The sequence below is a fragment of the Nocardioides epinepheli genome (assembly GCF_037936805.1).
Lineage (GTDB): Bacteria > Actinomycetota > Actinomycetes > Propionibacteriales > Nocardioidaceae > Nocardioides.
Map to the genome: position 1 here is coordinate 169137 of NZ_JBBMMC010000009.1, position 57671 is coordinate 226807.

A 57671-nucleotide genomic window follows, 5' to 3' on the forward strand; every position below is an offset into this window, starting at 1 on the left:
CTCGCGACCCGCAGCCGCCCCGGATCGCGATCGCAGGCGGCCACGAAGCTCTCGGAAGGAGGTGGGGCCCACGACGGATCTCCCACCCGATGACCGGCCATGACGTCGAGCAGCGCCGCGGCATCCCGCACGGTGCGCGCGATGGAGCCGGCAGTTGCCAGTCCTACTGGATCCCCGTAGGTGGGGAACGCACTGATCCTGCCCCGCGAGGGCTTGAGGCCCACCAGTCCGCAACAGGACGCCGGGATCCGGATGGAGCCACCACCGTCCGATCCCTGGGCCACCGGGACCAGCCCCGCGGCCACCGCGGCGGCCGCGCCACCCGAGCTGCCGCCGGCCATGCGGCTGCGGTCCCAGGGCGTCACCGCGGGCGGGGCGTCGTCCGGCTCGGTGTAGCAGGGCGAGCCGAACTCGGGCGTGCTGGTCTTGCCCAGACTGGGCAGTCCGGCGGCCTCGAGGGCGAGCGTCACGGCGTCCGAGACGTCGGGCACGAAGTCGGCGAAGGCCCTCGACCCGAACCGGGTCGGCACGCCGGCGGTGAGATTGAGGTCCTTGATCGCCGTCGGCACGCCCCACAGGGGTCCGGCATCGTCGGGCCGGTCGGCCGCGGAGCCGAGCGCCGCGGCCGCGGCCCGCGCCGCCTCGGGCGTCAGCGTGACGAACGCGCCGACGTCGTCGAGGCGGGCGGCCCGGTCGAGGTAGTGCTCGGCGAGGTCGAGCGGGGACACGGTGCCGTCGCGCACCAGCGCCCCCTGTTCGAGAGCGGTCAGGTCATGGAGCTCAGCCACCCCATGAACCTATCCGCCGAACCTCTCGGTCAGACGGCAGCAGGCGCGAACCCGACCAGCGCGTTGAGCACGTCGTGGAAGCGCTCGTTGACGGCGCGGTCGGTGAGCGGGTCGACGTCGATGACCGACTGGGACGCCACGGCGCCGTCGACGACGTTGGCCCCGGCGATCCGCGCGGAGCGCTGGGCGTCCTCGTGCGCCCACTTGCCGCCGTAGGGGGTCGGGGTCGTGCCGATCACACCGAAGGGCTTGCCGGCGATCGCGCCCTGGCCGTAGGGACGCGAGAGCCAGTCGATGGCGTTGTTGAGCACCGCCGGCATGGTGCCGTTGTACTCGGGCGTCACCGCGAGGACGGCGTCGGCCGGGGCGACGGCCTCGCGCAGGGCGATCGCCGCGGCGGGCGTGTCGGCGGCATCGAGCGACTCCTCGTAGAACGGGATCTCGCCGAGACCGTCGATGACGTCGAGGACGACGCCGTCAGGCGCGTCGTCGCGCAGTCGCTCGGCGACCTTGCGGTTCAGCGAGTCCGGACGCAGGCTTCCGACCAGGACGGCGATGCGGGTGGGCTTGGATGCGGCGTTGATTGTCATGCGCGACTAAACGGACCGCGGTCCGCTTCTATTCCGGCCTGCTCAGAGAAGTTTTCGGAGGTTGAGCAAGCCGGGAGGGCGAGCAACGAGCCCGCCTGACAGTCGGCCGCCGACGAAACCTCATAACCGACCTCGCCAACGCTGGCAGCGCCGGTCGCCGGGGTTTCGTCGGCGCTCGCTGGCGCTCGCTTGCTCAACCTCCGACGGCGGGGACGTTGCAAGGTCGGCGCTCGCCGGGGCTCGCTGGATCAACCTCCGGCGGCGGGCCTGGTCCCGAGTTCCTCTAGGGTCTGCGGATGGATCCGAGCCGGTCGCTTCCGATGGCCGACGAGCCGGCCCGCGAGCGTGCCGACGCGGCGCGCAACCGGGAGATCCTGCTGGCCGCCGCCGCCGAGCTCGTCGAGTCCGACGGCGTGGACGCGGTGACCACCGAGGCCCTGGCCCGTCGCGCCGGGGTCGGGAAGGGCACGGTGTTCCGGCGCTTCGAGAGCCGCGAGGGCCTGATGGCGGCCCTGCTGGACCGCTCCGAGTCCGAGTGGCAGGCCGCCATCCTCTCCGGCCCGCCGCCGCTCGGCCCCGGTGCGTCGGCCCGCGATCGGCTGCGCGCCTTCGGTCGCTCGCGGATCGAGCTCACCCTCCGCCACGCTGCGCTCATCCGGGCCGCCGGCCATGCCGGGACCCGCGCCTATGCCCCGGTGGCGTTCGCGGCGATGCACGTGCGCTATCTGCTCGGCGAGCTCGGAGTGTCCGGCGACCTCGGCTACCTGGCCACGGCACTCCTCGCGCCGCTGGAGATCCCGATCCTCGAGCAGCAGGTCGAAGTCGAGGGACGCTCGGTCGAGGCGATCGCCGCGAGCTGGGACGACCTGGTCGACCGCGTGATCGGATCTAGGAGCCTGCGCGGGAGTGATGGCGGCGCAGCCCGTAGGTGAGGCCGTCGAGCAGCGCCTCCCACGATGCCTCGATGACGTTGTGCCCCACGCCGACGGTGACCCAGGTCGACTCTCCGTCGGTGGTCTCGATCAGCACCCGGGTGATCGCGTCGGTGCCGTGGCCCTGGTCGAGGATCCGCACCTTGTAGTCGATCAGCTCGAACTTCGCGACCTCGGGGAAGGCCTGGCCGATCGCCTCGCGCAGCGCGGAGTCCAGGGCGTTGACCGGACCGTTTCCCTCGCCGGTGACGACGTAGCGCACGCCCTCGGCGTTGAGCTTCACCGTGGCCTCGGAGAGGGCCTCGTCGGCCGGGCTCCGGTGCTCGCCACGGCCGCGGGGCGTCTCGGTGATCACCCGCCACGACTCGACCTCGACATAGGCCGGACGGCGTCCCTCGGCCTCCTCGAGCAGGAGCAGCTCGAAGGAGGCATCGGCGGCCTCGAAGGTGTAGCCGGCCTGCTCGAGCTCCTTGACACGGTCGGTCACCCGGGTCACGAGCTCGCGGTCGCCGGACAGGTCGAAGCCGAGCTCACGACCCTTCAGCTCGATCGAGGCGCGTCCGGCCATGTCGGAGACCAGCAGCCGCATGTCGTTCCCGACGCCGGCGGGGTCCATGTGCTGGTAGAGGTCGGGGTCGATCTTGATCGCACTGGCGTGCAGCCCGGCCTTGTGGGCGAAGGCCGACGTGCCGACGTAGGGCTGGCGTGAGGCGGGCGGGAAGTTGGTGACGTCGGCGACGGCGTGGGCGATGCGGGTCGCCTCGCGCAGGGCGTCGTCGGGCAGTACCTGCCGCCCCAGCTTCAGCTCGAGATTCGCGACGGTGGTGACGAGGTCGGCGTTGCCGGTGCGCTCGCCGTAGCCGTTGAGACAGCCCTGCACGTGGGTGGCTCCGGCCTCGACGGCGGCGATGCTGTTGGCCACGGCACATCCGGTGTCGTTGTGGGCGTGGATCCCGACGCGGGCGCCGGTGGCCGCCACGACCTCGGCGACGATCTCGCCGACCCAGCCCGGCAGCATCCCGCCGTTGGTGTCGCACAGCGCGACGACCTCGGCACCGGCGGCGGCCGCGGTGCGGACCACCTCCAGCGGGTAGACCGGGTCGCTGCGGTAGCTGTCGAAGAAGTGCTCGGCGTCGAGGAAGACCTGCTGGCCCTCGGCGCGCAGGTGGGCCACGGTGTCGCGCACCATCTCGAGGTTCTCCTCGAGCGTGGTGCGCAACGCGACCTCGACGTGGCGCGGGTGCGACTTGGCGACCAGGGTCACCACTCCGGCGCCACTGTCGCGCAGCGCCGCGACCTGCGGATCGTCGGCTGCCCGTACCCCGGCCTTGCGCGTCGACCCGAACGCCGCGAGGACGGCGTGCCGGAGGTCCAGCTCCTCGGGAGCACGCCGGAAGAACTCGGTGTCGCGCGGATTGGCACCCGGCCAGCCGCCCTCGATGTACCCGACTCCGAGCTCGTCGATCAGTCGCGCGATGGTGAGCTTGTCGGCGAGGGACAGGTTGAGCCCCTCCTGCTGTGCCCCGTCGCGCAGGGTGGTGTCGTAGACATGGAAGGCGCCGTGCAGGTCCATCGGTCTGCTCTCAGTTCGGTCGGGCAACAAAAAAACCTCCCGTGAGGACGAGAGGTTGGCGCACCGGGCGGGGCTCGGTGCGCTAGCGAATGATCACGTGGTGAAGCACCCGTCCATGGTGCCACGAGGTCACGGTGCGGTCACCTGTCGAGACGATCCCGTCCACCATCCGGGACCGCTTGCCCTGGCACCCCGAGCCCACGCCGAGGTCAGCGGAGGTCAGCCGAAGCTCACCGTCCACCGAACGGCTGACCCGAGGCGGGCGCCCACGACGGCCCCTTGGCATCGGCGTACAGCACCGCGACGCCGGCGAGCGACAAGACGATCGCGATGGCGGCTGCCCAGGTGCCGATCCCCTTGCTCACCGGATCGATGACGCGCCCCAGCGGGCCCTGCAGCCGGCTCCCGCCGGGGCCCCACCACAACGAGGGCGCAAGGACGAGCCCGCAGACGAACAGCGTGGTCGGCACGGTCGCGCCGACGGCGTAGCAGATCAGCGCGGCCGCGACCGCCAGCCCGCCGGCCCACATCACGAGCATGGCCGCGCCCGGGATCGACTGGATCAGGTGCCACGGCGTGCTCAGCACGAGTTGCGGTCCGTCGTACCACTTCCGCCCGCGCGCGCCGCGGCGCAGGTCGACCGCGCTGGCCGCCAGGGAGCCGCTGCGCAGGAGCCAGACGAGGATCACCACGACCGCGAGGGTCATCCACGGCGCGACCGCCATGAGACCGCCGACCAGCAGCGATCCTGCGCCGACCAGTCCGATCCGGCGGGTCCGCTCGGCCAGCGACGCCGGCTGGGGTGGGGTGGGTGCGAGGTAGAGCGGCGCCATCGCGGCGGGGTCGTGGGTTGGACCGGGGACAGGCTCGACGACAGGTTCGACGTAGCGCTGTTGCCCGGGCCGAGCCGCGGGAGCCGGTGGATCCCAGTACTGCGGCGTCGTGGCGGCCGGGAAGAGGGGTTCGAGCAGGGTCGGGTCCCAGTCGGGATCCGAGTCCGGATCGGGCCTCTCCGGCTCGATGACCTCGGTCGCCTCGGTGGGAGCCTTGGCCTCGGCCACCTCGGCGGCCGGACCATGGGCCAGGGCCGCCAGCGCCAGTGGCGCGTCGAACGGATCGTCGTCGTCAGGCGCGGGAGGCGGCGGGACGGCCGCCAGCACCGGACGCGGCGCCGTGCCCGGCCCCCGGCCACCGGGTCGCGGGGTGGGGTCGGGAGCAGGCGGGGCCGCGAGGGTCGGGGCGGGCCGGGTGGTCTGCGGGCGCAGCCAGTCGAGGACGGCGTCGAGGGTCGGGCGGCGGCCGGGCTCTGGGTCGAGGGCATGCTCGACGACGTCGCGCAGCGGGCCGGTGAGGCCGCTGAGGTCGTGCTCGCCGCGGCGGACGCGGTCCATGATCGCCATCGCGGGCCCCCGGCCGAAGGGCGCCGCCCCGGTGCCGGCGAAGGCGACGGTGGCGGCCCAGGAGTGCAGGTCGGAGGCGACGGTGGCGTTCTCGCCGTACAGGATCTCGGGGGCGAGATAGCCGGGGGTGCCGAGCAGCCAGCCGGTGTGGGTGAGCCGCGGGTCGTCGGCGACCCGGGCGAGGCCGAAGTCGATGAGGATCGGGGTGCGGCCCTCCATGAGGACGTTGGACGGCTTGACGTCGCGGTGGAGCACGCCGACCTCGTGGACCGAGGCGAGTCCCTCGGCGAGCGCCCCCGCGAACCAGAGCAGGTCGGCGCCCTCGATCGGTCCCTCCGCGGCGATCTCGTCGTGCAGGGAGAGGCCGGGGACGTAGCGCGTGGCGACGTAGGGCACCTCGCCCCAGGGGTCGGCGTCGACGATCTCGGCGACCCAGCGGCTGCGGATCCGGCGCAGCGAGGACACCTCCCGCGCCAGCCGGTGCCGAGCCTCCTGGTCGCCCACGATGTGCGGCCGCAGCACCTTCACAGCGACCCGCGACCCCGGGGCCCCTGAGCCTTCGTGACCGTCGCGGCTGGCCAGGTAGACCACGCCCATGCCGCCCTCGCCGATCTTGGTCAGCAGCGTGTACGGCCCGACCGCGCGCAGCGTGGGGGCCGACTCGCTCCTGGGCCGGGTCGTCACGCGTCGAGGTTACCCGCGTCTCCCCCGCCCCACGCGCATCGTGCGACCCGACCTGAACGCCGAGTCGGCACTTCTGCTCAACACAAACGCCGACTCGGTGATCCCGCTAGGGTCCCTGCATGTCTGGGAGGCACGAGAGCGATGCGGTGGAGAATCTCGCGGCGCTGATCCGGATCCCGACGGTCTCCGACCGCGATCCGAGTCGGGTCGACGCCGCGGCGTTCGTGGAGTTCGGGCGCGAGCTGGCCCGCCGCTATCCCCTGCTGCACGAGCTGGAGCGGACGTCGATCGCCGAGCACGGCCTGTTGGTGCACTGGCCCGGCGCATCCGACGAGCGGCCGGTGGTGCTGATGGCCCACCTCGACGTCGTCCCGGTCGAGGGCGAGTGGACGCACCCGGCCTTCGGCGGTGACGTCGTCGACGGCGCGATCTGGGGGCGCGGCACGTTGGACGACAAGGGCCAGCTGGTCGCGATCTGCGAGGCGGTGGAGGCCCTGTTGGCCGAGGGCTTCGTCCCGGCGCAGGACGTGTGGCTCTCCTTCGGCTGCACCGAGGAGGTCTCCGGGCCAGGCGCCGCGGACGCCGTCGCGGAGCTCTCGGCCCGCGGCGTCGCGCCCTGGTTCGTGCTCGACGAGGGTGGCGCGATCGCCCACGACGCGTTCCCGGGAGTGAGCACCCCGCTCGGCGTGATCGGCGTGACCGAGAAAGGGGTCACCTCTCTGGAGCTGCGGGTCGAGGGGCGCGGCGGTCACGCCTCGACGCCGGCCCGGCGCGGGCCCACGGCACGGATCGCCCGGGCCGTGACCCGGCTCGACGCGTCCTCGATGCCGGCGCGGATCCCAGAGCCGACCCTCGAGCTGTTCCGTCGGATGGCGCGGCGCGCTCCGCTCGCGCTGCGGCCGCTGATGGCGAACGCCGGCCGGCTGGGCCCCGTGCTCGCGCGAGCCCTGGCCGCGGCCGGCCCGGAGGCGGCTTCCATGGCGCGCACGACGTTCGCGGTCACGACCCTGTCGGGCTCCCCCGCCCTCAACGTCGTCGCCCAGACCGCTCGCGCCGGGGTGAACATCCGCGTCATGGTGGGCGACACCGTCGCCGAGGCGATCGAGCACGTGCGGCGCACGATCGGCGACGACCGTGTGCAGATCGACGTCGTGGAGGCCAGCGAGCCGAGCCCGGTGAGCCCCCGCGACGAGGCGTTCGAGCTCCTGGAGGCCACGATCGGCGAGGTGTTCCCCGACGCCGTCGCGACGCCGTACGTGATGATGGCGGCCACCGACTCGCGCTTCTTCACCACGATCTGCGAGCGCGTCTACCGGTTCGCGCCGTTCCGCATGTCGAAGGCGCAACGGGAGGCCATCCACTCCTACGACGAGCACCTGGGCGTCGAGGACTTCCTCGATGGCATCCGCTGGTACCGCCGCCTCATCGAAGGCCTCCCCCGATGAGCACCTTCCCCTCCACGCCGGTGCGCGGACTGGCCGCGATCGTCGGCTTCCTGGTCTGCGTCGAGATCGCCAGCGGCATCCTGCAGGGCTACTACACACCGATCTACACCGACATCGCCGACTCGCTGTCCATCGCGGACGCCGACATCAACTGGTTCGAGGCCGCCCAGCTCATCGTGTCGGCGCTGGTGGTCGCCCCGCTGGCCAGGATGGGTGATCTGGTCGGCCACAAGCGGGTGCTGCTGCTCTCGACGGTGGTCACCGCGATCGGCTCGTGGATCCTGGTGTTCGCGCCGTCGTTCACGACCTTCCTCATCGGCTGGGCCCTCCAGGGCGCCTTCGTGGTGTGGCTGCCGATCGAGGTGGCGATCATCCATCGCCGCACGGCCGGCACCGGCCGCCAGGGGCAGCTCACCCGGCGCGCCGCTGCGATCCTGGTCGGCGCCCTCGAGCTGTCGGTGATCGTGGGCGCCCTCACCTCGGGCGCCATCGTGGAGTCCACCTCGATGTCGGTGGTCCTGATGCTCCCGGCGATCGCGGTGACGCTGTGCCTGCTGGCGATCTGGTTCGGCGTCGAGGACGTGCCCGGCACGGCCACCGGCGGGTTCGACTGGACGGGTCTGGTCCTGGTCACCGCCGCACTGGCCCTGATCATGGGCGGCCTGGTGGCCCTGCGGGTGCAGGGGCCCGGATCGCTGCTGCCGTGGGTGCTGATCGCGGCCGGCATCCTGGCCCTGGTGCCGTTCGCCCGCTACGAGGCCGGACAGGAGGCACCGATGGTCGACGTGCGGCTGCTGGCGACTCCCGGGCAATGGCCGATCCAGCTGACGGCGTTCCTGTTCGGCATGTCGGTGCTGGGCGCCCAGATCCCGCTGTCGACGTTCGCCCGCACCGACCCCGACGTCGCGGGCTACGGCCTGGGCGCCGACGCAGGCTTCGTCTCGACGCTGATCGGGGTCTACGTCATCTTCCTCGCACTCGGCGCCTTCAGCCTGCCGCTCACGACGCGGCTCCTCGGCGTCCGTGGCGCCCTGGTGGCAGCGGCCGTGCTGACCTCGGCGGGCTACGCCCTCTGGCTGCCGTTCCACGACAGCACCGCCCAGGCCCTGCTGAACATGGCGATCGCGGGTCTCGGCTCGGGCGCGCTGGTCGCCGCTCTGCCGGCGTCCGCCGCGGCCGCTGCTCCGCCCGATCGCACCGGATTCGCCACCGGCATGACCAATGCGACCAAGACCGTCGGGGGCGCGATCGCCTCCTCGATCTTCGCGATCGCCCTCGCCTCGGCGGGCTCCATCGACGACCCGGTCGAGGGCCACGCCCCGCTCTCGGGCTACCTCACGGTCTGGACGATCTGCGCCGCCGCGGCGCTGGCCGCGGCGCTGGTGCTCGCGTTCACGCCGCGGCCGGCCGACGCAGGCGACACCGAAGGCGTCGTGCCGGCGGAGGCGTGAGAGGGCAGGTCGGCCCTCAGACCACCTGGTGCATCCAGCCGAAGGTGTCCTCGGCGCGGCCGAACTGGACGTCGACGAGAGCCTCACGGATCCGCATCGTCAGGTCGGTGCTCGCCGGGGCGGGCACCGAGCCGCCGTCCCACTTGAGCTCGCCGACGGGCGTGACGACCGCGGCGGTGCCGCAGGCGAAGATCTCGGTGATCTTGCCGCTGGCCACGCCGTCGCGCCACTCGTCGATGGAGAAGCGGCGCTCGATCACCTGATGGCCGAGCTTGCCGGCCAGCTCGATGATGCTGGCGCGGGTGATGCCTTCCAGGATCGTGCCGGTCTCGGGGGTGACGATCGTGCCGTCGTCGTGGACGAAGTAGAGGTTCATCCCGCCGAGCTCCTCGATGTACTTGCCCTCCTGGGCGTCGAGGAAGACGACCTGGTCGCAGCCGTGGGCGGTGGCCTCCTGCTGGGCGACCAGGGAGCTGGCGTAGTTGCCGCCGGTCTTGGCCGCGCCCATGCCGCCACGGCCGGCGCGGGTGTACTCCTCGGTGAGCCACAGCGTCACCGGCTTGACGCCGCCCTTGAAGTAGGCGCCCGCCGGGCTGGCGATGACCATGAAGGTGACGTGCTGCGCGGGGCGGACGCCGAGGAACGACTCGCTGGCGAACATGAACGGCCGCAGGTAGAGGCTCTTCTCCCCCGCCGCCTCGGGCACCCACCGCTGGTCGACCGCCACGAGGGTGTCGACGGCCTGCACGAAGTCGTCGACCTCGAGCACCGGCAGGGCGAGCCGGTGGCTGGATCGGATCATCCGCTTGGCGTTCTCCTCAGGACGGAAGGTCCACACCGAGCCGTCGTCGTGCCGGTAGGCCTTCATGCCCTCGAAGGTCTCCTGCGCGTAGTGCAGGACCGCGGTGGCGGGATCGAGCGTGAGCGGCCCGTAGGGAGTCACGCGAGCGCCGTGCCAGCCATGCTCCGGCGTCCACTCGATGGTGACCATGTGGTCGGTGAAGTGGGTGCCGAAGCCGGGGTTCGCCAGGATCTCGGCGAGCCGCTCGTCGGTGGTGGGCTCGCTGTCGAGCGTGGTGCTGAACTCCATAGCCACAAGTTAGTCCTTCGGATGCGCTGCTGGGAAAGCCGCGGGAAATGTGTCGACGCCGGAGGGCGCGTTCGCTGCGCGCCCCTCCGGCGTCGATGGAGTGCGGGGCGCGTCAGCCGGCTACTCGCTCCGCGATGGCGGAGCCGATCTCGGCGGTGGTGCGAGAGGTCGCGGGCACGCGCTCGGCCAGGTCGGCGATGATCGCGGCGTCGACGACGGCGGCGGCCTCGGGGTGACCGAGGTGGTCGAGCAGCAGCGACACCGAGCCGATCGCGGCGGTGGGGTCGGCCTTCTGCTGGCCGGCGATGTCGGGCGCCGAACCGTGCACGGGCTCGAACATCGAGGGGGCGGTTCGGTCCGGGTTCACGTTGCCGGACGCCGCCAGGCCGATGCCGCCGGTGATGGCGGCGGCGAGGTCGGTGATGATGTCGCCGAAGAGGTTGTCGGTGACGATCACGTCGAAGCGGGCGGGGTCGGTGGTCATGAAGATCATGGCGGCGTCGACGTGCATGTAGTCGACGGTGACCTCGGGGTACTCGCGGGCGACCTCCTGGGTCAGGCGCCACCACACCGAGCCGGCGTGGACGAGGACGTTGGTCTTGTGGACCAGGGTGAGCTTCTTGCGCGGTCGGCGCTGGGCGCGGGCGAAGGCGTCGCGGATCACGCGCTCGACGCCGAAGGCGGTGTTGACCGACACCTCGGTGGCGACCTCGGCCGGCGTGCCGACGCGCAGGGCGCCGCCGTTGCCGACGTAGGGGCCTTCGGTGCCTTCACGGACGACGACGAAGTCGACCTCACGGCCGTCGATGACGTGTCCGGCCAACGGAGAGGTCGCGCCGGGGAAGATGCGCGAGGGGCGCAGGTTGACGTAGTGGTCGAGCGCGAAGCGCAGCTTGAGCAGCAGGCCACGCTCGAGGATCCCGGGCGGCAGGTTCGGGTCGTTCGGCTTGCCGCCGACGGCTCCCAGCAGGATCGCGTCGTGCTCGCCGATCTCGGCGAGGACGGAGTCGGGCAGCACCTCGCCGGTCGCGAGGTAACGCTCCGCGCCGAGGTCGTAGTGGGTCTGCTCGAACTTGACGCCGTCGGGGGCGACCGCCTCGAGGACCTTGAGGGCCTCGGTGGTCACCTCGGGACCGATTCCGTCGCCGGGGATGACGGCGAGTCGGACGGTGCCGGTGCTGGGAGGGGTGCTGGTCATGGGGCGGAGACTAGTTGTCGTCGGGCCGCTCGCCGCCGTTGTCTCGCAGGTCGAGGGATGCCTGGACGGCGCTGCGCTGGTCGTCGTCGGCGTAGCCGCGGTTCTTGGCCGGGCCCCACTCGGGGTACATGTCGTACATCGGTCTTCTCCTCTGGGCTTTTGCGTGTTCGGTGCTGGATCACTTGCCGGGCGTGAGGGTCACGTCCGGAGATGTCCCAGCGGAGGAGAACCCGTGGATCGCACGGGAGGAGCCTGCGGAGGAAGCGGATCGCGCCTGTGGTGAAGACCGAAGGAGCCGGGCCGCCGCGGAGACATCACCGGGAATCACCCGAATGATGGTGCGAGGGCCGGAACGCACGAGAACCACCGCGACGGGGTGGCCTCTCGCCGCAGGTTCTCAGACCTGCCAGGCCCCGTCGCGGCGCTCGATAAGTACGAACACGCTCCGCATAGTGGGTCCACCGTAGGACGCGCCCCGCGGCTCCGCCACCGACTTCGCAGAACCGTTCACATGTCGAGACGACCGTCCCACGGCACAAGACCCGCCAGTAACACTCGTTCCATGAGTGCCCCCCTCGAGCTGCCCGACATCGTCAACCGGGCGTTCGAGGTCTCGCGGCGTGCCGGCTACGTGTCGTTCTGCCGCAACGAGACCGGACGGCTGCTCGCCATGCTCGCCGCCACTCGGGACGGCACGATGGCGGAGTTCGGCACCGGCTGCGGTGTCGGCACCGCGTGGCTGCGCTCCGGCGTCCGCGGCGAGAAGGCCCGCATCGTCACCGCCGAGCTGAACCCGAAGCTCGCCAAGGCCGCCGCCGAGATCTTCGTCGACGACCCTCAGGTCGACGTCCTCGCCGCCGACTGGTCGACCCTGCACGACCTCGGCCCCTTCTCGCTGCTCTTCCTCGACTCCGGCCAGGCCGACGGCGACTGGGGCGACGGCGGCTCGGCCGGCGAGGTCGGCGTCGACGCGGTCGCCGACCTGGTGGAGGACGGCGGCATCGTCGTCCTCGACGACTTCACCCCCTGCGAGCTGTGGCCCCCGATCACCTACGGCCGCGTCGACACCCTGCGCGAGCAATGGCTCACCGACGAGCGCTTCACCGCCGTCGAGGTGATGGTCGCCTCCGACGCCAGCGCGATCATCGCCACCAAGCGCTGAGCCCGACGTCGGCAGCACGCGGCACCGGAGGTTGAGCAAGCCGGGCGGGCGAGGAACGAGCCCGACCGGCGCCGACGAAACCTCGCAACCGACCTCGGGAACGCTGGCAAGGGAGGGTTGCCGGGGTTTCGTCAGCGCTCGCTGGCGCTCGCTTGCTCAACCTCCGGCCGCGGCCAGTCCTCGGAGGTTGAGCAAGCCGGGCGGGTGAGGAACGAGTGCTGCCAACGCTGGCAGGGCTCGGTTGCCGGGGTTTCGTCAGCACTCGCTGGCGCTCGCTTGCTCAACCTCCGGCCGCGGCCAGTCCTCGGAGGTTGAGCAAGCCGGGCGGGCGAGGAACGAGCCCGGCCGGCGCCGACGAAACCTCGCAACCGACCTCGGGAACGCTGGCATGGGAGGGTTGCCGGGGTTTCGTCGGCGCTCGCTGGCGCTCGCTTGCTCAACCTCCGGCCGCGGAGCGTGCCGGTGGCCCCGCCGGTGGTGGCGGGGTGTCGGGGCGGGGTGGTCAGGGCTCGGCGAGTGCCGGGGTGGGGCCGAGGGGGGTGGTGCCGTGGTGGTCTCGGGGGTAGGCCGTGCCTGAGGGCACGGTCCACCGGTAGGACCCGGGATGCTCGACGAGGTAGCGCCACGCACCGTGGGTCTTCGCCCGGTGATGACGACGACACAGCGGGGCGAGGTTGCACGAACAGGTCGCGCCACCGCGACTGTGGGGGCAGACGTGGTCGAGGTCGCAGCGCACCGCTGGCTTCTGGCAATGCGGGAACACGCAGGTCAGATCACGGAGCTCGATATGCCGGCGGAGCCGGTCGGGTGCTTCGTAGGCCTCGACGTGCACGTGTTGGTTGAGGTCGATGACGGGTCGGATGAACACCTTCGCAGCGTCGTTGACCCAGGTCTTGATGGTCTCGACGGTGACCGGTGTCCGGGTGGTCTCGCAGCGGCCGACTTCAGGGCTGTCTTGGTGGAGGTGGACCACGACGGAGGGTCCGGACAGGTCGAGGGGCTGGTCGCCGCGGGCGAGGTCGCCGAGGGCCATGGAGCGGCGTACGTCCAGCGACTCCTCGCAGCCGGCCTCGCGTAGGCGGGTGGCGCCGGCCCGGAGGGCATGTTCGAGGTCTGATGCGTCGGGGACCGAGAGGGTGGCGGTCAGGTCGACGGTGCCCTCGATCGTGGGCTGGTCGAGATCGATGAGCACCCGTCGCCGGTCCGGTCCTTCGGGCTGGACCTGGTCGGGGGCGTAGCGGAGCAGGGCTTCGGTGACGAGCCGTTCGATCTGGGTGAACGAGATCTTCGTGACCGCCTGGGCCAGCCGAGTGTCGAGGTAGGCGGCGCCCTCGGGCGGGAGCTTGATGGTGGCCTCGGCGATCCGGCCGGCCTTCCATACCGCCAGCCGTCCACTCGTGACCGCGGCCCACAGTCTGGGGAGTCGGTACCGCAGCTCGAGGGCGCGGCCGAGGTAGGCACACCCCGACTCGCTAATCATCCCCAGGACCGCGGCGAGGTCGTAGGCCGCGAACTCCTCGACCACCGGGTACCCCGGCCCACCCAGATGCAGGGGTGCTTCCCCGAAGCGGTTCAGGTCGACCTGGTCGTCGGTGGTGGTGTGCTCGGCCGCCCATGCCAGGACCGCGTGGAGTTTGGCGACCTCGGCCTCGCGTACCACCGTCTCGGCGGCGCGGACCGCGGCGAGGGCCGGGTCGGCGTAGCGGGTGGCTGTGGGCATGTCTGATTCTACCGCGATCTGCGTTGATTCGCTAGTGTGTTCTAGTGAGGGTGTGGGTTGGTTCTCGGTGGTCGGGTCGGCTTGTGGGTGCCGGGGTTCGATCAGTCAATGGGCGCTCGCTGGCGCTCGCTTGCTCAACCTCCGGCGGCCGGCGGTCCCCCGAGCGGCGCGAGTCGGCGTCCTCGGAGTGAACAGGGGTGGCCGCGCATGCGGCGGCGCGGGCGGAGCCCGTGCCGGCAGCGCGTCGGACAAGCCGATCGAGAGAGGCTCGCGGTAGGACGGACGAAGTCCGCCGCGAAGCGGGCGCCGAAGGCGATCCTTGACGGCGAGGCTCGATCGGCTACGCGCGCGGCCACCCCACCACCCAGGCCGGTCGATGCACCGAGGCAACACGAGCCCGCCACAGTCGCGCAGTCGGGTGCCGGGGTTTCGTCGGCGCTCGCTGGCGCTCGCTTGCTCAACCTCCGGCCACGTCTCAGGCGCTCACACCTCGCCCGGGGCCGCCTTGCGCAGGACGATCCGCGTCCAGGCGCCGAGGTAGACGCGCTCGTCGGGGCGGATCTCGACCTTCTGGCCTGGCGGGATGGGGGTGGTGGGGACGGCGCCGAGGGCGCCGCCGACGTAGGTGCCGTTGGAGGAGCCGAGGTCCTCGACGAACCAGCGGGTGCCGTCGGTGGTGAGCTGGGCGTGGCGGCGGCTGATGCCGGTGTCGGTGCCGAGGTCGAGGTCGGGGGCGATGCCGCGGCTGCGCGAGGCCCGGCCGATCAGGACCGAGGTGTGGCCCAGTGCGATGACGGCAGGGACGCCGGGTGAGGGCAGCGGGTCGTCGCTCTGCTGGGCGGCGTACCAGTCGGGGTCGATCCAGACCTCGGCCACCCACTGCTCGGCCGGCGCCGGGGACGGGTTGGCCGGCGCCGGCTCGACCGGAGGCACCGCGGACGGCGCGTCCGCCGGGAGGTCCAGCGAGCTCGGCGTGGGCGGGTCGAGCGGCCGCGGCATCGCACCGGTGGTGAAGTCGTAGCCGCAGTTCTCGCAGAACAGGGCGTTCGCCGGGTTCGAGGTGCCGCAGCTCGGACACGCCGCCGCATCGGCCGGCGGCGCCGGAGCATCCGCCTCGGGCGGGGGCGATGCGGGAGTCGGTGGGGAGGCGTCGGCCGGGGTCGAGGCGGGGGCACCCATCGCGATGCCGCAGGTGTCGCAGTAGTCGGTGGCCTCCGACTCGTGGCCGGCCGGGCAGGTCTGGCTCACTTCTTGATCCGGGTGGTCTTGGTGGAGGCCGTGTCGAGGGCCATCTCGTCGGCCTTGTCGACGCTGCGCTTGAGCCGCACCGTCCCCTCGGCCTCGTTGTCGACGTCGACCACCTTGCGCAGCTTGGAGGTCGCCTCGTCGTTGCCGGTGGCCGCGGCGAGCTGGACGGCGCGGCCCAGCTTGGTCGTCGCCGTCGCCTCGTCGCCGGCGGCCTTGGCGGCCAGGCCCTCCTGGATCATCTCGGCCAGCTCGGTCTGCCCGGTGTAGTGGGCGACCTGCTGGTCGATCTTCGCGGTCAGCTCGGTGTCGCCGGACCAGGTCGCCTTCACCAGCGCCTGGGTGAGGACGTCGTCGCCGATCGCGAGCTGGACGCGTGCGGCCAGCTGCTCCTGGCCGATCGCCTTGGCCGCGACCCGGACCGCCACGTGGTAGTCGCGGGACTCATCGGCCCATGCGCCGGTGGGATAGGAGCCGGTGAGCGGGTTGACCTCGGTACGGCGCGTGGTGAGGTCCTCGACGGTGGGCGCGACCTGGCGCACGAACAGGATCTGCGCGCCCTGGGGAGCCCACACGCGCAGCTGGGCATCGGCGACGCCGCGGGCCATCGAGGCCTGCATCATCTCGCGGAACTGCTCGACCATCTGGTCGGGCGTCGGGATGATGTCGACGGTGCCGAGCAGCGCCTGCGAGATCTGGCGGACCTCCTCGACCTGCCAGTCGGTGCCCGCACCGCGGCAGTCGCACTGGAAGTAGCCGGTGGCGCGGGCGATGGCGGCGTCGAGCTTGCCGGTGTCCTCGCGGTTCTCGCCGTCGGTGAGGAGGATCGCGTGCCGCTGGGTGATGCCCTCGACCGAGCCGAACAGCTGCCCCGCGAGGTCGAGCCAGGTGCTCATCGCGGTGCCGCCGCTGCCGACGAACTGCGCGACCGCGGCCTGCGCCTCGGCGCGGGTCTCCGGCGACATCCGCACCATCCCCGGGCCGGAGCTGACCTGGGGGTAGGCGAGCATCGCGCGGTCGGAGCCGGCGATGACGGCGAACCACACGCCGTCGAGGATCTCCCCCACCGCGGTGGAGGCGGCCTGCTTGGCCGCGGCCATGGTGCTGGGGCCCATCGATCCCGAGGTGTCGACGATGATCACCTCACCGGCCGAGGCGCCGCCGTCGGACGCCGCCGATCCGGCACCCGTGCAGGTGACGGTGACGATCGCGTTGACGTCGGTGCCGCCGTCGGGGAGGAACTCGTTCTGGTAGACGGTCGCGTTGAACTCAGCCATCGGTCTCCCCTTGGGTGGTCTGATCGGTTGCTTGCCCGGTCTGCGGTGATCCGTGCGGTGATGCCTGCGGTGAGGACATTGTGCCGGGCACCCGGGCGAGGGTGACGGTGATGTTGTCCTGCCCGCCGCACCGGTTGGCGAATCCGACCAGGGCGAGGGCGAGCGCCTGCGGGTCGGAGGTGCCTGCGGCCGCGATCTGCGCGGCGAGGTCGGCCGGCTCGGAGGCGTAGTTCCACAGCCCGTCGGAGCAGTTGAGCACCCAGCCGGGCCCGGTGACCTGGTGCGCGCTCACCCGGGGTGTGAGGTCGGGGGCGTCGATGCCGAGCCAGCGGGTGATCGCGTGCCCCTGCGGTCCCTCCTCGGCCTCCTTGCGGGAGACGCCGGCGGCGATCTGGGCCTGGGCCACGGAGTCGTCGACGGTGAGCTGGCGCCCCTCGCCGGTGTCGGGGATCCAGTAGGAGCGGGAGTCGCCGATGTTGGCGACGTGCAGCACCTCGCCCTCGACGACGACGGCCGAGAACGTCGCCGACGGCGGATGCTGCGAGCCGTCCTCGGTGAGCGCCACGATCGCGTCCTGCGCGGCCTCGACGGCGCTGGCGAAGGTGCGGCTCACCGCGGCGGTACGGCTCTCCGCGGTGCCCATCCCGCCGGGCATCGGCACGAGCAGCGCATCGCGCGCGGCCTTGGCCCCGGCGAGCGAGGCGACGTCGGAGTCGTCGGTGTTGGAGACGCCGTCGAGGACGACGAGCACGGCGCGGTCGCCGGAGGCGAACAGGGCCATCGCGTCCTCGTTGCGCTCGTGCCGGATGCCGCGATCGCTCACCCCGGCCACCCAGTCGGCCGGCGACTCGCGGAAGTGGTCGCGCTCGCTGGGGGCCTTGGCGCCGCACGACCCGCAGTAGCCGTCGGCGTCGACCACTCCCCCGCACTGCAGGCACGGCCGCGGGCCGGACACCGGCTTCGCGCCGGGCGCGCGGGTGGCCGCGGTGAGGTCGAAGGGGGCGGCCTCGTCGGCGACGTCGGCCGGACGTGGCGCCGCGGCGGGCGCACCGTCGCCGACGGGCTTCCCGCACGCCTCGCAGAAGGCCGCGCCGGGCGGCACGGGCTCGGCGCAGTGGGGGCAGGTCATCGGGCTCCTCGGATCATCAGGTGAAGGACCAGTTGCGGACGGCGTTGGCGCGGTTGACCAGCTCGATCCGCTCGGGCAGGTCGGGGGCGTCGCGCGCGAGCAGCCGGTAGGTGCGCTCGATGCCGTCGCGCAGGGAGGGCTCGTCGGCCGTGATCGCGCCGATCGTCGCCTGCTGCGCTCCCTGGGCGGGGGCACCGCCGCCGGTGACCAGCGCCAGCGCCTGCTCGAGGATCCGCACGGTGAACCGGCCGTGGGTGGCCGGGTCGAGGGAGGCGGAGTCGATGGAGGTCATCGCCTGGTCGAGTACCGCGAGGTCGGCCGGACCACCGCTGAGCAGCACCTCGGCGCGCAACTGGCGGCTCTCGGGGTAGCCACGGCTGGTCCGGGGCACCAGATCGAGGGCCGCGACGGCGCCCGTCGCGTCGCCACGGGCCGACCGGATCCGGGCGACGCCGAAGGCCGCCGGGGCGACGTAGGCGGCGTCGGTGGCCGCGCAGGTGAGGTAGAGGCTCTCGGCGATCTGCGGCTGCCCGCCGAGCTCGCAGGCGGCCGCGAGGGCCAGCTTCGGGGCGAGCTCGCCGGGCACCTGCTGGTAGACGGCGTTGAAGGCGGCCGAGGCGCGCGGCCAGTCCTGCTGCTGCATCGCGGCGAGCCCCTCGACCCACAGCGCCCGCCACTCCCACGGGTCCTCGGCCAGCAGCTGGGCCGAGACGTCGAAGGCGAGCGCGGGGTTGTCGGACTCCAGCGCCGCACGGGCGGTCGCCAGGAGGACCTCGGGCGACTGCTCGGGCGCCTGGCTGGTCAGGACGTTGAGCAGCTCGCCGGGCGTGGGGGCTCCGATCCCGCTCAACCAGGCGTACTGCGGGTCGGTGGTGTCGACGCGCAGCAGCGGCAGCTGCGACCAGGTGAGGACGCCGCGGGAGGTCGTCGGCGCCTCGAACAGCGGCGAGGCGGCGGAGGTGAGCGCGGTGCCGGTGCTGGTGCGGGCGACGGTCTCGCGCAGCACGCCGAGCATCTGGGTGCGCAGCTCGTCGATCGAGGAGAACCGGTCGGCCGGGTCGGGCGCACAGCACTTGGCGATCAGCCAGTACAGCGAGTCGTTCTCGGCGAACAGCGGGGTGCTCTCGACCGGCGGCAGGCTGTGCAGATAGGTGCCCTGGTAGCCGCGGAACTCCATGCACAGCACGACGAGGGTGCGGCCGATGGTGTAGATGTCGGAGGCCACGCTCGGGCCGACCTGGGCGACCTCGGGCGCCTGGTAGCCGACCGTGCCGTAGATCGCCGACTCCTCGTCGTCGATGCGCCGGACGCCGCCGAGGTCGATGAGCTTGAGCGCGTCGCCGACCTGGATCATGTTGTCGGGCTTGAAGTCGCAGTAGACGAGCCCGAGATCGTGCAGGTAGCCGAAGGCCGGGAGGATCTCCAGGACGAAGGCGAGCGCCTGGTCGACCGGCAGCGGGTCGTAGACGCCGCCGCCCGCCTGCATCCGCTCCTTGAGGATGTCCTTGAGGGAGTGGCCGCCGACGTACTCCATGACGATGTAGCCGGCGCCGTCGTGGGTGACGAAGTTGTAGATCTCCACGATCAGCGGGTGCTCGACCTGGGCGAGGAACTGCTGCTCGGCGATGGCGGCGGCCAGCGCGTCGGGGTCGCCGGAGTTGAGCAGCCCCTTGAGGACGACCCATCGGTTGGAGACGTTGCGGTCACGGGCCAGGTAGATCCAGCCGAGCCCGCCGTGGGCGAGCGCGCCGGCCACCTCGTACTGGCCGCCGACCAGGTCGCCGGGTAGCAGCTTGGGCGTGAAGGAGAACTCCTGGCCGCACTGGGCGCAGAACCCCTCGGTGCGGCCGGGCTGGCCGTCGCGGCCGCGACCCACGGGGTTGCCGCACTTCGCGCAGGTGCGCTTGCTCTCGGGGACCATCGGGTCCGGCTTGATCGCGGCCGCCGGGTCGACCGGTGCGGCGGGCGGCACGCTGGTGAGGCCGGCGCCGATGCGGGCGGCCCGCAGCCGCTGGGAGCCCGAGCGCACCCGCCGTGTCGACGACGTCCCCGCCGCGCGCGCGGACCCGAAGCGTGCCGAGGGCACCTGGGACGACGACGTCCGGCTCGAGAGCGCCTCGTGCGCGACGGGCGTCGTGCCGGCCGAGGCCGCAGGGGCCGCTCCGGCAGGCTCCGGGGCGGCGCTGCCGGCCATGCCGCAGGTGTCGCAGTAGCCGTCGCTCAGGGTGCCGCCGCAGCCGGGCTGGGCGCAGGCACCGGTGGCCGCAGCAGGGGTCGAGGCAGCAGCGGACGCGGGCGCAGCAGCTGCCGGCGCGGCGCTCGCGCCGGGGTCGGGGGCCATGCCGCAGGTGTCGCAGTAGCCGTCGACGACGGTGCCGGCGCAGCCGGGCTGGGTACAGGCGGGTCCACTCACTTCGACACGTCCTTGGTGGTGAGGGCGGTGAGCCAGGACTGGTAGGTGGTCACGAGCTGACGGCAGACCGCCATCGGCGCCGGACGGCGGGCCAGCACGTCGCGGGCCTGCTGCTCGCTGGCGGCCAGGTCGGCCTCGGCGGCGACGCCCAGGCCGTCGGCCTTCGCACGCAGGCCGTCGAGCAGACCGACCAGCTCGGTGTACTCCGCCAGCGCGGCGGAGTAGCGGTCGTGGGCCAGCGTCATCGCCTGACCGACCCGGTCGAGCCGCTCGAGATAGGGCTCGAGCGTCTCCATCGTGTTCGGGATGGGACCGAGCGCCTCGACGTCGGGGACGGCGTACTTCGGCGCGGGGTCGACGGTGGCGACGCACTCGGCGGCAAGCGCGGTGAGGGCGGTCTCGCGGCTCTCGAGGTCGGCGCGGATCCGGCGCGCCTCCTCGACCCGGCCGCGGGCGTCGCGCCGCAGCTGGTTGCCGACGATCAGGTCGCGTTCGTAGAGCGCGGCGTCCTGCTCCAACGGCGCCAGCAGGCCGCCGACGTCGGCGCCACGGCCGGCCCGCTCGGCGACGTCGTTGAGCCGGACCATCAACGCGGCGAGTCGGTCGACGGCGTCATCGCGCAGCAGCGCGGGTTCGAGGGCCACCTGGTCGCGGATCCGCTCGAGCTGGGCGCGCAGGTCCTTGACGCGGCCCGCGGCGTCGCCCGCGCCGGGCGAGAGCTCGACCCGGGCGTGCAGCTGGCCGGCGAGCGCGTCGCAGAGACGGCACGCCTCTGGCACCGACATGCCCGAGGCGGTCGGGTCGTCGGCGCCGCGGCTCCAGATCAGGGTGGCGATGCGCTCGCGGTTGGTGGGTAGCACCCGGCCGCCGTCCCACAGCGTCCACATGCGGGCGTAGCGGTCGGAGACCGACTTCCACAGCGAGAGCGCCAGCGACATGTCGGCCGCGACCTCGTCGCCGCGTCCGGCGGCCAGGGCGGCGGCGTCGAGGTCGTCGAGCTCGCTGCGGCGCAGCCGGACCCACTGCTCCAGGCCGGTGAGGTAGGCCTGGAGCTCGTCGGCGGCCGGGGCGCTGCCGAGCGCGCCGGGCGCCGCGGGGGCGGTGTGGGTGAGGTCGACCATGGTGCTCGCGCTCATCGGCCGTAGACGGGCGGGGGCTGGACGCCGGGCACCTTGAGCTGGTCCTTGAACCACTCGTCGTAGGAGGCCTTCCAGCGGCCGTCGGCGCGCATGTACTCGAGCACCTGGTTGATCAGGCGCACCAGGTCGACGCGGTCCTTGCGCACTCCGATCCCGTAGGGCTCCTGGCTCAGTCGCTCGGTCTTGAGCACCTCGGCGTAGGGGTCCTGGGCGGCGAAGCCGGCGAGCACCGTGTCGTCGGAGGTGAAGGCATCGGCCTCGCCGTTCTGGAACTTCACCATGCACCGGGAGTTGTCGGGTGCGGTGACGATCTCGGCGTCGGGCACGAGGGTGCGGATGTTGTCGACGGTGGTGGTGCCGGCCGAGGCGCAGATCTTCTTGCCGGCGAGATCCGCCGGCGTCTCGATGCCCGACCCGCTGCCGACCAGGATCTTCTGGCCGGCGTCGTAGTAGACGGTGGAGAAGGCGACCTGCTCCCAGCGCGAGCAGTTGACGGTCATGTTCCGGGCCACGATGTCGACGGTGCCGTCCTGCAGGAACGGGATCCGGTCGGCGGCGGTGATCACGCGGTACTCCACGTGGCCCGGCTCGCCGAAGATCTTCTGGCCGATCGCCTCGGCGAGGTCGATGTCGAAGCCCTCGAGCTGGTTGTCGTCGGGGTTGCGCGAGCCGAGCAGGTAGGTGTCGCCGGCCACTCCGGCCACCAACTTGCCCGACTTCTTGATCTCCTGCACCGACTTGCCGCTGCCGACGTCGCCGGTGGGTGCGTAGGAGCGCAGCGCGCTGGCGTCGTTGGTGCAGTCCGGCGGCGGCGCGGCGCTCGGCGCGGCGGGTTCCTCCGGCTTGGGAGTGGTGGTCTCGTCGTAGCCGCCGCAGCCGGCGAGCAGGACGAGCGCGGCGAACGTCGCGAGGCCGGTCTTGAGGCGCATCAGAAGTACTCCTTGCGGCGGACGTCGATGCCGCGGGTCACGGCACCGGCCGCGGCGAGGGCTCCGAGGATCGTGACCACGATCAGGGCGAGCGAGATGCCGTCGCCCGACCCGAAGCCGTCGCTGGCCTCGGCGCCAGCATTCGCGGCCCTCTCGGCGGCGGCGGTGTCGAAGCGGTTCAGCACCGCGGTCGGCGCCTCGTCGGCGGTGCTGGTGGCCAGCTCCACGGCCTTCTCCCAGTCGCCCGCGTCGTCGAGGTCGCGGACCTGCTGGTGGGCGGCGACGTACTGCTGCCACAGGTCGCCCAGCACGCCCGAGTCGTCGACGGCCGCGGCCTGCTCGTCCCACTTGGCCTCGTAGGTGGCGCCGGAGCCGCGGTTGATCAGCCCCTGGCTCTCCAGGGCCTTGGCGTCGTTCGCAGCGGTGCGAGCGGTCGCGGCGTCCACGGCGTCGCGGTACGCGCCGTCGCGCAGGGCGTCGTTGCGGTCGTTGCGCACACCCGCGTGGATCGCGGTGGCGACGCCGAGGATCGCGACGATCAATGCGGCGATCGCCAGGCCGGCGTTGACCCGCCGGCGGAAACGCCGAGACACCTGCTGGTTGAGCCAGATCAGCACGGCGAGGGTGAGCAGCGTCAAGACGATCAGCCACCACGGGTGCTGGGCGTCCATCTCGTCGACGGCCCGCTCGGAGTTGGCGTCCACGACCGCCTGGATCATCGGCAGCGCCTCGGCTCGCAGCAGCGTGCCGGCGTCGTTGAGGTAGGCGATGCCGATCGGGAACTGCTGGCGGTTGTTGTCGCGCGCCTGGGCGACCGAGGTGGTGTAGTCGGAGATCGTGGCGTTGAGGTCGGCGAGGACCTGCCGGTCGGCGGGCTGGGCCTCGGCCGCGTCGGCCACCAGGCGCAGCGCCTTCTCGATCGTCTCGTCGTACTCGGCGCGGGCCGCGGGCGGCTCCAGGCCGCCGACCAGGAAGGCGTTGGTGGCGACCGCGTCGGCGCGCAGGAGCAGCGACTGGATCTCCTGAGCCCGGACGACCTGCTCGGTGTTCTCCGCGGCACGACCGTTGGCCTGCCAGCCGAGCAGCTGGACGGTGGCCGCGAGCGCGCCGAAGAGCACGCACGCGACGATCCCGATCGTCTGGATCCGGTTGAGGAGCCGAGGCACGTTCTCGGTGAAGCCGCTGCTGGACGGGACGACCGAGGCGTTCGCCGCGCGTCCGGTCACGGCGGTCGCGCCGGCGGACTGCGGTGCCGGGGCGGGCTGGGAGGCGGTCTGCGTCATGAGGTCTCCCCAGCATCGGTGACGGGTTCGGTGACGAGGTCGACGACGCCGACCGGAACCTCCTCGCCGGGCGGCACGAGAGTGCTCTCGGGGAGGTCGTCGGGCTCCAGCGTGCGCAGCTGCTCCAGCGACGGCGCCTCGATCTCACGCAGCCGCCAGGCATGGCGCCCGATCGCCGCCTCGAGCAGGTTGCGCACGTAGCGGGCGTTGCCGAAGGTCGGGCCGCGCTGCACACCGGCGAGGAGCTCGCGCAGCCGCTCGAGGACCGGGTCGGCGGCGTCGTACTCGGCGGCGGTGGCCATCGAGGCGAAGATGGCGACCAGCTCGTCGTCGGTGTAGTCGGCGAAGTCGATGGTGGTGCGGAAGCGGCTCTCGAGGCCGGGGTTCTCGGAGATGAAGACCGCCATGGGCAGCGGGTAGCCGGCGACGATGACGACGAGGTCGTCGCGCCGGTCCTCCATCTCCTTGACCAGGGTGTCGATCGCCTCCCGGCCGTACTGGTCGCCCGAGAGCGAGTAGGCCTCGTCGATGAACAGCACCCCGCCGGCCGCCGAGGCCACCACCTCGGCGGTCTTCATCGCGGTCTGGCCGAGGTAGCCGGCCACCAGCTCCGAGCGGTCGACCTCGACCAGCTGCCCCTTCGAGAGCAGGCCGAGGGCCTGGTAGATCCCCGCCACCAGACGAGCGACCGTGGTCTTCCCCGTGCCCGGGTTGCCGTTGAAGATCATGTGGCGGGTGATCGTCGCGGACTTCAAACCGGCCTCGGCGCGCAGTCCCTCGACGCGCAGCACCGCGGCCTGCCGGTGGATCTCGGCCTTGACGTCGGCGAGCCCGACCAGCGCGTCGAGCTCGGCCAGCAGCTCCTCGACCGTGCGGGCCGGCGGCTCCGGGGCGGCGTCCGGCGTCGGCTCCGCGGGCGGCTCGGCGGGGGCGGCGGCGACCGGCGCCGGGTCGGCGTCGGCCGGCTCGGCCGGCTCGGCCGGCCCGGGGGAAGCGAGACCCGAGAGGCCCATCCCGGCCAGCTTGCGCTGGACCACGGAGAGCTGCTGGAGCAGCGATCCGGCGACCTCGTCGCCGACCGTGGGCGGTACGGCCCGCGCCGCCGGCTCGCTGAGCTGGGCGGCGCTCGCGGTAGCGGCGTTGCCGGTGGCCCGCGGGTCGGCGGATCCGAGGCTCGCGGCCGCGACCGCGACGTCACCGAGGGCTGCGGCGTACGCCGGCGCCTGCGCGGAGCCGGTGGTGGCGAGCAGGCTCATCGACGCCGTCGGTGCCGCGCGGTAGCGGCGGCCGCTGGAGGCGGCGTCCTGGAAGGACTCCGCGGACGCGGGCCGTCCGGTCTCGGCACACCAGTCGACGAACGCGCCGGTGGAGGGCTCGGCGACCGTGGCGGCCAGTGCCTCGCCCTCGCGCCGGGCGGTCGCCGGGTCGATGCCGGCGTCGCGGGCCACCTTCTCCAAGGCGTCCAGCGCCCCGGCCAGCGTCGTCTGGTTGCTCATCGGGTCCCCTTCATGTCGGGCTGCCCAGCTGCAGGTCGGGGCCGCCGTCGGAGGATTGCCCGAACTTCGCGTCGAGGAACATGCCGTGGGCGATCAATGCCTGCGCATCGGCCCGGTTCGCGGCGTCGAGGATCTTGTCCATCGTCGAGCCGAGCAGCTCCAACTGCTCCACGAGCACCATCAGCGAGGTCTTGTAGCCGTCGATGGGCCGGGTGTCGGCCCACTCGCGGGGCAGCCGCAGGTAGGCACCGATCGCCTCGGGCAGGTAGCTGGTCGCCGTGGCCACCACCGAGTAGCCCTCCTGCGAGCCGAGGCCGAGGTTCCGGATCCGCGGAAGCGTGTCGTTGATGGTCCGGGCGATCCGCACGACCCGCGTGGTGATCACCGCCGGCGCGTTCGCCGAGGCCAGCTGGGCGTGGACCCGGTTGAGCGCGGCCAGCACGTCCTGCTCGGTGGGAGGTGCGGGCACGGCCCCTTGACCGGCATCGGCAGGCGCGCCGGAGCCCCCGCGGCGTCGCTGCCACCAGTCCCTCAGTCCCACGCGCCGGTCAGTTCGTCAGTTGAGCGGCTGGGTGGACAGGTCGAGGGTGCCCGCGGCGTTGCGGGCGTCGTGCTGCTCGACCCGGTCGAGGTAGGAGCGCGACTTGGCGACCTCGGTCTCGAGCACGCCGATCGTCGTCGACATGTTGTCCAGCGCCTTGAGCTTGAACTCGTCGATGGAGTCCATGGTGGCGTAGATGTTGGCGAAGGCGGCCTGGAGCTGCTCGATGCCGATGGTGGAGGACGCCGCCTGCTCCTGGATGCGGGCGGAGTTGTCGCGCAGCATCTCCGAGGTGCGCTGGATCATCCCCGACGTCGTGGTGTTGAGCGCGCTGATCTGGTCGAGCACCAGCTTCTGGTTGCCCAGCGCCTGCGCCACGATGACCGCCGTGCGCAGCGCGGAGACCGTGGTGGTGGAGGCCCGGTCGACGCCCTTGATGAGCTCGACGTTGTTCTTGATGATCACGTCGATCGCCAGGTAGGCCTGGATCGAGACGGCGAGCTGGGTGAGCAGATCCTGGTGCTTCTGCCGCACGTAGAACAGCACGTCCTGGCTCATCGTCTTGGCGGCCTCGGGGTCGCTCAGCTCCAGCTCGGCGATCTTGGCGGCGAGCTTGGCGTCGAGCCGCTCGGCGACGTAGACGTACTGGTTCAGGCGCCCCATGACCGCCCACAGGTTGGTCTTCTCCAGGTTGAGGGCGACGTTGTCGCGCTGCAGCTCGTCCTGACCGTTGCGCAGGCTGTGCAGGATGCCGTTGAGCTGGGTCTGGGAGGACTGGTACTTGCGGAAGTAGTCGGTGATCTTGTCGCCGAAGGGCAGGATGTCGAGCCAGCGCTTGGCGCCGGTGGCCTGGCTGGGGTCGAGGTCCTCGACGGTGCGGCGCAGCTCCAGCAGGGTCTTGCCGACCGTGGAGCCCTGGGCGATGCCGCCCTCCTTGAGCGCCTTGACCGGCTGCTCGAGCATCCGGTTCGACGTCTCGGCCGCCTTGCGGATCTCGGCGTCGCCCATGGTCCGGACGTTCTCGGCCTGGGCGGCGAACTCGGGGCTGCCGGCCTGGGTGCTGCTCAGCGCCGAGAGGAAGCCCTCGACCTTCGCGTCGAGCTCGGGCAGGACGTCGGCGGCCACCGGCGGCGCCATCTTGGGCGCCTGGGTCTCCGCGACCGGCGCGGGCGCCTCGGGCGCGGTCAGCGTGATGACGGGGTCGGGCGGGGCGAGGGGCGCGACGGCGGCCTCGCCGCCCGGCTGCTCGGGCGTTCCTGCGGTCATGCCGCGAAGTGTGTCACGCAGATCGCGATGCGTCTGCGGTGGACAGGGGTGAGCCTCCTCGGAGGTCGAGCGCCGACGAAACCTCGCAACCCTCCTCGGGAACGCTGGCACGGTCGGTTGCCGGGGTTTCGTCGGCGCTCGCTGCGCTCGTTTGCTCAACCTCCGGCCCCGGGGCAACTCCCCGGAGGTTGAGCAAGCCGACGAGTGAGGAACGAACTCGCCTGACGATCGAGTGCCGACGAAACCTCGCAACCGACCTCGGGAACGCTGGCAGCGACGTCCGCTCGGTAGGGTCGGGCGGGTGAGTGAGCGAGCGGTGACGCGGTGGGCACGACGGGTCCTGCCTCGGCGGCTCGGGCGTCGCAGGAGCCAGCCCCAGAAGCCGGCGGACGGCGCCGCCTACCGTGGCGACTTCGCCGGCCAGGTGCAGATCACCTACGCGCCGAACCCGAACGGCGTCGCCGACCCGGGCGAGATCGTGTGGGCGTGGGTCCCGTTCGAGGAGGACAACTCGCGCGGCAAGGATCGCCCGGTGCTGATCCTGGCCCTGCACGAGGCGGACCTGCTGGGCCTGATGCTCACCAGCAAGGACCACGACGGGCGCCCGGACGCCGAGTCGTGGTTCGACGTCGGCGCCGGGGCGTGGGACCGGCAGGGCCGGCCCAGCGAGGTGCGGCTGGACCGGGTGCTGCGCCTGGCGCCGTCCGCGGTGCGCCGCGAGGGGGCCACGCTCGACAAGGCGCGGTTCGACCTGGTGGTCGCCGCGTTCCGGGCGCAGATCAGTCGCTGAGGTCGACGACGAACAGCGGCATCAACGCCTGCGTGATCGGACCGATGCCGAGGGCGAACAGCACGGTGCCGAGCCCGAGCCCGCCGCCGAGCAGCAGCCCGATGAGCACCACGCTCACCTCGAGGCAGGTGCGCACCAGGCGCAGCGACAGTCCTGTACGCCGGGCGAAGCCGGTCATCAGGCCATCGCGCGGGCCCCGGCCGAACTGCGCGCCGATGTACATCGCCGTGGCGATGCCGCACACCACGACGCCACCGGCCATCAGCGCCACGCGCGCCGGCGTCGGCCCGGGCACCTCCAGGACGGCGAGGGTGGCGTCGGCCGAGACGCCGACGACGACTGCGTTGGCCACCGTGCCGAGGCCGGGCTTCTCGCGAAGCGGGATCCAGAGCAGGAGCACCACGAAGCTCATCACCACGACCGCCTGTCCCAGGGTCAGCGGGACATGGCGGATCAGACCGGAGTGGAGCACGTCCCACGGTGCGAGACCGAGGTCGCCGCGCACCATCATGGCCAGCGAGACGCCGTAGAGGATCAGCCCCGCGAAGAGCTGGGTCAGGCGTCGCGGCAGTCGGCCGGCGCGCAGCTGCGCGATCGGGCCGAGGTCGACGAGGGCGGTCGGGGCCATGGCTCCATGGTGCGCGCGGATTGGCATTGGAATCGATAGCCAATCGTGGAAAAGTGGCCTGCATGGCCCAGTCCATGCCGCAGTCCATCTCCGGATGCCGAGTCGCCGCGCTCCTCGGCCGCTTCGATCGTTCCCCCGCCTACGCCGGACTCGCCGACGGCCTGACCGAGCTGATCGGCGACGGCCGGATCGGGCTGGGGGTCCGGCTGCCCAGCGAGCGCGAGCTCACCGACGCCCTCGCCGTCTCGCGGACCACCGTGACCCGCGCGTACGCCGTCCTGCGCGACAGCGGGTACGCCGAGGCCCGCCGCGGCGCCGGCACCTTCACCCGCGTGCCCGGCGGCCGGTCGCGCGTCCACGACCGCGCGCTGCTCCCCAGCCCCGAGGACGGCGACGCCATCGACCTCAACTGCGCCGCGGCATCCGCACCGCCCGGCATCGCCGCCGCCTACGCCGAGGCGGCCGCCGAGCTGCCCGCCTACCTCGCCGGGCACGGCTACTTCCCCGCCGGCCTGCCGGAGCTGCAGGCGGCCATCGCGGCGACCTACGAGGCGCGCGGCCTGCCGACCGAGCCGCGCCAGATCATGGTCACCCCGGGCGCGCTCACCGCGGCGTCCATCGTCGCCCAGGCCTACCTAGGTCGCGGCGAACGCGCCGCGGTCGAGTCGCCCGGCTACCCGAACGTGGGCCGCGCGATCCGGCACAGCGGGGCGCGGGTCACCGCGATGCCGGTCGACCCGGACGGCTGGGACCTCGACGCCGTCGGCGCGACCCTGCGCCAGGTCCGCCCGCGACTGGCCTACATGGTGCCCGACTTCCAGAACCCCACGGGCCATCTCATGAGTGAGGCGGACCGGCAGACCTATGCGCGGCACCTGCGCCGCGCCGGCACGTTCGCCGTGGTCGACGAGGCGCACCAGGCACTCGCGCTCGACGGCCAGTCCATGCCGGCGCCGTTCGCCGCCTTCGACGAGCGCACCATCACCCTGGGCAGCGCGAGCAAGTCGCACTGGGGCGGGCTGCGGCTCGGCTGGATCCGGGCTCCCCACCACGACGTCGAGCAGGAGATGGAGCGGCTCACGCAGGCCCGGCTCGGACTCGACCTCGGCGCGCCGGTGATGGAGCAGCTGGTCCTCGCCCGCCTGCTGACCGGCTCGCCCGAGCTGGTCGACCGGCACCGCGACCGGCTGCGGACCCAGCGCGACGCCCTGCTCGCGGCGCTGGCCCGCGAACTGCCGTCGTGGCGTTTCCGGCGACCGACCGGCGGCCTGGCCGTGTGGTGCGAGCTGCCCTCCGGGAGCGGCACGGCGTTCGCGGCCCGCGCCGAGCAACATGGCGTGATCATCGCCCCCGGCCCGGCGTTCGCCGTCGAGGGTGGTCTCGACCGCTTCGTGAGGATCCCGTGGACCCGCCCGGTCGCGGAGCTGGACGACGCCGTCGGACGGCTCGCCGCCGCCTGGTCCGGCTTCGCCGCGGCCACCGGAGGACACGGCTCTCCCGGACGAGTGCTCGTGGCCTGACGCCCTAGTTCAGCCGCAGCTTCTTCTTGCCGGGAAGCACCCGGATCGTGCGCTGCACGGTGGTGGTGTTGCCGCGGGTGTCGGTGACCTTCAGCACCACGCGGGCCCGGCCCGGCTTGCGGAGGACGACCTTCGCGTGGGCGCCGGTGCGGACCTGCTTGCGGATCTTCCACCGATAGCCGCTCACGCCCGACCAGACGTCGACCGCAGCGGCCCGGAGGTGGAGGGGCTTGCCGGCCCGCACCCGCTTCGGCACGCGTAGCGAGGTGACCCGCGGCCCGGAGGCGTCGTAGGGCAGCACCCGCTCGGGGGTGCGGTCGCCGGGCAGATACGCCACGACGCCGTTGCCGTCGTTGTCGACGCCGACCTGGCCCAGGGTCCAGATGATGGTGCCGCGCAGGGTCTGGGCCGGGCCGAGGCTCGCGTCGCCCTTCAGCGCCTGGGCTCGCAGACCATAGGGATCATCGACCTGTCGCCACGCGATCAGGCCCCCGCGAGGGCCTCCGGCGATGCCGATGTCGGCCGACTCCTGGGTCTCCAGCAGGCGCGGCGCCGTCCACGCCCCGGTCGGGCCCTGCACCGCCATCGAGACCGGCCCGATGCCATAGGCGCCCGAGAGCAACGCGACGACCCGGGTGCCCACGGCCGCGGCACCGACGACGGTGCGCTCGGCGTAGCCGATGGCCGGCCGAGCGGTGGCGCTCTGCCACGAGGCGCGCGCCGCGACCCGGCGGGCGGTGACGGCGCTGAGCCCCGCGGGATACCGGGTGGTGCTGCTGAGGAGGGTGGTGACGCCGTCGCTGCCGCGCGCCAGGCGCAGGTCGCTGAAGAGGTCGCCGTCGGCGACGAAGCAGGCGCCGCCGCCGTGGGCGGAGCGGTCGCCGGTGCCGCTACGGGACTCCAGACGACGCGGCTTGACGCTCGCGCCGATCCGCAGGTCGGCCACCATCAGGTCGCCCTGGTAGTGGCACGGCACGTCGACGTCTCCGGCGAAGTACTGCTCGTTGACGTAGGCGAGGCGGCCGACGCCGTCGGCGGTGACGGTGAGCTGGTGCATGACGTCGCGCTGACCGCCGACCGGCGCGGGCAGGGTGAGGGTCTGCGGCGCCTGGCCCGGCGCGAACACCTGGACCATGGTGCGGGGCGTGCCGGTCGCGCTGACTCCGGCGACCCACAGCCGGCCCTGGTCGTCGAGGACGACGCCGCCCACGGCGGGCCGCACGCTGGTCGAGCGTGGAGCCAGCCACGCGGACGTGCCACTGGGGCGGATCGCGACCCGGTAGCCGCGTCCGGCACCGCCGTGCCAGACCGCGGCGAGCGAGCCCGTGGAGCCGCCGACGACCTGGAGCCCCCAGGGGTCGATGCCCGGCGCGGCGTGCTCGATGGTCGTCGTCGCGCCCCAGGGTCCACCCGGGCGTCGGACGAGGACCTGGAGTCCGCCGGAGTCGCCAGGCACGTCGCGGCCGATCACCACGGTCCCGTCGCCGGCCATGGCGGCCACGGGGGTGCCGGACGACGGCGCCCCTCCGAAGGTCTCCATCGGCGCCGGGAAGCCCGGTTGCGCCTGTGCCGGCAGCGCCCCGAGCGCGCCCGACGTCACGGCCAGGCACCCGGCCAGGAAGGCGACGAGCGCCGGTGCGATACGGGTCCTGAGCGCGGCGCGACGGGGTCGATTCAGCCCCCGTGGCCCACTGGCCCCTTGAATATCTGCGCTGGTGCGCATGCGTGTAGAACTCCCCCCGACCGACATCCGCCCGAAGGCTCGGTCGCGCGACAATGTATTCGGACGACCCGCTGAGTAACAATCGAGTCCACAGGTCTAGACCACCAGGCGAGACCCGTGCCGCCGCCAGGGCGCGGCACAGCGGGCTGCGAGCCGCCTCGGGCCGGTTCAGACCAGGTCGATCGAGCGAGCCGTGCGCACCGACATCGCGGTCTCGATCTCGGCCAGCACCGCGCCGTCGATCGCACTGTCGACCGACAGCGCGACCAGCGCCTCACCGCCCTTGGCATCGCGCGAGACCTGCATCCCGGCGATGTTGACGCCGGCCTCACCGAGGATCCGTCCGACCGTGCCGACCATGCCGGGCCGATCGTGGTAGGAGAAGAACGCCAGGTGGTCGGTGGGCTCGAGATCGATGTCGTAGCCGTTGACCTCGACCAGTCGCTCGCGCTGGCTGATGCCGACCAGGGTGCCGCTCACCGAGACCTGCGATCCGTCGGCGAGGGTGCCGCGCAGGGTGATCAGGTTGCGATGGTCGGGGCTCTCGGTGTTCGCCACGAGCCGGACCTCGGTACCTCGCTCGGCCGCGAGCAGGGGCGCGTTGACGTAGGAAACCGAGTCCTCGACGACGTCGGTGAAGACTCCCTTGAGCGCGGCCAGCTCAAGGACCTTGACGTCGCTCTCGGCGATCTCGCCGCGCACCTCGACGTCGATCTGCTGGGCGACCTCGCCCGCGACGCCGGTGAAGATCCGCCCCAGCTTCTCGGTGAGCGGGATCCCGGGGCGGACCTCCTCGGCGATCAGGCCGCCCTGGACGTTGACGGCGTCGGGCACCAGCTCCCCCGAGAGCGCCAGCCGCACCGACCGCGCCACCGACAGGCCGGCCTTCTCCTGCGCCTCGTCGGTGGAGGCGCCCAGGTGCGGGGTCGCGACGACGTTCTCGAGGTCGAAGAGGGGGCTGTCGGTGCACGGCTCGCTGGCGAAGACGTCGAGACCGGCGCCCGCGATCCGCCCCTCGGCCAGGGCGTCGTACAACGCCTGCTCGTCGACGATGCCGCCCCGCGCCGCGTTGACCAGCACGAGCCCGGGACGCGCCGCGGCGAGCTGAGCGGCTCCGATCAGGCCGGTGGTCTCGGGGGTCTTGGGCAGGTGCACCGACATGAAGTCCGACTCGGCGACCAGGGTGTCGAGGTCGACCAGGCGGACGCCGACCTGCGCTGCGCGGCCGGCCTGCACGTAGGGGTCGTAGGCGATCACGTTCATCCCGAACGCCGCGAGCCGCTGCGCGACCAGGACGCCGATGCGGCCGAGGCCGACGATGCCGACGGTCTTCTCGTACAGCTCCACGCCGGTGTAGCGCGACCGCTTCCACTCCCCCTCGCGCAGGGCGGCGTGCGCGGGAGAGATGTGCCGGGCGGCGGCGAGCAGTAGGCCGACCGCGAGCTCGGCGGCCGAGACGATGTTCGACGTCGGGGCGTTGACCACCATCACCCCGGCCATCGTCGCGGCGCGCACGTCGACGTTGTCGAGCCCGACGCCGGCCCGCGCCACCACCCGCAGTCGGCGCGCGGCGTCGAGGACCTCGGTGTCGACGCGGGTGGCCGAGCGGATCAGCAGGGCGTCGGCGTCGGGCACGGCCGCGAGCAGGGCCGCTCGGTCGGCGCCGTCGCAGTGCCGGATGTCGAAGTCGGAGCCCAGCTCGGCGAGCGTCGCCGGGCTCAGCTCCTCGGCGATGAGCACGACAGGGACGCGATCGGCGGCGTGGATCACAGCGGTCCTCGGGGTGGCAGAGCTGGGAGCAAGGTGGCGGCGCACGACGCTGTGCCGGCCTCACGCTACCCGAACCTCGCGGGCCAGACCCCTCGGACCATATTGGGTGGTCCATCGGATCGCCGGTGTCGTAGCCTCGTGCTCGTCACATCCCCGGCGAGAGGCGCTGCCTTGGAGATCTGAGACCAACGTCCACGTTGCTCTCTCCCCCGAAGGGGTTCTCCATGCCTGCCCACAGCTCTGTCCCCGCCACGGCGAGCACTGCTCGCACGTCGGTCATCACCCTCGCCGGAGTCGATCTCTCCTGGCCCGACGGCACGCCCGTGCTCAGCGGCCTGGACCTGTTGGTGCCACCGGGCCGCTCCGCGCTCGTCGGCGCCAACGGCGCCGGGAAGTCGACCATCCTGCGGCTGGTCGCCGGCCAGATCGCCCCGACCGGCGGCCAGGTGGCCGTCTCCGGGCGCCTCGGCTACCTCCCCCAGGACCTCACCCTCGATGCCCACCGGGCCGTCCCCGACTTCCTCGGCATCGAGGAGACCCGGCGTGCCCTGCGTGCGATCGAGGCCGGCTCGGTCGACCCGGCCGACTACGACGCGGTCGGAGACGACTGGGACATCGAGGAGCGCACCATCGCGACCCTGGGGCGTCTCGGGCTGCCCCTCGACGCGCTCGATCGGCGCCTCGGGGAGCTCTCCGGGGGCGAGGTGGTCCAGCTCGGACTCGCCCGGCTCCTGCTCGCCCGGCCCGACGTCCTGGTCCTCGACGAGCCGACCAACAACCTCGACGCCGCCGCGCGCGACCGACTCCTCGACGTCGTCTCGACCTGGACCGGGTCGCTGCTCGTGGTCAGCCACGACCGCGAGCTCCTCGAGCACGTCGACCGGATCGGTGAGCTGCGCGACGGCTCCGTGCGCTGGTACGGCGGCGGCTACAGCGCCTACGCCGAGCAGGTCGCGGCCGAGCAGGAGGCGGCCGAGCAGGCCGTGGCGACGGCTCGCTCCGACGTCAGGCGCCAGCGCAACGACCGCGCGGAGGCCGAGCGGCTGCTGGCCCAGCGCAAGCGCCAGGGCGCGCGCAACGCCGTCCGCTCCAACATGGGCAAGGGCGCCCAGCACTACTGGCAGAACCGCTCGGAGAAGAACGCCGCCCGCTACCGCAAGCTGCACGACGAGCGCCTCGGCGCGGCCCGCGAGCGACTCGAGCAGGCCGAGTCGCGGCTGCGCGAGGACCGCGAGATCCGCGTCGACCTGCCGGACACCGCGGTGCCGCGGGGCCGGGTCGTGCTGCGCCTGCACGACCTGGTGCTGCGCAACGGGGTGGCGGTCGCGGGCACCGGCCAGCTCGGGCTCGACCTCAGCGGCCCGGACCGGATCGCGCTGGTCGGCGGCAACGGCGCCGGGAAGTCGACGCTCCTCCACACGGTGACCGGCCGCGTCGCGCCGGCGTCGGGGCGGGTCGAGGTGGGTGTGCCGGTGGGCCTGCTCCCCCAGCGCCTGGACCTGCTCGACGACGAGCTCACCGTCTTCGAGAACGTCGCCGCGGCCGCCCCCGGGGTCGACCCGAACACGGTGCGCGCCGCCCTGGCCCGCTTCCTGTTCCGCGGCGAGCGTGCCGACCGTCCGGCCGGCACGCTGTCGGGCGGCGAGCGCTTCCGCGCCAGCCTGGCCGCCGTGCTGCTGGCAGCGCCGGCGCCGCAGCTGCTGCTCCTGGACGAGCCGACCAACAACCTCGACTTCGCCTCCTACGACGCGCTGGTCTCCGCCCTGTCGGCCTACCGGGGCGCGCTGATCGTCGTGAGCCACGACCAGGGCTTCCTCGAGGACCTCGGGATCGACCGGGTGGTCGAGCTCGGTGGCGAAGACTGACTACCCGCCGGCGTGCGAGGCTGGAGCATGATCGACGACGCGGACCTGACCTACCTCCGACGCTGCGCCGACCTGGCCGAGCAGGCGCTCGAAGGCGGCAACGGGCCGTTCGGCTCCCTGGTCGTGCTCGACGGCGAGGTGCGCTTCGAGGACCACAACCGCGAGACCGAGACCGGCGACGCCACCCGGCACCCGGAGTTCGAGATCGCCCGGTGGGCGGCCGGAGCGCTGACCCCCGAGGAGCGGGACCGCGCCGTCGTCTACACCTCCGGGGAGCACTGCGCGATGTGCTCGGCGGCGCACGCTTGGGTGGGGCTGGGCCGGATCGTCTACGCCGTCTCGAGCGCGCAGCTGGACCGGTGGCGCGCCGAGTGGGGCCTGGATGCCGCCCCGGTGACCACGCTCGCCATCGGGCAGGTGGCCCCCGGGGTCGCCGTCGACGGCCCCGCACCCGCCCTGGAGGACCGGATGCGCGAGCTGCACCGGCGCTCGAGCCGCTCCTGAGGTGTGCGGCCCGTCCGGCTTGTTACTGACCGTTGTTACTACTGACCTGCGCTTACAAGAGCAGGCCAGAGGTAACAACGGTGGGTAACAAGCGACCGCCGCCGGCTACTCGAACAGCGCCTGACCGACGTACTCGCCCTCGCCGATGCCGGGTGGGACGGCGAACAGGGCGGAGCCGGTGGTCTTGAGGTACTCCATCAGCGCGTCGGTCTTCGCCATGGTGTTCTGGATGGGGATGAAGTGGGTGTCGGGGTCGCGGACGAAGGCGATGAAGAACAGTCCGGCGTTCAGGCCGCCGAGCGCGTCGCTGCCGTCGACGAAGTTGTAGCCGCGGCGCAGCATGCGGGCGCCGTCGTGGAAGTCGGGGTGGACCACGCGCACGTGGGAGTCGACCGGCATCGTCGGCGAGGTGCCGGTGATCGCGTCGAAGTCGATGTCGGCGAACTCGTCGCCGCCCGACAGCGGGCCGCCCTCGCCCTTGGTGCGGCCGATGAACTGCTCCTGGTCCACCAGGGGCTGGCGGTCCCAGGTCTCGATGCGCATGTTGATCCGGCGCGCGCAGAGGTAGGAGCCGCCGACGAGCCAGGCGGCGGCCGGGTCGTCGTCGGCGCCGACCCACAGGTGCTCGTCGAGGGCAGCGGTCTCCTCGGCCTTGAGGTTGGCGGTGCCGTCCTTGAACCCGAACAGGTTGCGCGGCGTCTCCTGGGAGGTGCTGGTCGAGGAGGTGCGGCCGAAGCCGAGCTGCGACCACCGCACCGAGGCGCGGCCGAAGGCGATCCGGGCCAGGTTGCGCACCGCGTGGACGGCGACCTGCGGGTCGTCGGCACACGCCTGGACGCACAGGTCGCCGTCGGACTTGGCCGGGTCGAGGGCATCGGCTGGGAAGTGGGGCAGCCGGCGCAGGGCTTTGGGACGTCGGTCGGCGAGGTCGAAGCGGTCGAAGAGGGAGGGGCCGAAGCCGAAGGTGATCGTGAGACCCGACGGCGGCAGCCCGATCGCCTCGCCGGTGTCGTCGGGTGGGAGCAGCGGGTCCCCCTCGACGGGGCCGACCTCGCCCGCGGCCTCGCCGCGGGTCAGCCGGTCGGCCGCGGCGGTCCAGTCCTGGAGGAGGCCGATGAGCTCCTCGCGGTCGTCGGTGGTGACGTCGAAGGCCGCGAAGTGCAGCCGGTCCTGCGCGGGTGTGACGATGCCGGCCTGGTGCTCACCACGGAAGGCGTAGGAACGGGCGGCGGTCGACCCGGAGTCACCCTCGTCGGCGCTGGCGCGGCCGACGGCGAAGGCGCCGGCCACCCCGGCGGCGGCCACTCCGCCGCCGAGGAGTCCGCGCCTGGAGATCCGGGGCGTGCTCATCTGATGATCATGGCCGATCGGTCACACCACGGCCGCGGTGAGTCGGCCGAGCGGCTCGGAGAGGGCGTTCACGGCGTCGGAGAGCTCCTTGATGTCGGCCTCGCTGACGTCGGTGTAGGTCTTGAACCCCTCGCCCTCGCGCTGGGCGTCGAGCAGCTTCTGGAGCTCCCCGAAGCGGGTGGTCAGCTCGGTGGCAAGCTCGGGGTCGTTCTTCTCCACGATCGGCTTGAGGCCGTCGAAGGCGACTCGGGCGCCGTCGACGTTGGCCTGGAAGTCCCACAGGTCCGTGTGCGACCACGCCTCCTCCTCGCCGGTCACCTTGCCCTTGGCGACCTCCTCGAGTAGGCCGCGGGAACCGTTGGCGATGCCGTCGACGGTGTAGTCGAGGTCCTGGATCCGGGTGTCGAGCTCCTCGGTATTGGCCAGCAGGTCGTCGGCGTACTTGTCGCGCTCGGCCTTGGTCAGCGGCTGGTAGTCGGCGCCGGCCTCGGCGGGCCAGAGGTCCTTCTCGAGCTTGTGCCAGCCGGTCCACTCCTGGTTCGGCTCGAGGTCGGCCTCGCGCAGGTCCATCTTCGGGTCCAGGTCGCCGAAGGACTCGGCCACCGTCTCGATCCGCTCCCAGTGGGTGCGGGCGACCGGGTACAGCGCGCGGGCGGCGTCGTCGTCGCCGGCCTTGTAGAGGTCGACGAACCGCTTGGTCTTCTCCAACAGCTGGGAGGACTGGTCGCGCACGTAGAGCTTGTAGTTGGCCAGGGCCTGGTCGACGAGCTCCTGGTCGGAGGCGCTGAGCTGCTTCTCGCCCTCCTCCGACTCGGTCACGGTGAACTCCGAGCGGATCCCCTCCCCCTTCATGCCCGGTCGGCACGACGCGAAGTAGGCGCCGGCCGGAGCGTTGACGGTGAGCCGGTTGCTGCTGCCCGCACCGATGTTCTCGATCTCACCGACGACCCGGAGACCGTCCTCGCCGAGCAGGTAGAACTCGGTGACGTCGCTGCCCTTGTTGCTCACATCGAAGGTGAGGGTGCCGGCCGGCGCCTCGTCGCCGGAGATCGTGCAGGCGTCGTCGGTGGACTCGACGGTGAACGCCCGGCCGCCCTCGGCCTGCTTGGTGCTCTCGGTGCCGCACGCGACCAGAGCCGGCCCCGCGAGCAGGAGTCCGGCGGTCAGGAGGATTCGGGTCTTCACGAGGTGGCTTCTTTCTGTGGCGATCCGGCAGGAGCGGGTGCGGGCTGTTGCGGACGGCGTCGGCCGCGGGCCCGGAGGAGGAAGATGGTCATCACCGGGACGACGTAGAGGATCCAGGCGAGCCCCTCCAAGACGGTGGGAGTCGGCGTGAAGTTGAACATGCCGGCCAGCAGGGTGCCGTACCACGACCCGGCGTCGTACCACCCGGAGATGTCGAACAGGTGGTTGCCATAGCCGGGCAGCACGTCGATCTCCTGGAAGTCGTGGATGCCGTAGGCGAGCACCCCGCCGGCGACCAGGACCAGCAGTGCGCCGGTCCAGGTGAAGAACTTGCTGAGGTTGATCGTCAGCGCGCCGCGATAGATCAGGTAGCCGATCACCACCGCCGTGGCGATGCCGAGCAGGGCTCCGATCAGCGGCGTCGACGTCGTCTGGAAGCCCTCGGCCTTGTCGCGCCCGGTGGCGTCGCGGGTGTTGGCCCAGAGGATCGCGGCGGTCTCCATGCCCTCGCGGCCCACGGCCAAGAACGCGATGATCGTGACGCCTAGCCAGCTGTCGGCCGCCGCGTCGAGCTTGCCGCGCAGCTCGCCGGCGATGCTCTTGGCCGCCCCGGCCATCCAGAACACCATCCAGGTGACGAAGACGACCGCGATGATCGACATCGTGCCGCCCAGGAGTTCCTTGGAGCGGAAGTCGAGGGCCCGCGACTGGAAGCCGAGATAGAGCGTGAAGCCCACGCTCAGGGCCACCGCGATCCCGACGCCGAGCCAGATCCACTTCAGCTGCGAGCGGCGCTCGGACTTGACCAGGTAGGCCACCAGGATGCTGACGACCAGCGCGGCCTCCAGGCCCTCGCGCAGACCGATCAGGAAGTTACTGAGCACGAACAACGAGAGTACGCCTCAACACTTAGGTTTGCCTAACCAGGGTTGAGATCGGGTCGGGGAGACCGTTCCCGACCCTGAGACCGGCTCAGGGTCGGGAACCAGGGTTGGGTCCGGCGTCGTCCCCGATGTGGAGAGGGTGGCTCAGCGACCAGAGTTCTCGACATGATCACAGTCGAGAACCTCACCCGCACCTACGGCGGCTTCCGCGCCGTCGACGACGTCTCGTTCACCGCGCAGCCGGGCCGCGTGACCGGCTTCCTGGGGCCCAATGGAGCCGGCAAGTCGACCACGATGCGGATCCTGGTCGGCCTGACCCCCGCGACGTCTGGCACCGCGACCATCGCCGGACGGCGCTTCGCGGAGCTGCCGAACCCGGCGCGCGAGGTCGGCGTCCTGCTCGACGCCTCGGCCCAGCACGCGGGCCGCACCGGGCGCGAGATCCTCACCATCGCCCAGCGCACGCTCGGCCTGCCCGCCTCCCGCGTGGACGAGATGATCGAGCTGGTCAGCCTCACGCCCGAGGAGTCGCGGCGCCGGGTGCGCAACTACTCCCTCGGCATGCGCCAGCGGCTCGGCATCGCCGTCGCCCTGATCGGCGACCCCGGCGCCCTGATCCTCGACGAGCCCGCCAACGGCCTCGACCCCGCAGGCATCCGCTGGATGCGCGACCTGCTGCGCGGCTACGCCGACCGCGGCGGCACCGTGCTGCTCTCCTCGCACCTGCTCCACGAGATCGAGGTGATCGCCGACGACCTGGTGGTGATCGGCAACGGCCGCATCGTCGCCGACGGCACCAAGGCCGAGCTGCTGGCCGGGGCCGGCACCTTGGTGCGCTCCCGCGACGTCGAGGGCCTGGCTCGTGCCCTCACCGAGTCCGCGATCACCGCCACCCCCACCAGCGGCGGCCTGCGCGCCGACGCCGACGCCGAGCTCGTCGGCAAGGTCGCCCACGCGGCCGGGATCGCGCTCATGGAGCTGCGGCCCGCCGACGGCGCCGGGCTGGAGGAGATGTTCCTCGAGCTCACCGCCAGCAACCAGCGCGAAGCCCTCACCCAGACCCCGAACGGCCAGTCCTCGAGCGGCCAGTCCTCGAACGGAGCAGCAGCATGAGCACCATCGCCCCCACCGCCCACCCCGCCCAGGCGACCGTTCCCGGCAAGCCGATGCCCGGCATCCCGTTCTCGCGGGTGGTCGGCGTCGAGCTCCGCAAGATGTTCGACACCCGCTCGGGGATGTGGCTGATGTACAGCATCGGCATCCTCGCCCTGCTCGCCACCGTCTCGGTCATCTTGTTCGCGCCCGACTCCTCGCTCGACTACGAGTCGTTCGCCTCGGCCATCGGCTTCCCGATGGTCGTGATCCTGCCGATCGTCGCGATCCTCTCGGTGACCGGCGAGTGGAGCCAGCGCACCGGCCTGTCGACGTTCACCTTCATCCCCCACCGCGGCAAGGTGATCGGCGCCAAGGCCGTCGCCGCCCTCCTGGTGGGCGTGGTCTCGATGATCGTCGCGATGGCCGTCGGCGCCGTCGGCAACGTGGTGGGCTCCACCATCGCCGGCGTCGACACCACCTGGAACGTCTCGGTGATGGAGCTGGTGCTCATCACCCTGGCCAACGTCCTCGGCATGGCCGTCGGCTTCATGCTCGCCGTCCTGTTCCGCAACACCCCGACGGCGATCGTCCTCTACTTCGTCTACAACTTCGTGCTGACGACCGCCGCCAGCATCCTGGCGGTCAGCCAGCAGTGGTTCGAGGACATCCGCGGCTGGGTCGACTTCAACTACGCCCAGTCGGCGCTCTTCGAGGGTGGCCCGACCTCCGAGCAGTGGGCGCAGATCGGCGTCTCCGGCCTGTTCTGGCTGGTCATCCCGCTGACCATCGGACTGTTCACCGTGCTCCGGTCCGAGGTCAAGTAGCCCCTCGCGAATCACGGCAGGGCCCGGCGTCGTCATGACGCCGGGCCCTACTGCGTGTGTGATCAGGCCGAGGCTCGGTCTGCGCAGCTCGCACTGCGGGACCGCTGCCGCCGACTGGGCGGCCTATCCCTGAACTTGGCGGCCGATATTTCGCCCGCCAAGTTCATATTTCCCCGGTCGACCGGGGAAATCCCGGCGACGAGCTCAACCTCAGGCGGGGATGACCTCGATCGCGGAGATCTTGGCCTGGTCGACGACCGAGGTGAGATCGAGGTCGACCTTGCCGTCGGTGACGGTGACCGGGTACGACTTCACCGTCGCGGTGGCGGCGCCGACCTCGGCGAAGATGTCGTAGTCGTTGAGCCGCAGGGTGCCCTCGAGGGAGACGTCGAAGACCCGCTTGCCGACGCCGCCGGTGCCGCCGCCCGGTGCGCCGAAGTAGATCTCGGCGAAGTGCAGGCGGACGGTGTAGGCGCCGTTGGGCACCGGGATGTCGAAGCTCTCCGCGCCGGTCGAGGTGGAGTACTCGGTCTGGTAGAGGACGTCGTCGGTGGTGCCGGCGATCGCGACCGCGTTGGTGTAGCTCTTGCCGCCGGTGCCGTACTGCTGGGCGCCCCACGCCACACCGCCGGTGGTGACCGCCGGGCCGCCGGCGTTGATCCGGATGGTGCCCTGGGGCGGCGGCGGCACGGTGGCCGTGGCGGTCGCGGACGCCGGCGAGCGGTTGCCCGAGGTGTCGACCGCGACCACGCGGTAGGTGACCGTGCCGCTGGGCGCCGTGGCGTCGGTGAGCCGGGGCTCGGCGAGCGGGGTGGTGTTGAGCGGCGTCCAGGTCGTCGAGCCCGGCACCTGACGCTCCACGACGTAGCCGCCGAGGTCGGCCAGGCTGACCGGGTTCCAGGTCAGCCCGACCGTGCGCCCGGACAGCGTCGTGGTCAGGCCGGTGGGCGCCGCGTCGGGGGCGGTCGTGTCGGCCGAGGCGACCGGGGCGATGTTGGTGATCAGGTAGATGTTGTCCTGGTAGTCGCAGTTGGCGCTGCCCGCGCCGCAGCCGTTGGCCACGAAGTCCTGGCCGACCAGGTAGGCGCCGGGCACGATCTTGCCCTGGAACTCCACCGGCCACATCCGGATCCCGAGCGGGCCGGTCGAGGTGGTGCTGTAGCCGGCGATCGTGATCGGGAAGCTGTCGGTGCGGGTGCTGGTGCCCTCGCGGAAGGGGGCCGACGCGGGAGCGTTGCCGCTCTGGGCGGCGCGGGGGAAGAACGACTGGCCCCACGCGCCGTCGTGAGCACCGGTCACCGGGCTGGCGATGCTGTCGCCGGTCTCACCGCAGCAGCCGTGCAGCGCGGTGAGCTGGCGGGCGGTGATCGGCTGGGAGGGATCCAGGCGCTTCCACAGGTTCGAGCGGACCTCGTTGCCCTGGAGGGGGCCGGTGCGGTCGTCCTCGAGCGGCTCGCCGATCGCCATGGTGTAGCCGAACGTGCGCGCCACCTGGGTCAGGTCGGGCTCGGTGCCGTTCTCGGGCAGCGGCTGCCAGAAGCCGCGCAGCTGGACCGGGATCGAGGGCAGGTTCTCGGCGTTCGACTTGATGGTCATCGTGGCGCCGTAGATGCCGCGGCTTCCTGTGCCGCTGAAGAGCACCTTGAGGTCGTAACTGCCTCCCGCCGGGATCGTCAGCGGCAGCGTGGTGCCGGGGGTGGAGAAGTTGCTCGTGCTCGCCCGGACGCCGGTGGCCGGGTTCAGCGGCGCCGACAGGTCGAGACTGCTGATCACCAGGGCATCGGTCGGGTCGGGGTTGGTCAGCCGCAGCGTGGCGGTGTCGTGGGTGACGGCGATCGCGTGGCCCGCGTTGGTGCCGAGCGAGTTGAGCCGGTGCATCACCAGGAAGTCGTCGTACATGCCCGGCACCGGCTGTCCGCCCACCCGCTGGGCGTCGCGGTTCTCGATGCCGATCCGCGCCAGCACCCCCGAGACGACCGAGAAGGTGGCGGACGTGGTCGTGTCGTTGCCGGCTCCGTCGGTGGCGGTGACCCGCACCGTGTGCTGCCCGGGCGTGGTGACGACGAGGCGATCGCCGGCCGGGCGCGGCACCGCGGCACCGTCGAGGGTCCAGTCGACGAACTCGATGTTGGAGCCGCCGCGGTCGGCGATCGTCGCGGCCACCGTCGCCTGGGAGATGTAGGCGCCGCTGGGGTCGGTGGCGCCGGTGGTCGCGAGCTCGACCGTCGGCGGGATGAGGTCGCCCTGGCCGGCGAGGGCCTCGATCTCGACGTAGTCGATCTTGGTGTTGGTGCCGGTGGGGGCGATCGTGAGCCGGCCGTCGGTGACCTCCACCAGGCGGGTGCCCGTCGTGTGGTGTCCGGCCGAGCCGGCCGCACCGCTGGGCACGAACGGCGCATCGAGCAGCGTGACGCCCTCGACCGAGAGCTGGTGGGACTCGGGGTCGGTGTTGGCGGCGGGGTCGCCGACGGCGGCGGTGACCCGGTAGGTGCCATTGCCGACCGCGATCTCCCACGTGCCCGTGTTGCAGTTGTTGGCGGTGCAGTTGGGCTGGCTCTGCTGCTGGTACTGCATGTGCATGAACGTGTCGAGTCGCTGGTCGGACTGCAGGTTGCGCTCACGACCGGACGTGGTGCGCGCCTCGGGCGCGGAGGTCGCGGCGTTGATCCAGCCGTAGCTCAGTCCCGAGCCCTGGTCGGCGCCGGTGCGCGTGCCGTAGGCCTGGCCGAAGTCCTTGAGGTAGCCGGCCGGCACGGCCGCCGCCTCGCTCTGGAAGTTGACCTTGATCGCGTCGTCGGCGGTACCGCCGCCGGTCGCGGGGACCACGTTGCGGACGACGAACACGACGTCGTTGTAGTCCCAGCCCGAGGTGTGCTCCTCGGTGGCGACGACGTAGGCGTTCGGGACGGTGCGGCCGCCCTCACGCAGCGGGTAGACCCGCACGTGGTTGCCGATCGCGCCGGCGAAGGTGTTGAGCGAGTCCTGGCTGTAGACCATCCGGTTGGCGAAGAAGGGCCAGCGCGAGACGAATCCGAACGTGGCCGAGCCGGGGTCGAACTGCCGTGCTCCGGTGGTGACCGGCGTGATCGTCTGCCCGTTGGAGGCAGGCGAGTTGGACGCCGAGAACAGCGCGTTCGCCGTGGCCGGAGTCGCCTGGTCGTACCAGGAGACCTGGGTGACGGGGTTGGAGTCGGTGGGCCCGAAGACGGCGATCGGCTCCACCGTCACCGGGCCGTCGGCGGCCCGCTTGAACAGTTCCACGTCGAGGGAGTCGCCGAGCAGCGGGTCGACCCGCGTGGTGGTGTTGGAGTGGATGTCGGGCGTCGCGTCGTTGTCGTCGCCGGTGTCGATGTCGAGCTGCCGGGTGTCGAAGATGTACTGCAGCGACGGCTCGTTGGAGCCCCCGACGCCGTCGGTGCCCAGGCCGCGCAGGGCGACTCCGGGGACGCTGCCGCTCGCGAGGGCGATGTTGAGCGTGGCCGCGGCCACTCCCTCCGTGTTGGGGTCGAAGGCCACCTGCACGGTGAGCTTCTCCCCCGGCGCGAGCGTCTTCGGGAGGGTGGCGTCCAGGGTGCGCGAGTAGGCCGCGGCACCGGTGCCGCTGATCGTCACCCCGGTGACGGTGGCCGCCGTGGTGCCGTCGTTGGTGACGGTGACGGTGCCCAGCGCCCCGGACCCTGCACTGGTGACGCGGTTCCCGAGCAGGCGCTCGGTGCTGAGCGAGACCGCCGAGCCCTGCTGGCCTCCCGGCACCCGCAGCAGGTAGAGCTTGGGCGCTCCGCCGGTCTGGTCGTAGGAGTTGACGTAGAGGTTGCCGGGGTTCACCTCGAGGTCCTCGACGATGTCGAGCGGGTCGTCGAAGCCGGTCAGGCCGCCGATGGTCGTGCCCTCCTGGGCGCCGAGGATCTGGCCGTTCGCGTCCTGCTGGAGGGTGAGGACGTCGTCGAAGTTGGAGTAGCGCACCACCATCAGCCGGCCCTTGAGCTTGCCGCCGAAGGTGTTGGAGCGATACTGGATGACGCCGTTCGGCGACTTGTTGAACTCGAAGTCGTAGGCCCAGCCGCGGTAGTTGCGGTCCGGGGCCACATTGGCGGCGTACTTCGAGCCGCCCGAGCCGGCGCCCTCGGGAAGACCGCCGTTGTTGAGCACCCACTCGCACCGGCTGGGGTTCGGGTGGCCGTAGTAGCCGCCCTGCTCGACGTCGAAGAGGAAGTCGCGCTGGGTGTTGTGGTTGGTCACCGCCGGCACCGACGGCGCCGTGTACGGCGTGCCGTCGATCCGGCGGGTGGCGCACACGTTCGTCACGTTCTCGCCCGGCACCTGGCCGGTGCGGGTCAAGGTGCCACCGGCGGCGGTGACGCCGGGGCTGTTGCCGCCGCTGGCGGTGCCGTTGGTGGGCGCGTAGAGGTGGCCGTTCTCGGTGTAGACGAGGTCATAGGCGTTGCGGATGCCGGTGGCGTAGATCTTGAGCGGAGCGCCCGCGGCGAACGGGTCGTAGGACCCGCCCTTGTCGACGGTGCGGACGTCGATCGGCCCGCTGGCCTGGACCCGCTGCCAGGTGGTCACCGGGTCGAAGGTGAGCATCGCCGCGGACAGCAGCGTCTCGCCCCGGTTGCCCCACGCGCCGTCCGGATCACCGGCGGCCTGGTTGGAGCCCTGGAGGAAGTAGAGGTTTCCGCCGGGGCCGTAGGCGATCGAGTTGGACAGGTGGTCCTTCTGCGAGCGCGGCAGGTTGACGAACACGTCGATGAGGGTGGGATTCACCGCGCTCGCCGAGAAGTCGACGCGGGTGAGCTTGGATCCGAACGCCTGGGACTCGTTGCCGATGTTGGCGGTGGCGTTGGTGACCCAGGCGATGTTCGGGTCGGTCTTGTCGAACACCAGGCCGATCGCGGCCCGTCCCTGGAAGGCGTTGATGGCCTGCTCGGCACCGAGGGTGCCGTCGGCGTTGATCGGGTAGCGGAACATGCCCTGCCCGACGGTGGTGGCCCACAAGAAGCCGTTGTGCACCACCAGGGAGGCGAAGTACTTGCCGTTCTTGCCGGTGTCGACCTTCTCGAACGAGACGCCGGTGACCGGCTCGAAGTCGCCGGGCGGGTCGACGACGTCGCCGGTGCCGGTGGTGAAGACCGAGGTGAACGGGACGAAGGTGCGGCCCTGGGCGTCCTTCACGCCGTTGACGACGAAGCGGTAGGTGGTGTTCGGCTTGAGGGCCGAGGTCTGCTGGAAGTTGATGGTGTCGCCGCCGCCGGAGGTGTTGGCGTTGCCGGGGACCACCGGGTCGGGGGCGCCGGGCACGACCTCCTCGAGACGAACGGTGGTGGTGTTGACCGTGGAGGACTCCACCGGCGCCGGGTTGGCGGCGGTGCCGATCAGCCGCAGGTCGCTGGCGACGCCCTGGCCCAGGGGCGCACCGGTGGAGCGGTTGACCGGCCGGGTCTGCACGATGAACGGCGCCGGGAGCGGGTTGGCCGGGTCGGCCGAGCGCACCTCGACGTAGGCGATCTTGGTGTTGGTGCCGCCGGTGGCGTTGATGGTCAGCTCGCCGTCGGTGACGCCGACGCGACCGGTGAGAGTCTCGAACTCCTTGGCGGCGGTGCCCTGGAACTCCTCGATGAGCACCTGGTTCTCGACGTTGATCGCGTGCTTGCTGTCGTACGACGTCGCTCCGGGCTGGTCGCCGACGGCCACGGTGACGTCGTAGACGCCCTCGGGAACGCGCAGCTGCCAGTCGCCGTCCTCGCAGACGTTGGTGGTGCAGTTGGCGTTCGGGACGTCGCTGAACTGCATGTGGAGGACCGAGTCGAGCCGCGGGTCGATGCCGGCCCGGCCGCGCACCCGGCCGTTGCCGACCAGCGACAGGGTCTCCTCGCTGTTCTCCTTGACCCACCCGTAGGCGAGCGTGCCGTCACCCTGGCCGACGCCGGTGCGGGTGCCGAAGGGCTGGCCGAAGTCCTTGAGATAGCCGGGCGCGGCGGTGCCGGTCTCTGCGGTGAAGTCGACCTTGACGTCGACCGGCCCGGCCGGCGGGGTCCCGTCGTCGAGCGCCTCGGCGGCGAAGTCGGCGAACCGCACGTTCACCGCGTCGGTGGCCGCCGCCGAGCGCTTGGTCGCGTAGACGCCGGCGAAGGTGACGGGGGCGGTGTTGCCCGAGGGCAGCGCGGCGCCCGCGAGGAACGCGGCCGGCACCGGGAGCGCGGGGCTCGCCGGGTTGGCGGCGTCGGTGAGCGGCGTGAGCGCACCGGACCCGACGGCGTAGCTCGCCCGGACCACCGGGCTGCCGTTCGCGGCGTCGACGGTGAGCACGAGCCGGACGTCCTGCCCGGCCGGGAACGCCGCCGAGTTCAGCTCGTAGGTGGCGCCGGGCGAGGCCACGCCCGCGACCTCCTTGACCAGCTGGACCTTGCTGGTGGTCGAGGTCAGCCGGACCACGGCGAGCTTGACGAAGTTGTCCTCGTCGAGCCCGAACCACAGGCCGGCCTGCTGGCTCTGGGTGGTGGTGGCAGCACCCGAGCTCGGGAAGGTCGGAGCGACCAGCGTCGTCGCGAGCTCGTAGCCGCCGGTCTGACCGGAGCCGCCGGGCAGGCCCACCCCGAGCGCGTTCAGCTGGGAGTTGCTGCCGGTGCTGGCGGGCGCCTTCTGGTAGGCGATGCCCTTGGTGGCCTGGATGGTGAGCGCTCCCCCGCTGACCGAGGTGAGGCCGGGCTCGAAGCCGGGCACCTCGGGCGTGGTCGGGGTGGTCGGCGCGGGGGCCTGGTCGACGCCCGCGCGGGCCGAGGGCGCCTGCACCATGGTGAACCCGGTGTCGTCGAGGCCGCCCGCACCGCCGTCGAAGGTGAGGTCGACCGGCGCGGCCACCCGGACCGCGGAGCACGCCAGCGTGCTGATCGGGTGGCAGGGTGCACCGGCCGGGGCGACGGTGAGCGCGAAGGTCTGCGTGCCCTGGGCGCGGCCGTCGCTGGCGGTGACGGTGACGGTGTACGGGCTCCCGACGGCGGTGCCCAGCGACGGGGTGCCGCCGATGGTGCCGGCGGCGGCGTCGAAGGAGAGCCCGAGCGGCAGACCGGCCACGCCGATCGTGAGCGGGTCGCCGTCGGCGTCGGTCGCCGAGACCGGAAGCGGCCCGAAGACCGCACCCTCGGTGGCGCTCTGCGCGCCGATCGGGGCGACGACCGGTGCGGTGTTGGGCACCTGGTGCTCGGCGACCGCGAAGTCGGCGAAGGCGACGGTGACCGGGGTGGTCGCGGCCGCGTTGCGCTTGGAGGCGAACAGTCCGGCGAAGCTCTGGTCGTCTCCGGCGCCGACGTCGACGCCGTCGAGGAGGGTCTGCGGGATGCTCAGCGCGTCGTTGTCGACGGTGTTGGCGTTGTCGACCAGCAGCGTCCGGGGACCGGTGCCGACGGTGTAGTAGAGCTGGACGCTGCCGCCGCCGGCCGGGGTGTCGACGACCTGGAGCTCGAGCTTGACGTCGGCGCCGGAGGCGAAGGCCGCGCTGTTGAGCTCGAAGCTCGTGCTCGGGGTGGCGACGCCGCCGATCTCGCGGACCAGCTGCACCTTGTTGGTGGTGGCGGTGACCCGGGAGACCACGGCCTTGACGTAGTTGTCCTCGTCGGTGCCGAACCACAGACCGCCCTGCTGGGCGCCGTCGGTGCCGGCGAAGGTCGGTGCGACGACGGTGGTGGTGAGGTCGTACCCGCTGGTGGAGCCCGAGACTCCGACCCCGAGGCCGTTGAGCAGGGCGTTGGGCGAGGTCGCCGCCGGGTTCTGCCCCGGCGCGCGGTACTGGATGCCCTTGGTGGCCTGGATGCGCAGCTGGCCGCCCACGACGTCGAGGAGGCCGGGCTCGTAGCCGGGCACGTCGGCGTAGGTGGGCTGCGTCGGCGCGGGAGCCTGGTCGATGGCCGGTGCCGTGGTGGTGCGCAGCGACGGCGGGTCGACCATCGTGAAGCCGGTCTGGTCGAGACCGCCGTCGGTGCCGTCGAAGCCGGCGGTGAAGGGCAGGTCGACCGGGATGTCGGCACACGGCAGGGTCGACCACCGCGAGCAGGCCTGGGCCGGCGCCGCCGCGACCTGGAGGGTGAAGGTCGCGGTGTCGGTGCCGCCGTTGCCGTCGGCGACGGTGATGGTGACCTCGAAGCTGCCGTTCACCGTGGGGGTGCCGGTCAGGGTGACGCCGGTGCCGTTGTCGGTGGCGGTGACGCCGGCCGGCAGGCCGGCGGCGGTGAAGGTGAGCGGGTCGGCGTCCTCGTCGGTGGCGGGGACCGTCACGGTCGCCTGGAGCGCCTGGCCCTGGGTCGCCGGGACGACCGCGGGGCTCGCCGCACCGGCCACCGGGGCGTCGTTGACATTGGTGACGGTGAGGACGAACGTGTCGGTGTCCTCGGCGCCGTCCGGGTCGGTGACCGTCACGGTGACGGTGAACGAGCCGGCGACGGTGGGCGTGCCGGTGATCTGACCGTCGGCGAAGGTGAGGCCGGCGGGCAGCCCGGTGACCGCGAAGGTCAGGTCGGTGTCGTCCTCGTCGGAGGCGGCGGGCCTGATCGGCTGGATCGGGGTGTCCTCGGTGACCGTGACGTCGTCGAGGGGCACCAGCACCGGGGCGTCGTTGACGGCGGTGACGGTCAGGACGAACGTCGTCGCCGCCGCGAGCCCGCCCGCGGTCGCGGTGACGGTGATCTCGAACTCGCCGTCGACGGCCGGGGTGCCGGTGATCCGCGACGAGCCGGCGTCGAAGGTGACCCCGGCGGGGAGCCCGGCGACGGTCACGGTGACCGCGTCGCCCTCCGGGTCCACGGCCTGGACCGTGATCGGCGTGAGCGGGGCGTCCTCGGTGGCGGAGACGTCGGCGATCGGCTCGATCACGGGCGCCTCGTCGACGTCGGTGACCTCGATGGTGACGGTCGCGGTGTCCTCGTCGGCGCCGGCCGTGGCGGTGGCGGTGAGCGTGTAGCGCGGGGTGGTCTCGTGGTCGAGCGCGCTCGCGACCCGCACCTGGCCGGTGGCGGCGTCGACGGCGAAGTCGCCGGATCCGGGTCCGCTCAGGCGCCACGAGATGGTGTCGCCGTCGGCGTCGCTGGCGGAGAGGGTCCCGACGACGGCGCCGAGAGCGGCGTTCTCGGCGACCTCGAAGGTGGCGTCCTGGGCGACCGGCGGGTGCTCGACGTCGACGAGGTCGATCGTGAGCGTCGCGGTGGCGGTCTTCTCGCCGTCGGCGACGGTGACCTGGATCTGGAACGGGCCGGCTCCGTCGGTGAGGGCGCCGGGGTCGGTGACCCGCACGGTGCCGTCGGGGGCGACGGAGAACACCGGGCTGGTCCCGGAGAAGGTGAGGTCGTCGCCGTCGTCGTCGGTGGCGACGAGCCGGCCCACGACGGTGCCTGCGGCGGCGCCCTCGCGCACCGACATCGACTGGTCGGCGATGACGGGGGTGTCGTTGACGTCGGTGACGGTGATCGTGAAGGTCTCGGCCGCCGACAGCGCGCCGGCCGTGGCGGTGACGGTCACGGTGTAGGTGCCGGGCACCGTCGGCGTGCCGGTGATCCGGCCGCCCTGGTAGATCAGGCCCGCGGGCAGGCCGGTCACGGCGACCGTGACGGGGCTGCCCTCGGGGTCGATGGCCTTCACGGCGATCGGCTCGACCGCGACGTCCTCGTCGGTCGTGACGTCGGCGATCGGCTCGATCGCCGGCGCCTCGTCGACGTCGGTGACGTCGACGAAGACGGTGGCATTGGCCGAGAGCTGCCCGTCGGAGACCTGCACGATGAGCTCGTAGAGCGACTGCGTCTCGAAGTCGAGCGCACCCTTCGCCGCGAGGCGTCCGTCGGCAAGCGTGAACTTCGAGGCGTCCTTACCGAGGATGGACCAGGTGAGGGTGTCGCCGTCGGGGTCGGTGGCGTTCAGCCGCGGCGTCGCGACCGCGCCGGTGAGACCCTCGGCGATGCTGACCCGCTGATCGGCCGGGAACTGCGGCGCCCGGTTGACGGCGCTCTGGACACTCAGGGTGAGCGTGCGCTCGGGCGAGGAGAGGGCGCCGTCGAAGGCGGTGAACCGAGGGGCGAACACCTTGCCCGCGGCGGAGGCCGGGACGGTGCCGCTGACGACGCCGGTGGCGGCGTCGAGGCTGAGCCAGGCGGGCAGGTCGTCGCCCCGGTAGGTCAGCGGTGCGGGGCCGTCGGAGTCGGAGCCGGCGAGCTGGAACCGGAACTGGTCGCCCACGGACACCGCGTGGGCGCCGGGGGCGGCCAGGGTCGGAGCCTGGTTGCCGATGGCGAGCCTGAAGGTGCGGGTGGCCGTCTTCGCGCCGTCGGAGACCGTGACGGTGACGTTCCAGGCCTGGCCGGTGGCACCGGCGGGGACGGTGCCGGCGATGACGCCGGTGGTCGGCGAGACGGTGAGCCAGGCCGGCGTGCCCGCCGGGGTGAGGGCGTTCGCGGGGGCGAAGGCGTGGGCGAACGAGAGCGCGCGCGGCGCCTTGTCGGGGTCGGCGGCGTTCGGGGCGACGCGGATCGTGCTGCCGGGTGTGGCGGTCGTGGCAGGGATCGCGGCGAGGTTCGGGGCCACGTTGGCCCGGACCTTCACCTTGAACCGCCGGCTGGCGGTGGCGCGCCCGTCGGTGACGGTGGCCCGCACGACGAAGCTGCGGCCCATCGCCGAGACGGGCACCGTGCCGCGGATGACGCCGGTGCGCTTGTTGATCTTCAGCCAGCCGGGCTTGCGCGGGGCCGCATAGCGCAGCGGCTTGGGGCCACCGTCGGGGTCGCGCCCGACGAGCTTGATCCGCACCTTCTGGTTGGCCGACACCGTCTGGTTGGCGACCTTGGCCAACCGCGGCGGCACGTTGGCGGCCGCCTGGGCGGTCGGCACCGCCATCAGTCCTACGACGACCGCGGCCGCCACCAGGATCGGAAAGATGAAAAGCCGTCGCTGCAGCATGCGCCCCCCATGGCGTCGTGGCCGAGCTCACCTTGCTCGGTCCCGCGGAGGCACAGTGGAACACGAGCCGGGGACATTCCCGAGCGGTTCTGGAAAGTCTTTGCCAAGTTCACCCACAGGGCTGGTGGTCTGGTCCACCGGACGACGGCCCCTCCGTCCCGGCAACCGGCGCCGCCAACGTCCCCGAGGACGGTCACGAGGTTTCGTCGGCGCTGGCGGGCTCGTTCCTCGCCCCCAGCTTGCTCAACCTCCGAGACCTGCCCACCGCGCCGGAGGTTGAGCAAGCGAGCGCCAGCGAGCGTAGACGAAACCCCCGGCAACCGGCGCTGCCAACGTCCCCGAGGACGGTCACGAGGTTTCGTCGGCGCTGGCGGGCTCGTACCTCGCCCCCCAGCTTGCTCAACCTCCGACGCCGAAAGCACCGACGACGGAACCGCGGTCCGCGGTTCCGTCGTCGGTGGTGTGCTGGCGGGGTCGAGCCGGAGGGATCAGCTCCGGGTCGCGGTGCCCTCGACGTAGTCGGAGTCGTGCGACTTCACCCACGACATGAGCTTGCGCAGCTCGCGCCCGGTCTTCTCGATCGGGTGCGACTCGCCCTTCTTGCGGAACTCGGTGAACTCCGGCGATCCGTTGTCCTGGTCGCTGATGAAGCGCTCGGCGAACTTGCCGTTCTTCACGTCCTCGAGGACGGCGACCATGTTCGCCTTCACCTCGGGGGTGATCACTCGCGGGCCGGAGACGTAGTCGCCGAACTCGGCGGTGTCGGAGACCGACCAGCGCTGCTTGGCGATGCCGCCCTCGTACATGAGGTCGACGATCAGCTTGAGCTCGTGGAGGCACTCGAAGTAGGCGACCTCGGGCTGGTAGCCGGCCTCGGTGAGCACCTCGAAGCCGTACTGCACCAGCTGCGAGGCACCGCCGCAGAGCACGGCCTGCTCGCCGAACAGGTCGGTCTCGGTCTCCTCGGTGAAGGTGGTCTTGATGCCGCCGGCGCGCAGGCCGCCGATCGCCTTGGCGTAGGAGAGCGCGAGCGGCCAGGCGTTGCCCGAGGCGTCCTTCTCGACGGCGACGAGCACCGGGACGCCGCGGCCGTCGACGTACTCGCGGCGCACGAGGTGACCGGGGCCCTTGGGGGCGACCATGAACACGTCGACGCCCTCGGGCGGGGTGATGTAGTCGAAGCGGATGTTGAAGCCGTGGCCGAACACGAGGGTGTCGCCCTCGGCGAGCTGCGGCTCGATCTCCTCCTTGTAGAGCTTCCGCTGGTGCTGGTCGGGGGCGAGGATGACGATGACGTCGGCCTCCTCGGCCGCCTCGGCCGGGGTGAGCACCCGCAGCCCCTCGGCCTCGGCCTTGGCCCGGCTCTTGGAGTCGGGCTGGAGGCCGATGCGGACGTCGACGCCGGAGTCGCGCAGCGACAGCGCGTGGGCGTGGCCCTGGCTGCCGTAGCCGATGACGGCCACGTTCTTGCCCTGGATCAGGGACAGGTCGGCGTCGTCGTCGTAGAACATCTCAGCCACGAATCTTCTTCTCTCTTCGGTTGGGTTCAGCCCGCCACGGGCGGGACGGGGACGGTGACCGGGCGCAGGGTGCGCTCGGAGATGGAGCGGGTGCCGCGGCCGATCGCGACCTGCCCGGACTGGACGAGCTCGCGGATGCCGAACGGCTCGAGCATGGTGAGGAAGTCGGCGATCTTCCCGGAGTTGCCGACGATCTGCATGGTGACGGCGTCCGGGGAGATGTCGATGACCTTCGCGCGGAACAGCTGCACGGTGTCGAGGACCTGCCCGCGGGTCTCGGCGGTGGCACCGACCTTGACGAGCACGAGCTCGCGGTTGATCGAGGCCGCCGGGTCGAGCTCGACGATCTTGATGACCTCGACCAGCTTGTTGAGCTGCTTGGTGACCTGCTCCAGCGGCGACTCGTCCACGGCCACGACGATGGTCATCCGCGAGATCTCGGCGTGCTCGGTGGGGCCGACCGCGAGCGACTCGATGTTGAAGCCACGGCGGCTGAACAGCCCCGCGATCCGAGCCAGCACGCCGGGCTTGTCCTCGACCAGCACGCTGAGGGTGTGGCGGCTCACAGGGCGTCCTCCTCGAAGTCGGGCGCGAGATCGCGCGCGTACTTGATGTCGTCGTTGCTGGTCCCGGCGGCGACCATCGGCCACACCATCGCGTCGCGATGCACGCGGAAGTCGACGACGACCGGGGCGTCGTCGATGCTCATCGCCTTCTCGATCGTGGCATCGACGTCCTCGGGCCGCTCGCACGCCAGTCCGACGCAGCCGTAGGCGTCGGCGAGCTTGACGAAGTCGGGGATCCGCTTGCTGTGCAGGTCGGTGTTGGAGTAGCGCTCGTTGTAGAAGAGCGTCTGCCACTGGCGGACCATGCCGAGCGACTCGTTGTTGATGATCGCGACCTTGATCGGGATGTCGTTGATGGCGCAGGTGGCGAGCTCCTGGTTGGTCATCTGGAAGCACCCGTCGCCGTCGACGGCCCACACGGTGCTCTCCGGCTTGCCGACCTTGGCGCCCATCGCGGCGGGGACGGCGTAGCCCATGGTGCCCAGGCCGCCGGAGTTGATCCAGGTGTTGGGCTGCTCGTAGGAGCGGAACTGCGCGGCCCACATCTGGTGCTGGCCGACGCCGGAGGCGACGATCGCGTCGGGCCCGGCGATCTCGCCGAGGCGCTCGATGACGTACTGCGGGGCGAGTCCGCCGTCGGCGGGCCGGTCGTAACCGAGCGGGTAGCGCCCCTTGATGCCGGCCACGAGGGCGACCCAGCCCTCGTAGTCGCCGGTCTGGCCCTGCTCGGCGGCGGCCTGCAGGGAGGCGATGAGGTCGGTGAGCACCTCGCGCACGTCGCCGACGATCGGGACCTCGGCGTGGCGGTTCTTGCCGATCTCGGCGGGGTCGATGTCGGCGTGGATCACCTTGGCGCCGGGTGCGAAGGAGTCGAGGTTGCCGGTGACCCGGTCGTCGAAGCGCGCGCCGAGGCTGATGATCAGGTCGCTCTTCTGCAAGGCCGCCACCGCGGCGACCGTGCCGTGCATCCCGGGCATCCCGAGGTGCTGGGGGTGGCTGTCGGGGAAGGCCCCGCGCGCCATGAGGGTGGTGACGACCGGGATCCCGGTGAGCTCGGCGAGCGCGCGCAGCTCGGCCGCGGCGCCGGAGCGGATCGTGCCACCGCCGACGTAGAGGACCGGCTTGCGCGACTCGAGGATGAGCCGGGTCGCCTCGCGGATCTGCTTGGCATGCGGCCTCGTGACCGGGCGGTACCCCGGCAGGACCAGCTCGGTGGGCCACTGGAAGGTGGTGGTCGCCTGCAGCGCCGACTTCGCGACGTCGACGAGCACCGGGCCGGGGCGGCCGGTCGCTGCGATGTGGAAGGCCTCGGCGACACGCCGCGGGATGTCGGCAGGGTCGGTGACCAGGAAGTTGTGCTTGGTGATCGGCATCGTGATGCCGCGGATGTCGGCCTCCTGGAAGGCGTCGGTGCCGATCATCGAGGCGCCGACCTGGCCGGTGATCGCCACCATCGGGACCGAGTCCATGTGGGCATCGGCCAGCGGCGTGACCAGGTTGGTCGCACCCGGGCCGGAGGTCGCCATGCACACCCCGACCCGTCCGGTGGCCGCGGCATAGCCCTGCGCGGCGTGTCCCGCACCCTGCTCGTGACGCACCAGGATGTGGCGGATGGAGGAGTCCATCATCGGGTCGTAGGCGGGCAGGATCGCGCCGCCGGGGATGCCGAAGATCGTGTCGGCGCCGGCCGCCTCCAAGGCGGTGATCAGACTCTGTGCGCCGGTCATCGAGCCGGTGGTCGAGGCGGTCATACCGGGGTGTCCTTACTGGTCCGTGCGGGGTGGGGCGTGGGGTCGGGGCAACAAAAAACCCCTCGGCCCGTGGGCTGCGAGGGGGTGACGCGCTGGCGTGCTGGGAGGTCCCAGCGCCGTCGGCGCGTCAGGTGCGTACGAGAAGGCGGTGAAGCATGCCCTCACCGTAGCCGGTGCTCCTTCGTAACCCACGCCCCAGTGTGCCACTGTCCCAGATCGCGAGACGACTGTCCCGCCATTCGAGAGCTCCGGGTCGCGATCTCAGGCGTGGTCGCGCCCCAGCCAGGTCGTGACGCACGCCTTGTTGCCCTGGGCGTCGGCCAGCACCCAGAACGCCGGTGCCCGGGCCTCGCTCACCAGCGTGCCGCCGGCCTCGAGGGCGGCGCGGATGCGCGCCTCCGCGGTCTCGGGCGGCACCCGGAGATCGAGGTGCCAGCGCTGCCGCGGGGTCTCGTGCGCCTCGGACTCCTGCGCCCAGATGGTCGGCATCGTGCCGTCGGGGTCGAGGATCTCGAGGTCGTCGCGGCTGTCGTCGTAGCCGAGCAGCGCCGACCAGAACGGCTTGATCTCGGCGAAGTCCGCGGTGTCGAGTCCCAGCTCGAGCACGGAGGTCTCCCCCGGCTGCGGCTTCGCGCCGAGGCGCGCGGCGATCTCGCTGATGGCGCGGGCGAGCCGGACGTCGCGCTGGGTCACGCCGCCGACGTCGTGGCTGGTTAGCCTGACGTCGAGGCGCGGGTAGGTGAGGTCGAGGTCGGGATGGTGGTTCATCTCCTCAGCGACCCGGCCGATCTCGTTGACCAGAGCGAGACCGGTGGCGAAGTCGCCGGTCTCGAACCGGCCGTGCAGGGCGGCGAACAGGATCCGCCAGTCCTCGAGCAGCTCGGCCTCGACGTCGTGGCCGGTGAGGACGGTCTTGTCGGTCCGGGCCGCGCTGTGGTCGTCGCTGTGGTCGTCAGTGGTGTCGTCGGTCATGGCAGCAGGGACGCTCCGATCGGTCCGGGGTTGTAGGCGACCTCCCAGCGGAAGCCGTCTGGGTCGGCGAAGTAGCCGGTGTAGCCGCCCCAGTCGCGCTCCAGCGCCGGACCCACCTCGTCGGCTCCGGCGGCGACCGCCTCGGCCAGCACGCGGTCGACGTCCTCAGGGGTGGGCACGTTGTGGGCGAGCGTGATCGGGGCGACGCCGTCGTAGGCGGCGATCGGGCCGACCTCGCCCTCGAAGCCCGCGCGACTCCACAACGAGAGCATCAGGTGCTCGCCGGCGCGGAGCATCAGCACGTCGCCGTCTTCGAAGCTCGGCTCCCAGCCGAGGCCGTCGACATAGAACGCTCGGGTCGCCGCCACATCGGCGACCGCCAGGGTCACGAAGCTGATCCGCTGGTCCATCGCTTCGACCATACGCCCGCGTCGCGATCGCGCACCAGTAGCGCGCCCTGGTGCCGCTGGTGCCGCACTAGCGGTTGCGGCGCCAGATGCTGACGTTGAGAGCGGTCGCGAAGGCCGTCCAGCCGACGTACGGGGTCAGCGCCGCCGCGGCGAGGCGGTCCTGGCGCCCGGCCTCGCGCACCAGGGCGAGGTTGAGCCCGTTGAGGACCGCGATGGTGACCAGACCGGCGCGCGGGGACTGCCGGTCGAAGAAGGCCCAGCACCACCCGGCGTTGACCGCGAGATCGGCGGCGGTGAGTGCCAGGAGCCGCCCGCGCTCGTCCTCCGGCGCCTTGGCGATCGCGCGGCCGGTGCCCCAGGCGATGAGGCTGTACATCGGCGTCCACACGATCGGGAAGACCTCGCCCGGCGGCTGCCAGTCGGGCTTGTCGAGCTTGCGGTACCAGGCGGTGTCGGTCTTGGTGCCGCGGGTGCCGACGGCGGCTGCGATGGCGGTCAGGACACTGGTCTTGAGCAGTGGGCGCATGTGAACTGCCTACCGTGCCGGGGACGCTGCACGCAACGCGGCGAGCTGTCGACCGTCCGACCCGAAGTTGCCCGGATCGAGCCAGCGCCGGTGTGCCTCGCGGAT

At 72.1% G+C, this 57671-nt stretch carries 42 protein-coding genes (2 of these 42 cut by a window edge); 10 read left to right on the forward strand and 32 right to left on the reverse strand.

What is annotated here, in order from left to right; translation table 11 throughout:
- Positions 1–788 carry the 5' portion of an amidase gene (locus WMR31_RS14080; protein ID WP_340539484.1) on the reverse strand. Its footprint begins 637 nt before the window's first position, so 788 of the gene's 1425 nt are visible here — the first part of the coding sequence; it begins with the start codon at positions 786–788; the stop codon falls past the left edge of the window.
- Positions 789–817: 29 nt separating this feature from the next.
- Positions 818–1378, reverse strand: coding sequence for an NADPH-dependent FMN reductase (locus WMR31_RS14085; RefSeq protein WP_340539485.1), 561 nt, complete (start codon positions 1376–1378; stop codon positions 818–820).
- A 296-nt stretch (positions 1379–1674) separates the two neighbouring features.
- Here WMR31_RS14085 and WMR31_RS14090 point away from each other — a divergent pair, with 296 nt between their 5' ends.
- Positions 1675–2310 carry a TetR/AcrR family transcriptional regulator gene (locus tag WMR31_RS14090; protein ID WP_340539486.1) on the forward strand — a complete coding sequence of 212 codons (636 nt, stop codon included), beginning with the start codon at positions 1675–1677 and terminating at the stop codon, positions 2308–2310.
- Here WMR31_RS14090 and cimA read toward each other — a convergent pair.
- Both cimA and WMR31_RS14100 read right to left on the reverse strand, forming a co-directional pair.
- Positions 2267–3883 (reverse strand): citramalate synthase, encoded by a 1617-nt coding sequence (gene cimA, locus WMR31_RS14095; RefSeq protein ID WP_340539487.1) that lies wholly within the window; start codon positions 3881–3883, stop codon positions 2267–2269. The genes WMR31_RS14090 and cimA overlap by 44 nt on opposite strands.
- Positions 3884–4113: 230 nt before the next feature.
- Complete coding sequence (locus WMR31_RS14100) at positions 4114–5967, reverse strand: serine/threonine-protein kinase (RefSeq protein ID WP_340539488.1); 1854 nt, start codon at positions 5965–5967, stop codon at positions 4114–4116.
- A gap of 119 nt (positions 5968–6086) precedes the next feature.
- Between WMR31_RS14100 and WMR31_RS14105 the strand changes: the two genes are divergently transcribed.
- Positions 6087–7412, forward strand: coding sequence for a M20/M25/M40 family metallo-hydrolase (locus WMR31_RS14105; protein ID WP_340539489.1), 1326 nt, complete (start codon positions 6087–6089; stop codon positions 7410–7412).
- Positions 7409–8863: an MFS transporter gene (locus WMR31_RS14110; protein ID WP_340539490.1), complete on the forward strand. Its 1455-nt coding sequence runs from the start codon at positions 7409–7411 to the stop codon at positions 8861–8863. Before WMR31_RS14105 ends, WMR31_RS14110 begins: the two co-directional genes overlap by 4 nt.
- 16 nt (positions 8864–8879) lie before the next feature.
- Here the strand turns inward: WMR31_RS14110 and WMR31_RS14115 are convergent, their stop codons facing one another.
- The 3 genes from WMR31_RS14115 to WMR31_RS14125 all read right to left on the reverse strand — a co-directional run bounded on the left by WMR31_RS14115 (position 8880) and on the right by WMR31_RS14125 (position 11290).
- Positions 8880–9953, reverse strand: a complete 1074-nt coding sequence (locus tag WMR31_RS14115; RefSeq protein ID WP_340539491.1) for a branched-chain amino acid aminotransferase — start codon at positions 9951–9953, stop codon at positions 8880–8882.
- A gap of 112 nt (positions 9954–10065) precedes the next feature.
- Positions 10066–11151, reverse strand: a complete 1086-nt coding sequence (locus tag WMR31_RS14120; protein ID WP_340539492.1) for a 3-isopropylmalate dehydrogenase — start codon at positions 11149–11151, stop codon at positions 10066–10068.
- Positions 11152–11161: 10 nt separating this feature from the next.
- On the reverse strand, positions 11162–11290 hold the full coding sequence (locus WMR31_RS14125; RefSeq protein WP_340539493.1) for a hypothetical protein: 129 nt from the start codon (positions 11288–11290) through the stop codon (positions 11162–11164).
- A gap of 423 nt (positions 11291–11713) precedes the next feature.
- On the opposite strand from WMR31_RS14125, the gene WMR31_RS14130 reads away from it, so the two are divergent.
- Positions 11714–12313, forward strand: coding sequence for an O-methyltransferase (locus WMR31_RS14130; protein ID WP_340539494.1), 600 nt, complete (start codon positions 11714–11716; stop codon positions 12311–12313).
- Positions 12314–12815: 502 nt separating this feature from the next.
- Here WMR31_RS14130 and WMR31_RS14135 read toward each other — a convergent pair.
- The 11 genes from WMR31_RS14135 to WMR31_RS14185 form a co-directional block, all read right to left on the reverse strand.
- Complete coding sequence (locus WMR31_RS14135; RefSeq protein ID WP_340539495.1) at positions 12816–14033, reverse strand: HNH endonuclease signature motif containing protein; 1218 nt, start codon at positions 14031–14033, stop codon at positions 12816–12818.
- Positions 14034–14516: 483 nt separating this feature from the next.
- Positions 14517–15281: an FHA domain-containing protein gene (locus tag WMR31_RS14140; RefSeq protein WP_340539496.1), complete on the reverse strand. Its 765-nt coding sequence runs from the start codon at positions 15279–15281 to the stop codon at positions 14517–14519.
- A complete protein-coding gene (locus tag WMR31_RS14145) occupies positions 15278–16555 on the reverse strand; it encodes a vWA domain-containing protein (protein WP_340539497.1) in 1278 nt (425 codons plus the stop codon). The genes WMR31_RS14140 and WMR31_RS14145 overlap by 4 nt, the downstream gene beginning before the upstream one ends.
- Positions 16548–17684, reverse strand: coding sequence for a PP2C family protein-serine/threonine phosphatase (locus WMR31_RS14150; protein WP_340539498.1), 1137 nt, complete (start codon positions 17682–17684; stop codon positions 16548–16550). The genes WMR31_RS14145 and WMR31_RS14150 overlap by 8 nt, the downstream gene beginning before the upstream one ends.
- 16 nt (positions 17685–17700) lie before the next feature.
- Positions 17701–20097, reverse strand: a complete 2397-nt coding sequence (locus WMR31_RS14155) for a serine/threonine-protein kinase (protein WP_340539500.1) — start codon at positions 20095–20097, stop codon at positions 17701–17703.
- The gene (locus tag WMR31_RS14160; protein WP_340539501.1) at positions 20094–21233 is read right to left on the reverse strand and encodes a hypothetical protein; all 1140 of its coding nucleotides are present in this window, start codon (positions 21231–21233) and stop codon (positions 20094–20096) included. The genes WMR31_RS14155 and WMR31_RS14160 overlap by 4 nt, the downstream gene beginning before the upstream one ends.
- Positions 21230–22165: a glutamate ABC transporter substrate-binding protein gene (locus tag WMR31_RS14165; RefSeq protein ID WP_340539502.1), complete on the reverse strand. Its 936-nt coding sequence runs from the start codon at positions 22163–22165 to the stop codon at positions 21230–21232. The genes WMR31_RS14160 and WMR31_RS14165 overlap by 4 nt, the downstream gene beginning before the upstream one ends.
- Entirely contained in the window at positions 22165–23448 is a 1284-nt protein-coding gene (locus WMR31_RS14170; RefSeq protein ID WP_340539503.1) for a GlnX family signal transduction membrane protein, read from the reverse strand. Before WMR31_RS14170 ends, WMR31_RS14165 begins: the two co-directional genes overlap by 1 nt.
- Entirely contained in the window at positions 23445–24944 is a 1500-nt protein-coding gene (locus WMR31_RS14175) for an AAA family ATPase (protein WP_340539504.1), read from the reverse strand. Before WMR31_RS14175 ends, WMR31_RS14170 begins: the two co-directional genes overlap by 4 nt.
- Positions 24945–24954: 10 nt before the next feature.
- Positions 24955–25413 carry a hypothetical protein gene (locus WMR31_RS14180; protein WP_340539505.1) on the reverse strand — a complete coding sequence of 153 codons (459 nt, stop codon included), beginning with the start codon at positions 25411–25413 and terminating at the stop codon, positions 24955–24957.
- An 87-nt stretch (positions 25414–25500) separates the two neighbouring features.
- Positions 25501–26751 carry a toxic anion resistance protein gene (locus WMR31_RS14185; protein ID WP_340539506.1) on the reverse strand — a complete coding sequence of 417 codons (1251 nt, stop codon included), beginning with the start codon at positions 26749–26751 and terminating at the stop codon, positions 25501–25503.
- A gap of 301 nt (positions 26752–27052) precedes the next feature.
- Between WMR31_RS14185 and WMR31_RS14190 the strand changes: the two genes are divergently transcribed.
- Positions 27053–27541, forward strand: a complete 489-nt coding sequence (locus WMR31_RS14190) for a type II toxin-antitoxin system PemK/MazF family toxin (protein WP_340539507.1) — start codon at positions 27053–27055, stop codon at positions 27539–27541.
- Here WMR31_RS14190 and yczE read toward each other — a convergent pair.
- On the reverse strand, positions 27531–28169 hold the full coding sequence (gene yczE / locus WMR31_RS14195; RefSeq protein WP_340539508.1) for a membrane protein YczE: 639 nt from the start codon (positions 28167–28169) through the stop codon (positions 27531–27533). The two genes, WMR31_RS14190 and yczE, sit on opposite strands and share 11 nt — an antisense overlap.
- A 62-nt stretch (positions 28170–28231) precedes the next feature.
- Between yczE and yczR the strand changes: the two genes are divergently transcribed.
- Positions 28232–29689: a MocR-like transcription factor YczR gene (gene yczR, locus WMR31_RS14200; protein ID WP_340539509.1), complete on the forward strand. Its 1458-nt coding sequence runs from the start codon at positions 28232–28234 to the stop codon at positions 29687–29689.
- Between the two features lie 4 nt (positions 29690–29693).
- Here yczR and WMR31_RS14205 read toward each other — a convergent pair whose 3' ends face one another.
- Together WMR31_RS14205 and serA are read right to left on the reverse strand one after the other, a co-directional pair.
- Positions 29694–31229, reverse strand: a complete 1536-nt coding sequence (locus WMR31_RS14205; protein ID WP_340539510.1) for a hypothetical protein — start codon at positions 31227–31229, stop codon at positions 29694–29696.
- 351 nt (positions 31230–31580) lie between these two features.
- Entirely contained in the window at positions 31581–33182 is a 1602-nt protein-coding gene (gene serA, locus WMR31_RS14210; RefSeq protein WP_340539511.1) for a phosphoglycerate dehydrogenase, read from the reverse strand.
- A gap of 224 nt (positions 33183–33406) precedes the next feature.
- Here serA and WMR31_RS14215 point away from each other — a divergent pair, with 224 nt between their 5' ends.
- Positions 33407–35047, forward strand: a complete 1641-nt coding sequence (locus tag WMR31_RS14215) for an ABC-F family ATP-binding cassette domain-containing protein (RefSeq protein WP_340539512.1) — start codon at positions 33407–33409, stop codon at positions 35045–35047.
- A 27-nt stretch (positions 35048–35074) separates the two neighbouring features.
- Positions 35075–35551 (forward strand): nucleoside deaminase, encoded by a 477-nt coding sequence (locus WMR31_RS14220; RefSeq protein WP_340539513.1) that lies wholly within the window; start codon positions 35075–35077, stop codon positions 35549–35551.
- A gap of 105 nt (positions 35552–35656) precedes the next feature.
- On the opposite strand, the gene efeB is transcribed toward WMR31_RS14220, so the two are convergent.
- Genes efeB through efeU form a run of 3 tightly spaced genes read right to left on the reverse strand, consistent with a single transcriptional unit; the run spans position 35657 to position 38970 of the window.
- Entirely contained in the window at positions 35657–36901 is a 1245-nt protein-coding gene (efeB, locus tag WMR31_RS14225; protein ID WP_340539514.1) for an iron uptake transporter deferrochelatase/peroxidase subunit, read from the reverse strand.
- 21 nt (positions 36902–36922) lie between these two features.
- Positions 36923–38086, reverse strand: coding sequence for an iron uptake system protein EfeO (gene efeO / locus WMR31_RS14230; RefSeq protein ID WP_340539515.1), 1164 nt, complete (start codon positions 38084–38086; stop codon positions 36923–36925).
- Positions 38083–38970, reverse strand: coding sequence for an iron uptake transporter permease EfeU (efeU, locus tag WMR31_RS14235; RefSeq protein WP_340539516.1), 888 nt, complete (start codon positions 38968–38970; stop codon positions 38083–38085). Before efeU ends, efeO begins: the two co-directional genes overlap by 4 nt.
- Before the next feature lie 165 nt (positions 38971–39135).
- On the opposite strand from efeU, the gene WMR31_RS14240 reads away from it, so the two are divergent.
- Positions 39136–40083: an ABC transporter ATP-binding protein gene (locus WMR31_RS14240; protein ID WP_340539517.1), complete on the forward strand. Its 948-nt coding sequence runs from the start codon at positions 39136–39138 to the stop codon at positions 40081–40083.
- A complete protein-coding gene (locus WMR31_RS14245) occupies positions 40080–40889 on the forward strand; it encodes an ABC transporter permease (RefSeq protein WP_340539518.1) in 810 nt (269 codons plus the stop codon). Before WMR31_RS14240 ends, WMR31_RS14245 begins: the two co-directional genes overlap by 4 nt.
- A 210-nt stretch (positions 40890–41099) precedes the next feature.
- Here the strand turns inward: WMR31_RS14245 and WMR31_RS14250 are convergent, their stop codons facing one another.
- The 8 genes from WMR31_RS14250 to WMR31_RS14285 all read right to left on the reverse strand — a co-directional run.
- Positions 41100–51821 (reverse strand): putative Ig domain-containing protein, encoded by a 10722-nt coding sequence (locus tag WMR31_RS14250; protein ID WP_340539519.1) that lies wholly within the window; start codon positions 51819–51821, stop codon positions 41100–41102.
- Between the two features lie 488 nt (positions 51822–52309).
- Complete coding sequence (ilvC, locus tag WMR31_RS14255) at positions 52310–53341, reverse strand: ketol-acid reductoisomerase (RefSeq protein ID WP_340539520.1); 1032 nt, start codon at positions 53339–53341, stop codon at positions 52310–52312.
- Between the two features lie 26 nt (positions 53342–53367).
- Entirely contained in the window at positions 53368–53907 is a 540-nt protein-coding gene (gene ilvN / locus WMR31_RS14260; protein ID WP_340539521.1) for an acetolactate synthase small subunit, read from the reverse strand.
- Positions 53904–55658 (reverse strand): acetolactate synthase large subunit, encoded by a 1755-nt coding sequence (locus WMR31_RS14265; RefSeq protein ID WP_340539522.1) that lies wholly within the window; start codon positions 55656–55658, stop codon positions 53904–53906. The genes ilvN and WMR31_RS14265 overlap by 4 nt, the downstream gene beginning before the upstream one ends.
- A 261-nt stretch (positions 55659–55919) precedes the next feature.
- Positions 55920–56630, reverse strand: a complete 711-nt coding sequence (locus WMR31_RS14270) for a 4a-hydroxytetrahydrobiopterin dehydratase (RefSeq protein ID WP_340539523.1) — start codon at positions 56628–56630, stop codon at positions 55920–55922.
- Positions 56627–57040 carry a VOC family protein gene (locus WMR31_RS14275; protein WP_340539524.1) on the reverse strand — a complete coding sequence of 138 codons (414 nt, stop codon included), beginning with the start codon at positions 57038–57040 and terminating at the stop codon, positions 56627–56629. The genes WMR31_RS14270 and WMR31_RS14275 overlap by 4 nt, the downstream gene beginning before the upstream one ends.
- A 67-nt stretch (positions 57041–57107) precedes the next feature.
- Entirely contained in the window at positions 57108–57566 is a 459-nt protein-coding gene (locus WMR31_RS14280; protein WP_340539525.1) for a TspO/MBR family protein, read from the reverse strand.
- Between the two features lie 9 nt (positions 57567–57575).
- On the reverse strand, positions 57576–57671 hold the 3' portion of the coding sequence (locus tag WMR31_RS14285; RefSeq protein WP_340539526.1) for a GNAT family N-acetyltransferase. Its footprint extends 594 nt past the window's final position; only the last 96 of its 690 coding nucleotides appear in the window; the start codon falls outside the window, past its right edge; its stop codon occupies positions 57576–57578.

Bases quoted from the DNA above. Each gene is read 5' to 3' on its own strand.
- WMR31_RS14115 (WP_340539491.1), bottom strand. From the start codon at position 9,953: ATGGAGTTCAGCACCACGCTCGACAGCGAGCCCACCACCGACGAGCGG.
- WMR31_RS14250 (WP_340539519.1), bottom strand. From the start codon at position 51,821: ATGCTGCAGCGACGGCTTTTCATCTTTCCGATCCTGGTGGCGGCCGCG.
- WMR31_RS14265 (WP_340539522.1), bottom strand. From the start codon at position 55,658: ATGACCGCCTCGACCACCGGCTCGATGACCGGCGCACAGAGTCTGATC.
- WMR31_RS14170 (WP_340539503.1), bottom strand. From the start codon at position 23,448: ATGACGCAGACCGCCTCCCAGCCCGCCCCGGCACCGCAGTCCGCCGGC.
- WMR31_RS14185 (WP_340539506.1), bottom strand. From the start codon at position 26,751: ATGACCGCAGGAACGCCCGAGCAGCCGGGCGGCGAGGCCGCCGTCGCG.
- WMR31_RS14135 (WP_340539495.1), bottom strand. From the start codon at position 14,033: ATGCCCACAGCCACCCGCTACGCCGACCCGGCCCTCGCCGCGGTCCGC.
- WMR31_RS14220 (WP_340539513.1), top strand. From the start codon at position 35,075: ATGATCGACGACGCGGACCTGACCTACCTCCGACGCTGCGCCGACCTG.
- WMR31_RS14280 (WP_340539525.1), bottom strand. From the start codon at position 57,566: ATGCGCCCACTGCTCAAGACCAGTGTCCTGACCGCCATCGCAGCCGCC.
- yczE (WP_340539508.1), bottom strand. From the start codon at position 28,169: ATGGCCCCGACCGCCCTCGTCGACCTCGGCCCGATCGCGCAGCTGCGC.
- WMR31_RS14120 (WP_340539492.1), bottom strand. From the start codon at position 11,151: ATGACCAGCACCCCTCCCAGCACCGGCACCGTCCGACTCGCCGTCATC.
- WMR31_RS14145 (WP_340539497.1), bottom strand. From the start codon at position 16,555: ATGGCTGAGTTCAACGCGACCGTCTACCAGAACGAGTTCCTCCCCGAC.
- WMR31_RS14275 (WP_340539524.1), bottom strand. From the start codon at position 57,040: ATGGACCAGCGGATCAGCTTCGTGACCCTGGCGGTCGCCGATGTGGCG.
- cimA (WP_340539487.1), bottom strand. From the start codon at position 3,883: ATGGACCTGCACGGCGCCTTCCATGTCTACGACACCACCCTGCGCGAC.
- WMR31_RS14130 (WP_340539494.1), top strand. From the start codon at position 11,714: ATGAGTGCCCCCCTCGAGCTGCCCGACATCGTCAACCGGGCGTTCGAG.
- WMR31_RS14125 (WP_340539493.1), bottom strand. From the start codon at position 11,290: ATGTACGACATGTACCCCGAGTGGGGCCCGGCCAAGAACCGCGGCTAC.
- WMR31_RS14240 (WP_340539517.1), top strand. From the start codon at position 39,136: ATGATCACAGTCGAGAACCTCACCCGCACCTACGGCGGCTTCCGCGCC.
- efeB (WP_340539514.1), bottom strand. From the start codon at position 36,901: ATGAGCACGCCCCGGATCTCCAGGCGCGGACTCCTCGGCGGCGGAGTG.
- WMR31_RS14090 (WP_340539486.1), top strand. From the start codon at position 1,675: ATGGATCCGAGCCGGTCGCTTCCGATGGCCGACGAGCCGGCCCGCGAG.
- WMR31_RS14215 (WP_340539512.1), top strand. From the start codon at position 33,407: ATGCCTGCCCACAGCTCTGTCCCCGCCACGGCGAGCACTGCTCGCACG.
- WMR31_RS14205 (WP_340539510.1), bottom strand. From the start codon at position 31,229: ATGGAGACCTTCGGAGGGGCGCCGTCGTCCGGCACCCCCGTGGCCGCC.
- WMR31_RS14160 (WP_340539501.1), bottom strand. From the start codon at position 21,233: ATGAGCGCGAGCACCATGGTCGACCTCACCCACACCGCCCCCGCGGCG.
- yczR (WP_340539509.1), top strand. From the start codon at position 28,232: ATGGCCCAGTCCATGCCGCAGTCCATCTCCGGATGCCGAGTCGCCGCG.
- WMR31_RS14105 (WP_340539489.1), top strand. From the start codon at position 6,087: ATGTCTGGGAGGCACGAGAGCGATGCGGTGGAGAATCTCGCGGCGCTG.
- WMR31_RS14165 (WP_340539502.1), bottom strand. From the start codon at position 22,165: ATGCGCCTCAAGACCGGCCTCGCGACGTTCGCCGCGCTCGTCCTGCTC.
- WMR31_RS14085 (WP_340539485.1), bottom strand. From the start codon at position 1,378: ATGACAATCAACGCCGCATCCAAGCCCACCCGCATCGCCGTCCTGGTC.
- WMR31_RS14150 (WP_340539498.1), bottom strand. From the start codon at position 17,684: ATGACCTGCCCCCACTGCGCCGAGCCCGTGCCGCCCGGCGCGGCCTTC.
- WMR31_RS14245 (WP_340539518.1), top strand. From the start codon at position 40,080: ATGAGCACCATCGCCCCCACCGCCCACCCCGCCCAGGCGACCGTTCCC.
- WMR31_RS14175 (WP_340539504.1), bottom strand. From the start codon at position 24,944: ATGAGCAACCAGACGACGCTGGCCGGGGCGCTGGACGCCTTGGAGAAG.
- WMR31_RS14110 (WP_340539490.1), top strand. From the start codon at position 7,409: ATGAGCACCTTCCCCTCCACGCCGGTGCGCGGACTGGCCGCGATCGTC.
- WMR31_RS14270 (WP_340539523.1), bottom strand. From the start codon at position 56,630: ATGACCGACGACACCACTGACGACCACAGCGACGACCACAGCGCGGCC.